Below are 57,265 nucleotides of genomic sequence, written 5' to 3' on the forward strand. Positions count from 1 at the left end.
AGTTGGCGAAGAACCGCTGCTGGTTGACCACGCAGTTCCCCCGCGCCGGCCCCACCAGATCCCTGTCGTTGATCAGCCCCTCCGTGTCGAACGACATCCCCGACCCCGGCAGGATCCCGTTCCCGCCGAACTCCACCGCCGCCCCGCTGGGGATCGAGACGTGCGGCACCCCGAACTCCCGTCTCCCCTCGTACCCCGAGAAGTAGACGCGCCCCTGATAGATCATGTACGCGTGCCCCTCCGTCCGGCACGGCGGATCCGCGTGCGCCGGCGTAGAGACGACCCCGACCACCCCGAACACGGTCACGACCGCGACCACGACCCGAACCAACGTCCCACGCATGAATGACCTCCACTGCCGTCGAAGAGCGGGAACACGAGCACCCTCGCCCCACCCCGCCCCCCCGGCAATCAATTCGCCACCACTCGAATCCACCCACCACCGGGCCGCCGGGGCGGGAGGAGAATGCAGGAGTGGCAGGGGACTGGGCGCGGTACTGGCGGGCCGGGGATCGGCCGGTCGAAGCCATGCACGCGCACTTCGAACGGCACGTCTACCACCGGCACAGCCACGAGACGTACTCGTTCGGCTTCACCGAGCAAGGCGTCCAGACCTTCACCTGCCGGGGAGCCAGACACCGCAGCGCGGCCGGAATGGTCATGGTCTTCAATCCCGACGATCCCCACGACGGCCACGCGGCGGACGAGATCGGCTTCACCTACCGGATGGTGCACGTCGGCCCCGACCTGGTGGCCGACGTCCTGGGCGAAGCCGCCGACGGCGCGAGACGTGCGGCTCTGCCACTGTTCACCGAGCCGGTGGTGCGTGACATCGGTTTAGCCCGGGACCTGCGCCGGCTGCACGAGGCTCTGGTGGGAGGCGCCACGACACTGCGGCGCGACGAGCTCCTCGACGAGGTCGTCGCGGCGGTGGCGCGATCGGGTGCCGGCGCACGCGTGACCGCGAGGGCGCCGGAGACGGCCCCGGCCCGGCTCGTCCGGGAGGCCCTGCACTACAGCGACGATCTCGGGATCTCAGCCGCCGAGCTGGCCGCGGTCGCCGGCCGAAGCCGTTTCGCCGTCTACCGCTCGTTCCAGGCCGCCTACGGAATGGCCCCCAGCGACTACCAACGCCAGCTCCGCCTGCGCACGGCCCGCCGCCTCCTCGACGAAGGCCACCCCCTGGCCGAGATCGCCGCCATGACCGGCTTCACCGACCAAAGCCACCTGACCCGCTGGTTCACCCGCTACTTCGGAATCACCCCAGGCGCCTACCGCCGAGCCATCACCCCCTGACCCCGCACCGCCGTACAAGACACCCGACCTCCCCCTCCGCCAATCTCCCCCCATGCGCTTCGACACCAAGATCGCCATAATCGTCCGAGAAGACCTCGCCACCTGGCAGAAACTCAACGTCACCGCGTTCCTGTCGAGCGCCATAGCCGCCGGCATAGACGAAATAATCGGCGAACCCTACGCCGACGCCTCCGGCAACACCTACTTGCCGATGATCCGCCAGCCCATCCTCATCTACGCCGCCGACCCCCCTGCCCTGACCCGCATCCACGAACGCGCCCTGACGAGAGCCTTCCCCACCGCCGTCTACATAGAAGAGATGTTCAAAACCGGCAACGACCAAGACAACCGCGCCGCCGTCCAAGCCGTTACCGCAACCGACCTCCCCCTGGTAGGCCTGGCCATCTACGGCCCCCGCAACCCCATCGACAAAACCCTCAAAGGCCTCACCCTGCACCCCTGATCCCTCATCGTTGAGCCCGCCGCGGCCACACCCGTAGCCTCGGTCGGCCGGCAACCCCGCTATCTTCACATTTCGGCCATCGAAGAGTACGTTCACCTCAGAATCAGTTGCACATCACGTCTATGTCAATGATTTCCAAGGTGGTGGCCATGGTTGACCGCAGGCGGCTCGGGGCGTTGCTGGAGCGGGAGCGGGAGGCGTTCCGGGAGCGGAATCCTCGGTCGGCGGCGGCGTATGAGCGGGCGCGGGGGCACCTGTTCGGGGGTGTGCCGATGACGTGGATGAACAAGACCGCGGCCGGGTTCCCGCTCTATCTGGCGGGGGCGCGGGGGGCGCGGGTGACCGACCTGGACGGACATGAGTACGTGGACCTGTGCCTGGGGGACACCGGGGCTATGGCGGGGCACTCGGCCAAGGCCACGGTGGACGCGGTGGCCGAGCAGTTCGGGGTGGTGGGCGGGGCGACGGTGATGATGCCCACCGAGGACGCCGCCTGGGTGGGGGCGGAGCTGGGGCGGCGGTTCGGGGTGCCGTACTGGAGCTTCTCGCTGACGGCCACGGACGCCAACCGGTGGGCGATACGCCTGGCCAGGGCGGTCACCGGGCGGCCGAAGATCCTGGTCGACAGTTACTGCTACCACGGCAGCGTGGACGAGGTCCTGCTGGTGGTCGGCCCGGACGGCGAGCAGGTGTCCCGCGAGGGCAACGTGGGTGCCCCGGTGGACCCGACGGCGACCTCCAGGGTCGTCGAGTTCAACGACCTGGCGGCGCTGGAGCGCGAGCTCGCGTACGGCGACACGGCGGCCGTCCTCATGGAGCCGGCGCTCACCAACATCGGCATCGTCCTGCCCGAACCCGGCTACCTGGACGGCGTGCGCGAGCTGACCCGCCGCCACGGCACCCTGCTGATCATCGACGAGACGCACACGTTCTCCGCGGGCCCGGGTGGCTGCACGGCGGCCTGGAACCTCACCCCCGACATCGTGACCATCGGCAAGGCCATCGGCGGCGGCATCCCGAGCGGCGGCTACGGCCTGTCCGCCGAAGTGGCGGCCCGCCTGGAAAGCATGAGCGGCCTCGACCTGATCGACATGGGCGGCGTCGGCGGCACCCTCGCCGGCAACGCCCTCTCGGTGGCCGCCATGCGGGCCACGCTGGAGCACGTCCTCACCCCCGCCGCCTTCGACCGCATGATCGCCCTCGCCACCCGTTTCACCGGCGGAGTACAGCGGGTCATCGACGAGCACGCACTCCCCTGGTCGGTCACCCAGCTCGGCGCCCGAGCCGAGTACCGCTTCACCAGCCCCGCCCCCCGGAACGGCGGCGAGTCCAACGCCGCCGCCGACCCCCACCTGGACGACTACCTGCACGTCTACCTCGCCAACCGGGGCGTACTGCTCACGCCGTTCCACAACATGGCCCTGATGTGCCCCGACACCACCGAGGCCGACGTCGACCGCCACCAGGAAGTCTTCGCCGCCGCCGTAGCGGAACTCGTCGCGTGACCCTCGACGACGTCGACCACATCCTGCTGCGCGAGCTGCAACGCGACGGCCGCGCGTCCTACACCGCCTTGTCGGAGGCGTCCGGCCTGTCCGCCCCCGCCGTCCGCCAGCGCGTCCAGCGTCTACGCGACGAGGGCGTCGTCCAGATCGTCGGCGTCACCGACCCGATGGCCCTCGGCCTCCCGGTCATGGCCCTGATCGGCGTCCGCGTCGACACCGACGTCCACGCCGTGGCCGACCGCATCAGCGAACTGTCCGGCGTCATCTACGTCGTCCTCACCGCAGGCTCCTTCGACCTGTTCGCCGAGGTGGTCTGCAAAGAACCCGCCGAGCTGCTGGCCGTCCTCAACGACCACATCAAACGCGTCCCCGGCGTAACCCGCGCCGAGGCCTTCACCTACTTCGGCATCCACACCCACCGCTTCGCCTGGCCCTCCGCCTGAGGACATACCGGGTCGGCCGGTTGGGCATATCGTCGTGGCGGCGGATGAAGATATGTAGGCATTCGGGAGGGTTCGCGATGTATGACGTGGCAGCGGTAAGGAAACGGTTTCCCGCACTGAACGAAGGAGCGGCGCACTTCGACGGCCCCGGAGGCACGCAGGTGCCCGACACCGTCGCCGACGCGGTCGCGGAAACGCTCCGCTCGGCCGTCGCCAACCGGGGCTCGCGCACCGCCGCCGAACGCCGCGCCGACGACATCGTCCTACAGGCGCGCCACGCGATGGCCGACCTGCTCGGAGCCGTACCGTCAGGCATCGTTTTCGGCCGCAGCATGACCCAGCTCACCTACGACCTGGCCCGCACCCTGGCCAAGCAGTGGGGCCCCGGCGACGAGGTCATCGTCACCCGCCTGGACCACGACGCGAACATCCGCCCCTGGGTCCACGCCGCCGAGTCACGCGGCGCCACCATCCGCTGGGCCCCCTTCGACCGCGACACCGGGGAACTCCCCATCGAGGCGATCACCGCCCTGCTCAGCGAGCACACCCGCCTGGTCGCCGTCCCCGCCGCCTCGAACCTGCTGGGCACCCGCCCGGACGTCCCCACGATCGCCACCCACGTCCACGCCGCCGGCGCCCTGCTCTACGTGGACGGCGTCCACCTGACCCCTCACGCCCCCGTAGACATCACCACTCTGTCCGCCGACTTCTACGCCTGCTCCCCCTACAAGTTCCTCGGCCCCCACCTAGGCGTCCTCGCCGCCTCCCCCGCTCTCCTGGAAACCATCCACCCCGACAAACTCCTCCCCGCCACCGACGCCGTCCCCGAACGCTTCGAACACGGCACCCTCCCCTACGAACTACTCGCCGGAACTACCGCCGCCGTCGAATTCCTGGCGAAACTCGTCCCCGGCGACGGCCCCCGCCGCGACCGCCTGACACGCTCGATGACCGAACTGGAGCACCACGAGCAGTCCATGCTCGACCGCCTGGAACTCGGCCTGTCCAATATCCCCGCCGTACACCCCCACGGCTCCCCAACCCGCAAACGCACCCCCACCACCCTGTTCTCCATCGACGACATCCCCCCCACCAAGGCCCACGAGTTCCTAGCCACCCGCGCCGTCAACGCCCCCGCCGGCCACTTCTACGCCCTCGAATGCAGCCGCTGGCTAGGCCTCGGCGACACCGGCGCCATCCGCGCCGGCATAGCCCCCTACACTGACGAATCCGACGTCGACCGCCTACTGAAAGCCATCACGGAACTGGCCACCTGAGCCACGCGACGACCACCAGATCGATTGGAAGATTTGACGGCCACGGCTCATCCGCAGTAAAAGTGCACAACGGCCAGGTCGTCCACGGGAGCAACCATTTAATTTTGCCACTCTTCCGATCGCCCCATAATCGTCCGTGGTGAATCCCTAAACCCACACCCGGCAACTGCGCCGACAAGCCGGGTCCAGCTCGACCAGCCATCAGAGATCAGATCTGTGCCGAGATTTTTGGACGGCCATGTTCCTGATCCGCTTGGTCCGGCCATTTTCGGCAAGAACATTCAGAACAGTCTCGTCCGAGGCGTATTTCACAGCGCCAAACTGAAGCCAGTTCGACCAGTTCGCGACTTCCCTGGCGATACGCTCGGCGCTGTAATTTCCGCTACGGAGTTCGTCCAGCTTGGCGAGTTCCCTCATGCGTGTCCGCGCAAATTCCATGTGTTCTCTCGGCAGCAAGTCCACCCATCGACCCCGCTGATCGGATTCGATCCGCTCTATCATCATCACAACAGCCGCTGATTGGACCGCCGGGTCGCGTTCCAAGGCAAGGCAATCGAATAGGCTGGGGACAGCCGCCGGAGTATCCATAGCCAGCTTGTACAATCGCCAGCGTTCATGCTCATCGTTGAGATCTCCCACCTGCGAGCCTACCTGCTCGGCCAGGTCTCGCAGGTGTGCACGGGTCGATGGGGCCATATCAGCACCCACGGTATCGACGCATACTGTTCCTGACGCTATTGCGGATGGTCCTGATATTGTCCTCAACCACTTCCTGTTGCAATTTCGTCAACTCCCCGTCTCCCTCTAGCGGCTTTCCGTTTTGGCCGATTCTTATCTCCGGCCCGCCACCTCGCACGTGAGCATGAGGAGGCGGATGATCATTCGAGTGGATGATGATGCGGACACCTCGATCTCTGACTATTTCACCTACACCGTCATCGGGACCATTATGCACCAGAACACCGGCTGCCCCTGAATCGACATAGTAGGTGTGCATACCCGCGACGATTAGATTGTTAACGCGCTGATCAGCAGTCCACTTCCGGACGCCGGTGATCTGAACGTAGGCACCGGTACTAGTCTGCAGGAGCATGCCAGGACCCACTTGAGCAGCCGGGAACCACGCACGTTGTCTAGGCAGCCAGAACAGGTGACTATCAGTGGTGACCACCATCCCGGTGGAGCCGGTCTTGGCCCCCACGGGTCGCGTAGTTATTTCCACCAGGCTCTTGTCACCGTCACCTACGATCAAACCCAAGACCATTCGAGGAGCTGTCTTCCCGGTGGAGGGATCCGTGGCCAAGACCAGGTCGCCTACTTGAACTTCTTCGATTGGCTTGTGGGTGCCGTCGGCCATCACAACCGAGGTGCTGGGCACGAAGCTGTTACAAGGTCTCTGGTTCGGGGAACGGCGTGGCGGCACGGGGACGCGAGGAGACCGGGGCGCTCTGAGAGAGGGGGCTCCACCGAACTCCGCGCCGGCCAACAGGCCTGCCCCGTTCCAGAACCTTCGCCAGTCGGAACCATTGGGATCGCAACCATAGGCCAGGCAGTTGTACCACTCGGGCATATCCGGGTTGATAGTAGGCGGAGTGTTGATACCTGGGATCTTGATGATCGGTTCAGGCAGTCTGTCGATCAGATCTTCGTCGGGCTCACCTTGGGGCGACGGCGACTGAGGCGGATCTTCACACCCGACACAGTGGATCAGATCGGGTCTCTCGGGCGGGCACTCCGGGTCCGGTGAGTTGAAAGTGCAGTCCAGGGCTTCGGGTTCACCGGCATTAGGTTCGGTCGAGCACTTCTTGAAGTTCTTGCACGTGGGGCGGGACGAGAGCGGGGGGTCGCAGAAGCCCTTTTGGGGGCCCTTCTTACAGTCGAGCTTTTGCTTGGGGGGCGGGTTGCCGTTGTTTCCCCCTCCGCCACCGTTATTGCCGCCACCGCCGTTATTGTTTTTGTATCCCCACTTGTGCTCCATCGGTGACTCGTCGTTGTTGTTCCGGGGAGGGGGAGGCTTCGTCGGCAGAGGCGTGCACGGATAGTCGGCCGCACGACCCACGGCGGACCCGTCCCAATAATCGTCATAGCAGCCGTACGGCACTCCGTCCTTGTCTCGCGGGCCCCAGGGGTCGTCTCTGTCTGGATATGCATTGGGATCATCCTTGGCGGGGATGGTCATGTGGCCGCTTGGGTCTGTGCCGGTCAGAGGGGAGGCGTCCGCGTAGGTGTAGCGGTTGGAACGGATCGAGGGGATCGGGGAGAGGGTCTGGGTGTCCTGGGAGGCGAAGGTGCCGGTGCGGGGCCGGTACCAGCGGGCGTGCATGTTCACCTTGCCGGTGGTGGGGTCGGTGAATTCGCCTTGGTAGCCGAGAGAGGGGGAGATGCCGGTTTGAGCCGTCTTCTCGCCGAAGGGGTCGTAAGCGGTTGAGGCCGACAGTGCGGTCGCGGTGGGGGTGAAGGTGCCTACCACGTCGTCGTGGAGGTCGGTGAGGGCTAACTTGGGACCGGTGCCGTCGGAGATGGCGATGGGTTCGCCGGTCAGGCCTCGGGTGTATCTGGACTGGATCGTGCCGCCGGCGTCGGTCATGGCTACCATGTCGTTGGCCAGGTCGGCGTATAGGTAGCGGCTGGTGGTGCCGCTTTCCGTGCGGGAGGAGACGCGGTCCAGGGCATCGTAGGTGTAGGAGGATTCGCCGTCGCTGAGCATTCGGTCGAAGGCGTCGAACTTCAGGAGCTTGGTGGTGCCGGCCTTGGTTTCCGTGGCTGTGGTGCCTCGAGGGGTGTACGTGTAGGTGGTGCCGTCGCCGGAGGTCAAGCGGTTGCGAGCGTCGTAGGTGAAGGTCTTGGAGCCGGCGGTCAGGCGGTTGCCGGAGTCGTCCCAGGTGTAGGCCGTAGTAGAGCCGCCGGGGGCGGTCCAGGAGGTCAGGCGGTTGCTGCGGTCGTAGGCGTAGGTGTTGGCGCCTGCGCCGGCGGTGCCGGCTGTGGTCTTGGTGGTGAGATTGTCGTTGAGGTCGTAGGCGTAGGTGATGGAGGCGATGGCGGCGCCGGCGGACGTTTTCAGGGTGTCGCCGGTCAGCCGGTCCATGGTGTCGTAGGCGTAGGTGCGTTTGGGGCGGGTGCTGCCGTAGTCGAGACTGGTGAGGCGGTCGGCGTTGTCGTAGCCGTAGGTGTGGGTGGTGGCCGTCAAGGGGTCGGCCAGGGTTTGCAGGCGGTCGGCGTTGTCGTAGGTGAAGGTGGTGGTGCCTGCGGCGTCGGTGCGCTGGGCCAGGCGGTCGTTGGCGTCGTAGGTGAAGGACGACAGGTCGCCGGGAGTGCCGGTCTTGGCGGTCTTCAGCAGGAGGCCGCGGTCGTTGAAGGTGAGGGCCAGGTCGCCCGCGGTGGTGCGGCGGCCGGCCAGGTCGTAGGCGAAGGCGTTGGTCTGCGTGGGCTCTTCGGCTCCGGTGCCCGCTTCGGTCACCAGGCGGTCGAGGTTGTCGTAGGTGTTGGTGATCTGGACGCCGCCGGGCTGGAGGACCTTCACCTGGTTGCCGGAGGCGTCGTACGCGAAGGTCCAGGTGCGGTCGGCGAAGGTGGGGTGCGCGGCGGTGGAGGGTTCGACGCGGGACTCAACCAAGCCGAGGGTGTTGTACGTGGCCAAGGCGGCGTTGCCGCGGCCGTCGGTGGTGCGGGTGCGTTCGCCTGCGGCGTTGTAGCCGAAGGAGGTGGTGATGTTCGCGGAGGCCGTTACCGGCTCGACGAGCTGGGTGAGCTGGTCGGTGGCGTCGAAGGTGCGGTGGGTGACGTGGCCTTGGGGGCTGGTCTCGTCGACGAGGTTGCCGGCGGCGTCGTAGGCGAAGCCATAGGTGCGCTGGACGGTGCCGGTGGTGTTGAGGTCCTTGACGGCGGTGCGGCGGCCGGCCAGGTCGTACTCGGCGGTGGTGGCGTTGCCCAGCGGGTCGGTGATCTTGGTCATCCGGCCGGCGAGGTCGTAGGTGAAGGAGCTGGCGTGGCTGAGCGGGTCGGTACGGCTCGTGACCTCTCCGGCGGCGTTGATCACGGCCGAGGTGCGGTTGCCGGCGGGGCGTTTGACGGCGAACAGGTTGCCTGCCGTGTCGTACTCGTAGTTGGTGACGAGCGCGGCGGCGGTCGGTTTGCGTTCGATCTGGGTGGAGGTCACCTGGCGGCCGAGGCCGTCGTAGGTGGCCTCGGTGCGGGCGCCGGTCGGGTCGGTGGACGACAAGGGCTCGCCGGTGAGGGTGTAGGTGTAGTCCCAGTTGCCGCGGGTCGCGCCGGTCGTGGCGGGCGGGTCGGTCACCCGGACCTGGCGGCCGAGCTTGTCGTAGACGGCGTTGGAGACATTGCCCCGGGGGTCGGTGACCGAGATCATCCGGCCCGCCGCGTCGTACCCGTACGAGGTCTGCGGGGTGAGCAGTGTGCCGCCCGGCGGTGTGTACGGGGTGCCGGTGACCGAGGTGACGCGGCCCGCGCGGTCGTAGGCGGTGACGCCGCTCCTGCCCTCGGGGGCCGTCTGGTGAGTCTGCTCACCCGCCGTGTTGTAGCCGGCGCGCGAGGTGGGACGCTCGGTGACGGCGGGGCCGCCGCGTTCGACGCTCACCGGCGGGGCCTCGGCCTTGATTGTGCGGCCGAGCGTGTCGTAGCTGATCAGGGTGGTGTAGTCCAGGCGGGTGGCGCCGGCCGCGTTGCCCCGGGGGTCGGTGACCTCGGTGGGCAGGCCGCGGTCGTCGACCGTCCACGTGGTCTTCAGGTCCGTGGCGCCGTTCTCCACGGTCCGCTCGATCAGGCGGTCACCGGCGTCGTACCCGTAGGACTCCTGCTCGGTGCGGCTGGTCCCGGCGGCGGTCCAGATCGTCTTGGTGACGTTGGTGTTGGCGTCGTAGGTGTAGGCGGCCTTCCTGGCCAAGACGGTGGGGTCCAGGGTGGAGGACGTCATGCGGCTCGCGGCGTCGTAGACGTAGTCCACCCGGGTCTTGCCGCCCCCGGCGTCCTGCCGGGTGAGATTCCCGGCCGCGTCGTAGGTGGAGGAGGTCAGCTCCACGTCGACGGGAGTGTTGGACGCGTTGAGCTTGACCTGGTCGGCGATCTCCTTGGCGAGGGAGTTGTCGCCGTTGTAGGTGTATCGCGTCTTACGTCCGAGCGCGTCGGTCTGGGAAGCGAGCCGCCCGCCGTCGTCGTAGGCGTAGGAGCGGATGACCACGTTCTGCGCCGGTTGCGGGGCGAGCGGGCTGCCCGTCCAGCCCATCAGGGTGACGGTGGCGGCCTGATCGCGCGGGGTGTAGGCGTAGGCGTGCACGGCGCCGGCGGCGTCGGTGGTGCTGGTCAGGTTGCCCTTGTGGTCGTACGTGGTCTGGCGCGTCCCGCCTTCCGGCCCGGTCACCTCTTCCACCCGGCCGTAGGTGTCGTACTCGTAGGAGGTCGTCCGGGCAGGGTCGCCGCCGGTGAGATCGGTCAGGGTCTCGCTGAGTTTGTTGCCGTCGTCGTCGTAGGTGTAGCCGGTCTCCGGCGTGTGGGTGACGTTGCTGATGTCGTTGTGGACCCCGGAACCGGTCACCTTGGACAGGCGGCCGTAGGTGTCGTACGTGTACGTGGTGGTGCCGGTGTTCTGCCCGCCGGACACCTGCGCGGCAGTGGTCCTGCGGCCGATCGCGTCGTAGCCGTACGTGGTGACCAGGCCGGTCGGCTCGGTGACCCGGGCCAGGTCGCCGGCGGCGGTGTAGGCGTAGGTGCGCTGGTTGTTCTTGGGGTCGGTCGAGGTCTCCAGGAGACCGGCGGGGGTGGTGCCGCCGCCGATGGCCGGTTCGGTGCCGTCGGTGTAGGCGGAGACGGTCGATCGGCCGAGGGGGAAGTCCAGGGTGGCCGGGGTGGTCTCCTTGGACTGCGCGCCGAAGGCGGTGTACTCCCACTTGGTGGCGTACGTGTTGCTGGTGGGGCCGCTCGACCGTGGGTCCCGGTACGCGGTCATCTGGTCGTTGCGCGGGTCGAAGGGGTCGGACGTGTTGAGGTGGTACGCGGCGTACGTCGTCTGACAGTTTCCCGCCGACCGGCACCGTTTCATGCTGAGCTCGTTGCCACGCTCGTCGTGGGTGAGCTCGGTGACGTTCCCGTTCGGATCGGTGGTCTTCGCGAGGAAACCGCCGGTGTCGTATTCGAAGAGCGTCTTCTTGGCGAGCTGGTCGGTCACCGACTGGATGCGCTGGTAAGCCTGGTCATAGCTCGTCTTCAGCGTGCCGTTGTGCGGATCGGTGACCGTGATCACATAGTCGGCCGTGTCGGGGTCGTAGGTCATCTGGCCGACCTGCCACGTCCCCCCGTTGTTGTCCACGTGGGTGCTCAGGCGGCCCTTCACCGACTCGTACGTGTTGCTCGCCCAGGTGCGGCCGGAGGGGAGCGTGGCGGTGGTGAGCTGCGGCGTGGTGAGACGGGCGGCGTAGTGTTCCTGGACCTGGGTGGCGCTGAGCGCCTTGTCGTAGATCGCGACTTCGTCGATGCGGCCGGTGAAGGGGAACTTGGCCGGGGTCGAGGTGGTCGCGGGCCAGCTCGACGAGGTCTGGCCGTTGCCGATCTGGGCGTACTGCTGGTTGCTCATCTCGACGAAACTGGATCTGGTGCCGACCACCGCGCCGTCCAGATAGAGGATCTGCGAACTGCCGGTGGAGGACAGGACCACGTGGTGCCAGGCGTTGTTGTTCACCGTGCCGGTGGACGTGATCGGCGTCTCGCCCCCGAGCTGGCCGCGTAACTTTCCGTCCGTGCCGACGTAGAGCACCGGCATGTAGTTGGCGTAGAGGTCGTTCGAGAAACGCGTGTCCTGTGACCCGAGGATGGTGCCGGAGGTGCTGGTCCGGAACCACGCCTCCACCGAAAGGCGCCCGCCCAGCAGGTTGAGGCTGTTCTCCGGGAGATCGACGTAGCTGATCGACGACCCGGAGAACGACGCGGCGGTGTCGGTGGAGCCGGCGAGCGCACCCGGGACACCGGTCGCACAGCACCCGCTGTACTGGGCCAGGGACTGCGCCAATCCTTCGTCCGTGGCGAACGGCACGGCAGCTTCGCCCAGCCGCCAGTAGTGCAGGGGAACGGAGTTGAGCACCGTACTGCGGTAGGCGGAGCCGTCGGCGTAGCTGTACTGAGTGCAGGCCGACGTGCTGCCTGGCCCGCACACCTTGGTCAGCTTGTCCCCGTCGTAGGTGTAGTTCCACGCCAGCGGCTGGCCCGCCACGGGGTTCGTGGCCACGCTGGTCACGTGGGAGCCGGTCCAGGTGAACGTCAGCGAGCGGCCGCCGACGGCGGTCGCCGTGGCGAGTTTGCCGCCGGTGCCGTAGGTCAGGTCCACGCCTCGTCCGCGCCCGTCGGCCAGCCGGGTCAACCGGCCGGTGGCGCCGAAGATGTAGGACATCCCGGACTTGTCCATCAGCCGCCAGCCACCCCCGCTCACGGTGGCCAAGGTGTAGTAGAGCCCCCGGGGTGAGGCGTACGTCCCGTTGCCCTTGTCGCCGAACCTCACCTGCGATCCGTCCGGACGGGTGAGCAGCAGCGTTCCGCTCTCGGGCTCGGGCACCAGTTTGGTGTCCCACTGTGTCGACCAGCCCGTGCCGAAGATCCCGACGCGCGGGTCGGTGCTGTTGTAGGTGCGGGTGACGTCCAGCGACGGGCCGGCCGTCGCGACGGAGGCGTCCGTCACCGACGAGGTGTAGTTCCCCACCAGGGCGTTGAACTCCCGGCCGTGGGAACTCTTCGCGAGGTCGGCGTTGATGCGCGGCTGGGGAACCATGACGGTGAACCGCTGCCACTCGGACGTGATGTGGCCGCCCTCCATATCGGAGACCTGGACGTACCACCAGGCCTCCTGGCCCCACTTCAAGTAGCCCGGCGGTACCTGCACCGCCCCCACGGGAGCGGCACCAAATCCACCTACATTCGGCAAAAAGGCGCAGTCCTCGAACTCATCCGGCACCTCGGCTTTGACGGGACACACGATGAAGTCGTAGACCACCGGGTCGAGCGGAGCCGGCACGGCCGAGGTCCCGTACGCCGCCACGATCGGGGTCGTGGACGTCACCGAACCCGCGTCGTTCGGGTACGTCCACCACAGGGTCGGCGGCGGGGCCGACGAGGCGGCGCCGGACCGCAACTGGTGCTGTTCCCGGGTCTCGGCCGCGCGGGCCTTCAGGGGGTCGTTTCCCGCGGACAGCCCCCGGAGCCTTCGGATCTCGTCGGCCCTTCGCTTGCGCACCTCAGGCGGAAAGTGCTCGGAAGGACTCATCCTCGGGGTACGCGTGGTCAGCGGCAGCGCGCCTTCCGGGCGCTCCGGATCGCGGGCCGATGTCGACGGTGCGGCCTTCTCCGCGGTGACCCCGGCGGGCACCGCGTGAGAACGTCCGGCCGCGGTACCGGCCTCCTGCACGGGCGTTCGCACGTCCGCGGCGGAGATCAGTGTCTCCGGCGGGACCGCGGCCTTCGCCGTGGCCTTCGGCGTCAGTTCTCCCGGTACCCCGACTCCGGAAATCATCACCGCCGAGGCGGCGAGAACCGGGATGACAAATCGTAACGACGCACGCGACCATAACCGGCGCATTGATTTCCCCTTGAGCCCCGTGAAAGAAAATCGCTCCCCGCAGGCCAGTGCAAGAATCCGGCCAACAAATATGACCTGAAACGTATGCAGCTACCGGTGTCATTACAAGTGTGATCTGCATCACACTTCACTCGGCTCAGGAAGGAATCACGGAGAGTCGTCACGAGGTTCGGGACGAGCCAGACGCTCATGGCGGAGTTCAAGCAGGTCAAAGGATCGATCGAAGGATTAATGACATATATCCGGAGCAATTCTTCAACCGGACAGGAATTTCCAGGGAGCAATAAAAACGAGCGGGAAATTCCCTGGAGCGCGATACGTCAGCGGGTGCCGAGATCGAAGACGGCGCCGGTGGTGGCACGGAGTTCGCAGGGGTTGACGAAGGTGTGTTCATAGCTCAGGCGCTGGGTGTCCCATAGGCCGGAGGCGTAGACGGTCACCGGATCGTATTCGGTGGTGCATTTTTGGTCGGGTTTCGCGTTGAGTTCGTTCAGGTCGGCGGAGACCGGTTCCAGGAGGCGGCAGGCGTCGGCGGCCTTGGGGTGGGTGCCGGAGGCGGGGGCGCACTGGAGGAGGACGGCGTGGTCGGCGGGAGTGGGGGACTCGCCTTTGGCGACGCTGAGAAGGAGGGCGCGGCGGATGTCCTTGCGGGCGGCCAGGGCGGCGGTGAGGACGGAGCGGCGCTTGGTGAGGCGGGTCAGGTCGGGGACGGTCAGGCGGGCGCCGGGGGTGGAGGGGCGAGCACCGGTCACTCCGCCCCTGACACCGGCCGCCGCGGCGTGGCCGGCCGTCGCTCCGGAGGAGTGGGCGGCGGTCGATCCGGAGGGCTGGGAGGTTGTCGCTCGGGGGGTGTGGGCCGTGGCGGGGTGGGTGGCGGCCAGGGTGAGGGCGCAGGTGGTGAGAAGGAGTCGGTGCGGTCGCATTTGGTGTCCCCGATCTTGCTTGAGCTGGGTGGTCGCCGGCCCCCTGCGTCCGCGGGTTGGTCAGATGCTCCGGACCTGATCAACGAGCGAAATTGGACGCATCAGGTATCTCTCCGGTTCCACCGGTTTCATAACAAGGCGATAACGGACCATACCTTTTGTCCGGTTTGGGGGTCCGTAGGCAAGATCGCCGGAGTACGGTCTTGGCTTGTCTCTTTACCCACTCATGGGACCTTCCCGGGCATCCCATGACAAAGAAGGAGCTCAATGAACTCCCGAGCAAAGCGTCTGATCCTCCCTCTCGGTGGCGCGATCATCGCCACCGGCATGATCGGCGCGACCCTCAGCACCTCGGCGCAGGCCGAGAGCAAGCCGGCGCCGCGTAAGACGGGCTCGCTTGTGTCCAGCAACGGCGCGAAGGCCATCGCGGGCAGCTGGACTCCGAGCAAGCTGAAGGCCGCGAAGAACTACCTCGAGGACTCCACGCACTCCGGCAACCTCAAGAAGAGCACCCAGAAGGCCTCCGCCGACGGCAAGGCCGGGTCGGTCGCCCCGATCGGGGCGGGCGGCAAGACGGCCGGCGTCTCGAAGAACGTCAACCTTCCCACCAACGTGGGCAAGGTGTTCTTCCAGGTCGACGGCAAGCCGTACTGGTGTTCCGGCACGTCCGTGCAGTCCAAGTACCGCAACCTGGTCGCCACGGCGGGGCACTGCGTGTACGACACCGACAAGAACAGCTTCGTGGACAACTGGGTCTTCATCCCCGGTTACTACAAGGGCAAGGCGCCCTGGGGCGTGTACGTCGGCGCCAAGGTCAACCTGCACCACGACTTCTCGGTGTACGAGGACTACGACTACGACTACGCGTTCGTCAACGTCTACAACGGCGTGAAGCAGACCGGTGACAAGGTCGTCAACAAGGAGACCTTCGACGCCTACAAGGGTCCGAAGTGGGCCAAGGACGTCGAGATCACCGCGGCCGAGTACCAGAAGTGCTACGACGAGCACGGCGGCGAGACCGCCGACTGCTGGTCGAAGACCACCGGCAGCGAGACGGTCCTGCCGTGGGGCACCGCGGGTGGCGAGAAGGTGCTCAAGGAGGTGACCAAGGAGGAGTTCGACAAGGCCCCGGCCTGGAACGCCAAGGTCAACTACTCCAAGGCACCCGCCAAGACCTCCACGGAGATCGTGGACGAGGCCACCTACAAGAACTACAAGGGCCCCGGCTACAAGAAGATCGTCGACTCGGCGTACACCATCACCCACTACTACGTGAAGTACTGGGTGAAGAAGTCGAGCACGAAGAAGTACTACAAGACGGTCTTCTACATCAAGGAGCTGGTGGACGCCGGCCGTCTCGGCGACAACGTCGGCGGCCAGGGCTTCACCTGGAACCGCAGCACCACGGCCAAGCAGTTCGCCTTCGGCTACCCGACGGCCGCGCACCTCGACGGCAACAAGGCGTACACCGGCGAGACCATGAAGTGGTGCTACGGCCAGACGTCCGCGGCGCCCGCCGTGCCGAAGTACAAGGCCGAGGAGCAGATCGGCATCAAGTGCGCCTTCACCCCGGGCGCCACCGGTGGTCCGTTCCTGATCGTGTACAAGAGCGCCTCGCGCACCGGTTACCTCAACGGCGTCGTGAGCCTCACGCTCGACACCGACGGGAACCAGCGGTACGACCGGATCACCACGCCGTACTTCAACAGCGACACGTACGGCATCTACAAGTACGCCGCCAACCTGTACACCGGCAAGCTCTCCACGAGCAGCTGACGCGGGTGTGGTGAGGTGGGGGGCCGGGCCGAGACCCGGCCCCCCACCGGCGTCATCCAGGGGCGCGTCCCATAACGAAGTGAACCCAGCAACACCAAGTCACGTGTATAAGGGTGCCCAGTCTGGAAAAATCGCCCTTCACTGTTGTGTCCCATGTATTTGATCACTGGAAGGTACGAATGCCCTCCCGAGCGAAGCGGATCATGCTCACGCTGAGCGGCGCGCTGGCGACCGCCGGTGTGATCCTTTCCGCCGTCCCGGGACCGGCGCAGGCGTCCTCCAGCGCATCCGCGCCCGACGGCATCACCACCGTCGCGCTGGCGCAGAGCAAGGCGGACAAGCAGAAGGTCGTCGACTGGTGGACGCCCGACCGGCTGAAGCACGCGAGCAGCTACGCTCCGCGCACCTCGTCCGGCGGCGGATCCAGCCCGAGTCCCACCGCCTCGGCGTCCACGACGAGCCCCGCGGCGGCCGAGGTGGGCGGCATCCTCGCCGCCGCGAACGGCAAGGCGTCAACGCTCAACGGGGTGGTTCCGCCGAAGGCCGCGCCGAAGAGCCTCACCTCCAGGAACGTCAACCTCCCGCCGACCGTCGGCAAGGTGTTCTTCCGGATCGGCGACGCCGAGTACTGGTGCTCGGCCTCGTCCCTCCACTCCCCCAGGTACGGCAACCTGGTCGCGACCGCGGGCCACTGCGCCTACGACGTCAAGCAGGCCAAGCCGGTCGAGTCCTGGGTGTTCATCCCCGCCTACACCGGCGACGGCGCCACGCCGTACGGCATCTACGTCGGTCACACGCTGCACCTCAACGAGAGGTACGCCGCGACCGGCGACTTCGACTTCGACTACGCGTTCGTCACGGTGCACCACGGCTACCGGTGGGACCTGGACAAGAACCCCGACGGCACGCCCAAGAAGGACGCCAAGGGCATGCCGGTCTACAAGGTGGTGGACACCGGGCGGCTGGAGGACAACGTCGGCGGGCAGGGGTTCGCCTGGAACCGCGGCCATGTTGTCGCGGCGTACGCGTTCGGGTACCCGGCCGGTCCGCATCCCGACGGCACGCGGCCTTTCACCGGCCGGCGCATGGAGTCGTGCCTGACCCGCGCCACCAGCAAGATCTCCACGCAGAAGTGGGAGCTGGACGGCGGCGTGCTGTTCGGCAAGTGCGCGTTCACCGCGGGGGCAAGCGGCGGCCCCTGGCTGATCAAGTACAGCGGCGCCAAGCGCCTCGGGTACCTCAACGGCGTGAACAGCCTCACCTGGGACCTGAACGGCGACGGGAAGTACGACGGGATCTCCTCGCCGTACTTCAACACGGCGACCTACCAGGTGTACGCCTACGCGACCCGGCAGAAGACCGACTGACACCCCTGGAACCACTGACGAGGCCCGGCGATCGCCGGGCCTTTCGTCGTTCCTGGCGGGGTGCGGGCGGCACGGACGACCGAAATCTCGTGATTTGGCCCGTTCCCGGGGAGAAAACTTCCGCCGCGCGGCCGAAGTCCCCGGAGGACCCCCCAGAAGGGCTGTCCGTCGCGTCGGGTTCGATCTTGTGACCGAGCCCTTAGACGTAGCCACCCCCCGATTCGGCTCCCTCGATCCGATGTGATGTGCGTCACACTCCCGTGGACGCCCACCGGATCGGTTCACTCAAGTCACATTGGCCCCATTCTGCCCACACATGGTGTGATCTGCGGGAACAGGGGTGGCCCGGCCGCTTCTGACAGCCGGAGTCGACAGCCCGACAAGTCACGAGCAGATCACGGCCGGACCGGCACCAAAAATGGTTCGGTTTCCAGTTACCGCCGACAAGATCTCCTCTGTATCTTCTGGCTATCCCTTTACTGACGCATGGGGCGCAGGAAGCGTTCCACGCCAGCCCAAGGAGTTCCCTTGAACACCCGAGTCAAGCGTCTCGCCCTCCCGCTGGGCGGAGCCCTCGCCGCCACCAGCATGATCGGCGCCACCCTGGTCACCTCGGCCAGCGCGACGACCGCCCCCGCCAAGAAGGTCGTGTCCCTGGCCTCCTCCAGCGGCGCCCAGAAGGTCGCCGACTACTGGAGCAGCAACCGCGGCGCCAACTTCAAGGCCGCCGCCCAGTACACCAGCGACTCGCAGGTGTCGGGCAAGGTCAAGCTCGGCGGTGGCGACGCCACCCCCGACGGCAAGGCCGGCACCGTGCCCCCGATCGGTCTGGAGAAGGTCACCCCGACCAAGGTCAAGAACGTCAACCTGCCGAAGACCATCGGCAAGGTGTTCTTCACCGTCGGGGACAAGGAGTACTGGTGCTCCGCGTCCTCGGTTCAGGCCAAGTACCGTAACCTGGTCGCCACCGCCGGTCACTGCGTGTTCGACGACGGCCTCCAGAACGGCGCCCTGGACAACTGGGTGTTCGTCCCCGGCTACTACCAGGGCAAGGCGCCCTGGGGCATCTACGTCGGCAAGGCCGCCTACACCCACTACGACCTGGCCGTCTACGAGGACTACGACAGCGACTACGCTTTCGTGACCGTCTACAACGGCATCGCCTACGCGGGCGAGAAGGTTGTCTCCAAGGACGCCTGGGACAAGTGGCAGGGCTACAAGTACGCCAAGGACGTGGAGATCACGTTCGAGGAGTACAAGAAGAAGGTTGACGAGAACGGCGGCGAGTCCGTCGACGCGTGGGCCAAGACCACTGGCGCCGAGACCGTCATTCCCTGGACCACCCCGGGCGGCACTGTCGTCTACAAGGAAGTGTCCAAGGACGACTGGGACAAGGCTCCTTCCGAGAACAGCCCGGTGAACTACCACAAGGCCAAGTTCAAGAAGCCCGTCACCGAGATCGTTGACGAGGCGACCTACAAGGCCTACACCGGCCTGGGCTACAAGAAGATCGTCGATGGCGCCTTCACCATCACCCACTACTTCGTGGCCTACAAGGTGAAGCAGACCAGCACCACCAAGTACTACAAGACGGTCTTCTACATCGAGTACTACAAGGACGCGGGTCGCCTCGGCGACAACGTGGGTGGCCAGGGCTTCACCTGGAACCAGAAGGTCGGCCAGCCGGTCTACGTCTTCGGTTACCCCGCGGCCCCGCACCCCGACGGTGACAAGCCGTTCACCGGTGTCACGCCGAAGTGGTGCTACGGCAAGACCTTCGCTGCCGCTGCGGCCGCGAAGTTCAAGGCCGAGGCCCAGATCGGTCTCAAGTGCTCCATGACCGCCGGTTCCTCGGGCGGCCCCTGGATCCTGAAGTACAGCAGCACCAAGCGTCTCGGCTACATCAACGGTGTCACCAGCCTCATCGGTGACGCTGACGGCAACGGCCGGATCGACTTCAGCACCTCGCCGTACTTCGACAGCGAGACCTACGCGATCTACAAGTCCGCCGCCAACCTCTGGTCCGGCTCGATCGTCACCAAGGACGGCGACCTGGTCACCAAGGCCTGACGTTCTAGCCAGCTAGAGCTCAGCGGTGTGATGTAGTACCAGCGTTAACCAGCAGGGCCCGGCGTTCGCGCCGGGCCCTGTCGGCGTTTCCGGGCCGTTCGCGTGGAAGGGCGCCACGTCCGCGCCTTCGGGGCGATCCGCACGGAGCGGCCCGTGTCCCCCGGCGAGCCGCGCACGGCGCGCAGGCCGCCGCTGAGGGCCGCGCAGGGGTGTTTCCGGCCGGCTGGACCGCCTGTGGGGCGCTTAGACGTAACGAGGCCCCGATTCGGCTCCATCGATCGAGTGTGATCTGCGTCACACTGCCGCGGGTCCACGAGACCGTCAAATCACTTTGACCACATTCGAACCACTCGGTTCACATACTGCCTGATCTGCGAGTAAGCCTCGCTGTCGGCGTCCGGCGGCCGGCGTCACTGATCCAGTGATCAGGTTACGAAAGGGTCACGCACCGGCAAGGCCGAAAATACATAGCCAATGGGGCGTACAGCCCAAGATCCCCTATGTATCTTCATGGCTATCCCTTTACTGACGCATGGCACGCAAGATGCGTTCCACGACAGCCCAAGGAGTTTCCTTGAACACCCGAGTCAAGCGTCTCGCCCTCCCCTTGGGCGGAGCCCTCGCCGCCACCAGCATGATCGGCGCCACCCTGGTCTCCTCCGCCAGCGCGACGACCGCCCCCACCAAGAAGACGGTGAGCCTGGCTTCCTCCAGCGGCGCGCAGAAGGTCGCGGACTACTGGAGCAGCAACCGTGGCGCCAACTTCAAGGCCGCCGCGCAGTACACCAGCGACTCGCAGGTGTCGGGCAAGGTCAAGCTCGGCGGCGGTGACGCCGCTCCCGACGGCAAGTCCGGCACCGTGCCGCCCACCGGTCTGGAGAAGGTCACCCCGACCAAGGTCAAGAACGTCAACCTGCCGAAGACCATCGGCAAGGTGTTCTTCACCGTCGGGGACAAGGAGTACTGGTGCTCCGGCTCCTCCGTCCAGTCCAAGTACCGCAACCTGGTCGCCACCGCGGGTCACTGCGTGTTCGACGAGGGCCTGCAGGCCGGCGCGCTGGACAACTGGGTGTTCGTCCCGGGTTACTACCAGGGCAAGGCGCCGTGGGGCATCTACGTCGGCAAGGCCGCCTACACCCACTACGACCTCGCGGTGTACGAGGACTTCGACAGCGACTACGCCTTCGTCACGGTCTACAACGGCATCGCCTACTCCGGCGAGAAGGTCGTCTCCAAGGACGCGTACGAGAAGTGGCAGGGCTACAAGTACGCCAAGGACGTGGAGATCACGGAGGCGGAGTACAAGAAGTGCGTTGACGAGCACGGCGGCGAGACCGTCGACTGCTGGGCCAAGACCACCGGCAGCGAGATCGTCGTTCCCTGGGCCACCCCCGGCGCGGACACCGCGACGAAGGAAGTGACCAAGGAGGAGTACGACAAGGCCGTCGCGATCCCGCAGAACGCCAACTTCCACCAGGCCAAGAACCTCAGCTACCCCGAGGTCCCGGCCGACATCGTGGACGAGGCGACCTACAAGGCGTACCCCGGCCCGGGCTACAAGAAGATCGTGGATGGCGCCTTCACCATCCAGCACTACTTCATCGCCTACAAGGTGAAGAAGAGCAGCACCACCAAGTACTTCAAGACGGTCTTCATCGTCGAGCTGTACAAGGACGCCGGTCGCCTGGGCGACAACGTCGGTGGCCAGGGCTTCACCTGGAACCAGAAGGTCGGCCAGCCGGTCTTCGTGTTCGGCTACCCCGCGGCCCCGCACCCCGACGGTGACAAGCCGTTCACCGGTGTCACGCCGAAGTGGTGCTACGGCAAGACCTTCGCCGCCAAGCCGGCCGCGAAGTTCAAGGCCGAGGCCCAGATCGGTCTCAAGTGCTCCATGACCGCCGGCTCGTCGGGCGGCCCCTGGATCCTGAAGTACAGCAGCACCAAGCGTCTCGGCTACATCAACGGTGTCACCAGCCTCATCGGTGACGCTGACGGCAACGGCCGGATCGACTTCAGCACCTCGCCGTACTTCGACAGCGAGACCTACGCGATCTACAAGTCCGCCGCCAACCTCTGGTCCGGCAAGATCGTGACCGCCGACGGTGACCTGGTCACCAAGGCCTGACGTTCTGCTCCGCTAGAACGCAGCAGCACCCAGCAGGGCCCGGCGTTCGCGCCGGGCCCTGCGCCCTGTGCGGCCCCATTCGCCCCACGACGCTCATCCGTCTCGGGCGGTGTACCGCACAACATGTGATTTACCTCACACTGGACCTCTCTCAACGCCTGGGCCACGGCCCATTGGACCGCTTCCACCAGCAGTTCCCCTCGTGGTGATCAATGACCCGCCCGGATCGCCACCCTTGTCCAAGCTCATAGGCGCTTGCCATATACAGCCCCTTCATCAAGATCCCCCGGATAGGTTCTTATCGTCCCTTTTAGGGACCACTGGGGCAGGAGTCATCTCCTGTGGCTAAACAAGGAGTCTCATTGAACACCCGAGTCAAGCGCTTCATGCTCCCTCTCGGTGGCACGGTCATCGCCACCGGCATGATCGCCGTCTCCCTCACCTCCGCGGGCGCCGCCTCCGCGGCCGCGCCGGCGAACGACGCCCTGGCCTCCACCAAGGCCGCCGCGCTCGACACCGTGAAGTTCTGGACGGCCAACGGCGGTAAGTCGCTGAAGTCCGCGACCAAGTACACCGAGGACACCGCCACCAAGGCGAAGATCAAGCTCGGTGGCGGCGACGCGGCCCCCGACGGCAAGACCGGCACGGTCCCGCCGATCGGCCAGGAGAAGGTCACCCCGACCAAGGTGAAGAACGTCAACCTGCCGCGCACCATCGGCAAGATCTTCTTCCGCCTCGACGGCAAGACCTACTGGTGCTCCGGCTCGTCGGTCCAGGGCAAGTACCGCAACCTGGTGGCCACCGCCGGGCACTGCGTCTACGACACCGACGCCAACCGCGACACGCTGGACCGCTGGGTCTTCATCCCGGGCTACTACCAGGGCAAGGCTCCCTGGGGCATCTACGTGGGCAAGTCCGCCTACACGCACTTCGACCTCGCCGTGTACGAGGACTTCGACAGCGACTACGCCTTCGTCAACGTCTACAACGGCGTCGAGGCGCGCACCTGGAAGGACGTCGGCCGTCTCGGCGACAACGTGGGCGGCCAGGGCTTCGCCTGGAACCAGCCCATCGGCAAGCCGGTCTACGCCTTCGGCTACCCCGCCGGCCCGCACCCGGATGGCGACCGCCCCTACACCGGGCACACGCCGAAGTACTGCTACGGCAAGACCTCGGCCGCCGGCGCGGTCAGCGCGTTCAAGGCCGAAGCGCAGATCGCCATCAAGTGCTCCTTCACCGCGGGCGCCTCGGGCGGCCCCTGGATCGCCGGGTACAGCAGCACCAAGCGCCTCGGTTACATCAACGGTGTGACCAGCCTGGTGGGCGACGCCGACGGCAACGAGCGCTACGACTTCGCCACCTCGCCGTACTTCGACAGCGAGACCTACGCGGTCTACAAGCTGGCCTCGAACCTGTGGTCCGGCAAGATCGGTAAGTAAGCTCCACGCGGTGCGGGGCCCGGCGTACGCCGGGCCCCGTCCTGTTTTCCCGGCCCCTCAGGCGGCCGGCGCCAGCTGCCCGGCCCGCTCCACCAGCGCGGCCACCACGGGCTCCGCGCTGAGCGGCGTGAGACGCCTGCGCAGGTCGGCGACGTAGGACCTGGTGCGCGCCGACTGCAGGCCCGTCGCGAGGTCCAGCGCGGACGCACCCGCCAGGCACGCCTCGTCCAGCTCGCCGCACAGGGCGTGCGCCGAGGCGAGCAGCGACAGGTTGAACATGCGCCCCCGGACGAACCGGCCGTCCATGTCGAGCGATCTGCGCGCGTATCGCACGGCCTGCGTCCCGTCCCCGAGGTCACGGAAGCAGTGGGCGTACTTGGCCGCGAGGTAGGCCTCGTCGAAGTAGCGGATCCACTCGGGCTCCTCCTCCGGGCGGCGCCGGTCGAAGGCCAGGTCGGCCTGGTGGAGCGCCAGGGCGCACGCCGAGCCGTCCGACAGGGCGGCGTGCGCGTGGGCCTCCATCACGTACGCCTCGGCCAGCAGGGACGGCACGGCTGCGCTCCTGGCGGACAGCTGCGCCGCCCTGGCGAGGTCGAGCGCGTGCCGGGGCTGGCCGATGTAGATGGCCTGGTGTGCCAGGCCCGCCAGCACCTCGCCGCCGAGGCCTTCGTCGCCCGCTCCCCTGGCGAGGCTCAGCGCCTGGATCAGATGGCGCTGCGCCAGGCCGTGCTGCTCCAGGTCGTAGGCCATCCAGCCGGCGAGCCGGGTGGCCTCGGCCGCGGCGGAGGCCAGGGCCCGGCCGGTGGCCTCGCCGTAGACGCCGTCCTTGAGCAGCGGCGCGACCGCGGAGTCGAGATATCTGACCACCGCGGCGCGGACCCTGCCGCCGCCGAAGCGGTTGTCGAGCTCGCCGAACGAGCGGGTCACCTCGCGGATGGCGGCGATGTCGGGGGCCCCGACCCTGCGCGGGCCCTCCGCCTCTGGGAATCCACCGGGGGGAGATGTGAGCCAGCGCAGGGCTCCCGCCGAGCCCGCGCCGACCGTGAAGGCGGAGTCGAGCAGGAATCTGCGCCGCTCCATGTCCGCCCTCCATAATGCTGTCACGATCTGGACACCCTCCTGCCACGCGTCGCTGAAGCGCTGCCCGAGATCGAGGGGCGTGGCTCCCCCCGCCATCCCGAGATCCTCGGGGGTGACCGGCCGTCCCAGCCGCAGCGCGAAGATCTCGGCGAGCAGCTCCGGCACGGGGTCGCGCGGTCGCTGCCCGGCCATCCAGCGCAGCACCGAGCTGTGGTCGTACGTCAGCCCGGCCAGGCCGTGGGCGCCTCCGAGATCGTTGAGCCTGCGGGCCAGCCCCTTGTGGGAGATGCCGGCCTCGGCGATGAGGTGGCGAAGCAGGTGGTTGGGCTCGCGTCGCATCGCTTCCCCAGGGCTCACGGTCGGTCAACGAGGTTCCGTCCCGCCCGGCAAGCCCTCCCCTGCGTGACGGCGTACGCCCGTCGTGCTCGCTCTTGTCCGGTGGGTAACGGAGAGTTTTTGTTATAGCACGTTGAGTGACATGGTGGGGGAATTCCCGAGACTTGACGCTGAGGAGTGAAACCTCACGATCAGACCAAGGATGGTCACCGAGAAGCCCTGCCCGCCGCGGGCGCGGCGGGCAGGGCTTCGGTGAGCTGGAGGAAGGCGGGACGCTACTTGCGGGCCACGCCGTCCTGGCGGGCCTGGGCGGCGACCGCGGCGATCACCGCAGGCGCGACGCGGGCGTCGAACGGGCTGGGGATGACGTAGTCGTGCGCCAGGTCGCCGCCCACCACGCCGGCCAGCGCGCGGGCCGCGGCGACCTTCATGTTCTCGGTGATGGCCGAGGCGCGCACGTCCAGCGCGCCGCGGAACACGCCGGGGAAGGCCAGCACGTTGTTGATCTGGTTGGGGAAGTCGGACCGGCCGGTGGCCACGACCCTGGCGTGCCGCCGGGCGAGGTCGGGGTGGATCTCGGGCGTCGGGTTGGACAGCGCGAAGACGATCGCGTCGCCCGCCATGGACGCCACGGCCCGCTCGGCGAGCGTGGAGCCGGACAGGCCGATGAACACGTCGGCCCCGGCCAGCGCCTCCTCGGTGGACCCGGTGTGGCCGGCGCGGTTGGTGCGGGCGGCGAGCCCCTGCTTGACGGGGTTCAGCCCGTCGCGGCCCTGGTAGATCATGCCCTTGGAGTCGGACACCGCGATGTCGCCGATGCCGGCGTTGAGCAGCATGTTGGTGACCGCGACCCCGGACGCGCCCGCGCCCGCGACCACGGCCCGCAGGTCGCCGAGGGTGCGGCCGGTGAGCCGGGCGGCGTTCTGGAGCGCGGCGAGCACCACGATGGCGGTGCCGTGCTGGTCGTCGTGGAAGACGGGGATGTCGAGCAGGGCACGCAGGCGGTCCTCGACCTCGAAGCAGCGGGGGGCGCTGATGTCCTCGAGGTTGATGCCGCCGAACGACGGGGCGAGCCGCACCACGGTCTCGACCAGCGCGTCCACGTCGGTGCAGTCGAGGCAGACCGGCACCGCGTCGACGCCGCCGAACTCCTTGAACAGCAGCGCCTTGCCCTCCATGACCGGCATGGCCGCCGCCGGGCCGATGTCGCCGAGGCCGAGCACGGCCGTGCCGTCGCTGACCACGGCGACGACGCCGGAGACCCAGGTGTACTCGTTGACGAGGTCGGGCTGCTCGGCGATGGCGGTGCAGACGCGGGCGACGCCCGGGGTGTAGGCCAGCGACAGGTCGTCGGCGTCGCGCACGGGGACGGTGGAGCGGACCTCCAGCTTGCCCCCGCGGTGCATGGCGAACGCGGGATCCAGGTCGAGTGATTCCAATGCGGAGAACGGCGTGACTGCCACAGCGACCCCTGTGTCGTAAGGACGGATTCCTTCGGTAGACGCCGCAGTGAGCGAGGCCCAGGCTTCGGTAGCCGCCCGGCGGCCGTCGTCGTTGACGGTCGTCTGATGAGGGGGTACGGGGGTCACCCGTCGCTCGATTGTGCCACATACGCCAGACGCCCGCCGTAGTCGTGTGGTGCGATCACCACTGCGCCGGGGTCCCCGGCCCGGATCGTGCCCCACAGCGCCTGCCCCGGCACCCCGGCATCCCCTTGCATCTGCCCGTACCCCCGCATTTCCTCGCAATACCCCCATATGTCGCCTAGACCCTGCAAACCCCCGGGCCGCGCCCGATCACCGCCCCGGCGGCCGGTCGTGTAATACTCGTAGTCCGGACTCATCCCTTACCTGGACCTACGTTGGACCTGATCTCGTACGCCGAACTCGCGGTACTGCTGGTCAACAGCGGCAGCGCCCTGGACTCGCTCGAGGACGCCAAGCGGCTGCTCACCGAGGCGGGCCGCGAGAAGGACGCCGCCCGGCTCACCCGCGCCGACCTGGCCATCCTGCGCGAACTACGCCGCGAGCTGGCCACGGTCTTCGCCGCCGCGGCCCGCCAGGACGAACACGGCGCCGTGGAGCGGCTCAACGCCCTGCTGACCAGACACCCCGTGCACCCGCAGATCACCCGCCACGACGGCCACCACTGGCACCTCCACCTGACCGAGGGCGGCCGCCTGAGCGGCGAGTACGCCGCCGCCGCCGTGATGGGCCTGACCGCCCTGGTCACCGGCCTGGGCGTGGACCGCCTGGGCATCTGCCAGTCCGATCCGTGCCGCCGCGCCTACCTGGACACCTCCTCCAACCGCTCCCGCCGCTACTGCTCGGAGCGGTGCGCCAGCCGCGCCAACGTCGCCGCCTACCGCGCCCGCCGCCGCGACGCCGCGAAGGTGCCCTCCACCGGGGCGTGACGTCAGCGGAAGCGGGACAGGCGGCGCAGGGGGGCGTAGCGGAGGGTCACGCGGCCGACGATGCCGGCGTCCGGGACGGCGCCGAAGTCCCAGCTGTCCTTGCGGCCGGGGGCGCGCTGGTTCTCGCTCTCCAGCCACCAGCCGTCCTCGGCGCGCAGGACGGCGCGTTTGACGATCAGCTGGGACGGGTTTCCCGGCAGGCGTGCGACGACCAGATCGCCGGGGCGGATCAAGGCCCGGCGGCGGACGAGCAGGCGGTCGCCGGGGCGCAGGACGGGCAGCATGGAGTCTCCGGCGACGCGTACGTTCATGAACGACATCCCCCTCCTCCGTGGCGATTCGACCCGAGTAAGTTGGGGACTACAGGACATCAGTGTCCAGTCATCGTCAAGGAAGGAAACCGATGCTCGCACGACTGCTGCGGACAGGCCACGTCGCCTCCGCGCACTGCGATCTCCCTTGCGGCGTCTATGACCCGGCGCAGGCCCGCATAGAGGCGGAGTCCGTGAAGGCGATCATGCAGAAGTACGCCGACAACGACGACCCCGTGTTCCGCGCACGGGCCCTGAACATCAAGGAGGAGCGGGCCGAACTCGTCAAGCACCACCTCTGGGTGTTGTGGACCGACTACTTCAAGCCCCCGCACGTGGAGCAGTACCCGCAGCTCCACCAGCTCTTCTGGGACGCCACCAAGCTCGCGGGCGCGGCCGGCGCCAAGGGCACGGTCGACCTCGCCAAGGCGGAGGACCTCCTCGGAAAGATCGACGAGATCTCGAAGATCTTCTGGGAGACCAAGGCCGCCTGAGGGCCGGACCGGTAACCGGCCTCGCGCGGCCGAGGGCTCGCGCGGGGCCGGCGGTTTGCCCCGGGGCATAGACGTCAAGCCAGGGTCAGCGGGACGTCACGGAAACCCGCCCGCAATCACGCAAGATCAGCACTATCGGCGCGTCCCAGTCCCGCATCAGCGGGCCGGGGGCGGTAAGTTGCTAGTCAGCAGCTCTGCGCGAGGAGGAACGTGACCGACGAGACAGCGACGCGTGCAGATGGCATCTCCGGCGGCCTGGCGGGGATCCGTGACGCGGTGAGCGTGCGGCTGCCGGCCGCGAGCGCCTATCTGTCGGTGCTCCGAACGGCCACCGCGGGCCTCGCGGCACGGCTCGACTTCACGCTGGACGAGATCGAGGACCTGCGGATCGCGGTCGACGAAGCGTGTGCCATGTTGCTCGGCCATGCCGTGCCCGGCACCGATCTGATCGCCGAGTTCGAGCTGACCGGCCAGGAGATGATCGTCCGGGTCGAGGTGAGCACGGTCGGCCAGGCGGAGCCCAAGCGGGACGACTTCGCCTGGATGGTTCTCACCGCGCTGGCCGACAGTGTGGACGCCGAGACCGACACCCCCGATCGCATGGCCATCGTGCTGCACAAGCGCCGAGGCGCTGCGAGGCCGCTGTGACGGAGAGGACCCGAGCCGTGGCCGGCAGTGACAGCACCGTCCCCGACAGGGTGCGGGCTCGTGGGCTGTTCAGTGAGCTGGCCGAGCTGCCCGCGGACGACCCGCGGCGGCAGCGCATCCGCGACGAGCTGGTCGAGCTCCACCTGCCTCTGGTCGAATACCTCGCACGCCGGTTTCGCAACCGCGGCGAGTGGCTCGACGACCTCACCCAGGTGGCCACCATCGGCCTGATCAAGTCGATCGACCGCTTCGACCTGGCCCGCGGGGTCGAGTTCTCCACCTACGCCACCCCCACCATCGTGGGGGAGATCAAGCGTCACTTCCGCGACAAGGGCTGGGCGGTCCGCGTGCCGCGCCGCCTTCAAGAGCTCAAGCTCTCCCTCACCAAGGCGATCAGCGAGCTGTCGCAGCGCCAGGGCCGGGCGCCCACCGTGGCGGAGCTCGCCACCCATCTGGCGATGACCGAGGAAGAGGTGCTGGAGGGCCTGGAGTCCGCCAACGCCTACTCCACCGTCTCCCTCGACGCCCCGGACTCCGGGGACGACGACGCCCCCGCCGTGTCCGACTCCCTCGGCATCGTGGACGAGTCGCTGGAGGGCGTGGAGTACCGCGAGTCGCTGAAGCCGCTGCTGGAGCGGCTTCCGCCGCGCGAGAAGCGCATCCTGCTGCTGCGGTTCTTCGGCAACATGACCCAGTCGCAGATCGCCACCGAGCTCGGCATCTCGCAGATGCACGTCTCGCGCCTGCTCGCCCGCACGCTGGCGCAGCTGCGCGAGGGCCTCACCGCCGAGGACTGACCCACCCGCCGAGGCGCCGGGTGGGTCACCTCATTCTTTGATCATCGCCCGGGTCGTCGGGGGCGCCAGCAGCGCGCCCACGCCGGCCAGCGCCAGGGCGAGCAGCAGCACGCCGGGCACGTACTGCGCCGACTGCACCAGCGAGATCCCCACCGGCACCGAGAAGATCTGTGTGACCACGCCCGGGGCGCGGCTCCACCGGGCGGCGGACAGCACGCCCCAGGCCACCCACACCAGCGCGGCGCCGACCACGACGCCGAGCGCGGAGATCACGATGGAGTCGCCCACGGCGGACGGCGCGCCGACGACGGTCTGCACTCCGGCGTATCCGCCGAGCGCCATCGCGGTGAGCCCCTCGACCGCCAGCACGGCCGCGGCGACGATCAAGGTCGCCGGTCGGTTGAACATATCGGGACCCTACTCGACCGGTACACCGGGCGGATGACCGGTGGCTACGCTGGTCGGCATGCGGGCACTTCTCCTGACCAACCCCAAGGCGACGTCGACGCACCGGCGCACCCGCCAGGTGCTGATCCGCGCCCTCGGCGCGGCCGTCGACCTGTCGGTGGAGGAGACCGCGTACCGCGGGCACGCCACGTTGCTCGCGGGTACCGCCCGGGAGAAGGGCTTCGACACGGTCGCCGTGCTCGGCGGGGACGGCACCGTCAACGAGGCGGTGAACGGCATGCTGAACGGCACGGGCGAGCCCCCGGCGCTGATCGTGATCCCGGGCGGCTCGGCGAACGTCATGGCGCGGGCCCTCGGGCTGCCGAACGACCCGGTGCAGGCGACCGGCGTGGTGCTGGACGCGCTGCGGGAGGACCGGCGCCGCACCATCGGCCTCGGCCGGGCGATCTGGGACGACGCCACCATCGGCGGGACCACGGGCCGCGCCACCACCAGCCGGTACTTCACCTTCTCCGCGGGGATGGGCTACGACGCGGAGGTGGTCCGGGCGGTCGAAGGACTGCGGGCCGCCGGGTTCAAGGCCTCCCCCACCGCGTACATCGGCACCGCGTTGCGGCACTACCTGATGACCGACCGCCGCCACCCGGCGCTGCGCCTGGAACGTCCGAAACGGCAGACGGTGGACGGCATCCACATGGCGATCATCTCCAACGCCGCACCCTGGACCTACGCCGGCGGCCGGCCGATCAACCCCACGCCGTGGGCCGGTTTCGACACCGGCCTGGACATGCTCGGCCTGCGCCGCCTCGGCCCGGTGGCGATGGCCCACATCGTGCGCCAGATCATCGGCGAGCGCGCCGGGCTGGCCAGAGGCCGTCATCTGGTGCAGCTCCACGACGAGGAGGAGTTCACGCTCGTCGCGCGCCGCCCCACGGCGTTTCAGCTCGACGGCGACTACCTCGGGGAGCGGGAACGGGTCACCTTTGTTTCCGTCCCAGCCGCGTTACAAGTTTTGGTCTAACCGCTCACTTCCCGTCATAGTGTGACGCATCCGACATCTATCTCCGGCAAAACCTTCCCCCAAACCTCTTGCGTGACCTGGGCATGCCTGAAAAGCTCAACGTGACGTCGGAACGTAGGACGTTTGGGGAGGCAATCTGTCCCCAAAGGTCTGCGGCGATCACAGCGATGTTCCTGGACCCCATCCCAAGGTCCAGGAAAAATTTCGCCTTTGCTAGTGAAAGTGTTCACAAACATCCGTCACCGCACGGAGCCGCAGGCTCCACCTACGAAGGAGTGAACGCATGGACTGGCGCCACCGCGCTGCCTGCCGTGACGTGGACCCCGAGTTGTTCTTCCCGATCGGCAACACCGGCCCCGCGCTCATGCAGATCGAAGAGGCCAAGCAGGTCTGCCGCTCGTGCCCGGTCGTCGAGTCGTGCCTGAAGTGGGCCATCGAGTCCGGACAGGACGCCGGCGTGTGGGGCGGCCTCAGCGAGGACGAGCGCCGCGCGCTCAAGCGCCGCACCGCGCGTACCCGCGCCCGCCTGGCCGTCTGAGCCGAAGGACCCGACGAGCACCGCGGAACCCCGAGGTCCGCGAGTACGACGAGCACCACAACCCGCGCTAGGCCGGCAGCACAGGGATCGTGAGCGACACCTCCGTCCCCCCGCCCTGGCGCGGCCGCACGGCGAGCCGGCCGGACAACTCGCCGACCACCAGCGTGCGCACGATCTGCAGGCCGAGGCTGGTCGAGGAGTCCAGGTCGAAGCCCTCCGGCAACCCCTGGCCGTCGTCGGCCACGATGACGTCCAGCCGTTCCTCGGTGCGCGAGACCACCACGGTGAGCGTCCCGCTGCCGTAGGAGAACCCGTGCTGCACGGCGTTCTGCAGAAGCTCGGTGAGCACCATCGCCGTGGGCGTGGCCACCATCGCGGGCAGCATGCCGAAACTGCCCACCCGGCGCGGCATCACGTTGGCCGCCGACACGTCCCCGGTCATCGCGATCACGCGGTCGGCGATGTCGTCGAAGTCGACGATCTCCTCAGGGGTGTGGGACAGCGTCTCGTGCACGATCGCGATCGACCCCACCCGCCGCACGGCCTCCTCCAGCGCCTCCCTGGCCTCGGGCACCCGCAGCCGCCGCGCCTGCAGCCGCAGCAGCGCCGCCACGGTCTGCAGGTTGTTCTTCACCCGGTGATGAATCTCCCGGATGGTGGCGTCCTTGGTCAGCAGCTCGCGCTCGCGGCGGCGCAGCTCGGTGACGTCCCTGATGAGGATGAGCGCGCCGATGCGCCCGCCGCCGACGATGAGCGGGATGGCGCGCAGCTGCACGACGTTGGCCCCCGCCTCGACCTCGGTCTCGCGCGGCGTGCGGCCGCTGGCCACCAGGATGAGGTCCTCGTTGATGGGCTCGTCGGAGTAGCACAGCGCCGCGGTGGTGCGCCCGAGGTCGGTGCCCACAAGGTCGGCGTGCAGCCCGAGGCGGCGGTAGGCCGACAGCGCGTTCGGCGAGGCGTACGTCACCCGGCCGGCCCGGTCCAGCCGCAGCAGCCCGTCGCCCACCCGGGGCGAGCGGACCAGGATCGGCCCCTCGTCGGGGAACGGGAAGCGGCCCTCGGACACCATCTGCGCGAGGTCGGAGGCGCTCTGCAGGTAGGTCAGCTCCAGCCGTGAGGGGGTGCGCGCCGAGGAGAGGTTGGTGGAGCGCTGGATGATCGCCACGAAGTGGTCGTCGCGCCGCACCGGAATGGTCTCCTCGCGGACGGGCACGCCGCTGGACCAGTCGGGGTCGCCCTCGCGGCAGATGCGCCGCTCCTGCCACGCGGTGTCGATCAGCGGGCGCTCCCAGGCCGCCACGATGGTGCCGACCACGTCGTCGTGGTACACCGTGGGCCCGGTCGTGGGCCGCATCTGGGCCACCGCGACCCACGCCGTCTCGTCCCTGAGCGGGATCCACAGGATCAGGTCGGCGAACGACAGATCCGCCAGCAGCTGCCAGTCCGACACCAGGGACTGCATCCATTCCAGGTCGGCCGGGTCAAGAGTGGTGTGGCGCCCGACGAGGTCGCTGAGAGTCGGCACCTGTGCATCATGCGTGCTGGGACGGCGGAAAGCGAATCGAGCGGGCGGCCTCTGGGAAGATTCGTGCAATGGAGCACAACGATCCCCTGACCCGTCTGCGCGAGGCCGCCGAGGCACGCCGCGCGGCCGGGCTGCGCCGCGCGGCGCGTCCCCGCACCCCCGACCACGACGGCCTGATCGACCTGGCGTCCAACGACTACCTCGGGCTGTCCAGGGACGAGCGCCTGATCGCCGCCGCCGTCCGGGCCACGGAGCGCTGGGGCACGGGGTCGACCGGCTCCCGGCTGGTCACCGGCACCACGGGGGTGCACGCGGAGCTGGAGGAGCGTCTCGCCGCCTTCGCGGGCGCCCCGCGCGCGCTGGTGTTCTCCTCGGGGTACATGGCCAACCTCGCCGCGGTGGCGACGCTCGGCGCCGGCGGCCTGGTGGTCAGCGACGCCGGCAACCACGCGTCCATCATCGACGCCTGCCGCCTGTCCCGGGGCCGGGTGGTGGTGACCCCCCGCAAGGACGCCGAGGCCGTGGCCAAGGTGCTGGCCGACCGTGCCGAGGAGCACGCCCTGGTGGTGACCGACGCCGTCTTCTCCGTGGACGGCGACCTCGCGCCAATCGCCGCGATGCACGCCGCGGCCCGCGCGCACGGGGCGCTGCTGGTGGTCGACGAGGCCCACTCCCTCGGCGTGGTGGGCGACGGCGGGCGGGGGGCGGTGCACGAGGCCGGCCTGGCGGACGCCCCGGACGTGGTGCGCACCGTCACGCTGTCCAAGTCGCTCGGCTCGCAGGGCGGCGCGGTGCTCGGCGCGCCCGAGGTCGTGGAGACGCTCATCGACACCGGCCGCCCCTTCATCTTCGACACCGCGCTCGCCCCGGCGGCCGCCGCGGCGGCGCTCGCGGCCATTGATATCGTTGGCGGCCATCCCGACCTGCCAAGGAAGGCCCGTGACAACGCGTCGGCGCTGGCCCGCATGGCCGAGTCCCGTGGATTCCCCGCCACGGACCCGGCGGCGGCCGTCGTGCCGGTGGTGCTCGGCCCGCCGGACGTCGCGCTGCGCGCGGCGGCCGTGATGGCCGAACTGGGCGTGCGCGCCGGATGCTTCCGCCCGCCGTCCGTCCCGTCCGGCCGGTCTTGCCTGAGGTTGACCGCAAGGGCCAACCTGAGTTCGGATGATCTAGCGGTGATCGGACGCGCGCTCACCGCCGTGGCCGAGATGAAGGTGAACGTGTGACGGAAGACTCTCCCCGGATCCCCAAGTACTACGACGTCAAACGGAACCTGCTCGAGCTCACCAAGTCCCTGCCCGCCGGAGCGGCCCTGCCGCCCGAGCGCGCCCTCGCCGTGCGCTTCGAGACCTCCAGGACCACCGTCCGGCAGGCGCTCACCGAGCTGGTCGTCGAGGGGCGCCTGCTGCGCATCCAGGGCAAAGGCACGTTCGTGGCCCAGCCCAAGGTCGCGCAGGTGCTCCAGCTCACCTCCTACACCGGGGATTTGCGGACCGTCGGCCTGGAGCCCGACACCAAGATCCTGGACATCAGCTACATCTCCGCCGACGAGACCCTCGCCCGGCGGCTCGGCATCAACCCGGGCGGGCGCGTGCTGCGCATCCACCGGCTGCGGCTGGCCAACGGCGAGCCGATGTCGATCGACACCACCCACCTGTCGGCCCGGCGCTTCTCCCGCCTGCGGCGCGAGCTGGAGGTGCACGCGTCGCTGTACGAGACCCTGCACAACGCCTACAACGTGAGCCTCACCGACGCCGAAGAGATCATAGAGACCGTGCTGGCCACGCCGTACGACGCGCAGATCCTCGGTGTGGACGTCGGCCTGCCGATGCTGATGCTCACCCGGCACGCCTTCGACGCCGACGGCAACCCCGTGGAGTGGGCCCAGTCCCTGTACCGCGGCGACCGCTACAAGTTCGTCACCCGCCTGCGGCGCCCGCCGCAGGAGGAGGCCGGCGAGGCGCGGTCCTGACGCTGCCCGGCGGCGTGCGCGGCAGGCGCGTACGCGGCCGGGAGCGGCCCGTAGGGTGGTGCCGGTGAGCGTTCTGGTGGTCACCGGTACCGACACCGGGGTCGGCAAGACGGTCGTGACGGCGGCGCTGGCCGCGCTGGCGCGGGAGCGCGGCGCGCCGGTCGCGGTGGTCAAGCCCGCCCAGACCGGCGCGGCGCCCGGCGAGCCCGGCGACCTGGACGAGGTGGTGCGGCTGGCCGGGGTGACCACGACGTTCGAGTTCGCCCGGTTCCCCGATCCCCTGTCGCCGGCCGCCGCCGCCCGCGCGTCCGGCCTGCCCCCGGTGTCCCTCACCGACGCCGCCGCCCGGATCGGCGAGCTGGCGGAGACACACCGGCTGGTGCTGGTGGAGGGCGCGGGCGGGCTGCTGGTGCGCTTCGACGAGGACGGCGCCACCCTGGCCGACCTGGCGCGGCTGCTGCGCGCCCCGGTCCTGGTGGTCGTCCGGGCGGGCCTCGGCACGCTCAACCACACCGCGCTCACCCTGGAGGCCCTCGCGGGCCGCGGGCTGGACCTGGCGGGCGTGGTGATCGGCTCGTGGCCGGACCGTCCGGGCCTCGCCGAGCGGCACAACGTGCCGGATCTGGAGATGCTGGCCGCGCGGCCGCTCGCCGGGGTCCTGCCCGAGGGGGCGGGTGCCCTGGAGCGCGATGATTTCGCCCGGGTGGCCCGGTGCGGACTTGGATCACCCCTCGGAGGCGGGTTCGACCCTTCCGGCTTCCGGGCAGCCCTTAGTCTGTGACGGAGCCGACGAGGGAGCAGCGGTACTGATGAGTATGGACATCCTGGAGATCGCCCGGGTTCAGGTGCTCGACGAAGGGCGGGGCCTCACCGCCGCCCAGGCCCTTCAGTGCCTGGAACTGCCGGACGAGCGTCTGCCCGACCTTCTGGCGCTCGCCCACGAGGTGCGCATGAAGTGGTGCGGCCCCGAGGTCGAGGTGGAGGGCATCATCTCCCTGAAGACCGGCGGGTGCCCGGAGGACTGCCACTTCTGCTCGCAGTCCGGGAAGTTCGAGTCCCCGGTGCGGTCGGTCTGGCTGGACATCCCCTCGCTGGTGGAGGCCGCCGTCCAGACCGCCAAGACCGGGGCCAGCGAGTTCTGCATCGTCGCGGCCGTGCGCGGGCCCGACCAGCGGCTCATGGACCAGGTGCGCGAGGGCGTGAAGGCCATCAGGGAGGCCGTCGACATCAACGTGGCCTGCTCGCTCGGCATGCTCACCCAGGAGCAGGTGGACGAGCTCGCCGAGATGGGCGTGCACCGCTACAACCACAACCTGGAGACCGCGCGCTCCCACTTCGGCGCGGTCGTCACCACCCACACCTGGGAGGAGCGGCTGGGCACCTGCCAGATGGTCCGCGCGGCCGGCATGGAGCTGTGCTGCGGCGGCATCATCGGCATGGGCGAGACCCGCGAGCAGCGGGCCGAGTTCGCCGGGCAGCTCGGCGAGCTGGCCCCCGACGAGGTGCCGCTGAACTTCCTCAACCCCAGGCCCGGCACGCCGTTCGCGTCCTACCCCCTGGTGGAGGGCCCCGAGGCACTGAAGACCATCGCGACGTTCCGCCTCGCGCTGCCGCGCACCATCCTGCGGTACGCGGGCGGGCGCGAGCTCACCCTCGGCGACCTCGGCACCCGGGAGGGCATGCTCGGCGGCATCAACGCCGTCATCGTCGGCAACTACCTGACCACCCTCGGCCGCACGCCGGAGCAGGACCTCGAACTCCTCGCCGACCTGAAGATGCCCATCAAGGCGCTGTCACCCACCCTGTGACCCTTGTTGCCGCTGTGCGCGGATGAGTCCGGTGAGCCGTTAGGCCAGGCCGGGGCGGCCCGCCACGCCCGGGGAGCCGCCCGCAGGATTGACCCGTCGGTAAATAGGTAAGTTCAGCGCATGGAGTCTGCAAAGCACGCCGGCGACGTCGCGGTCGCCGTTTCACAAGCCTATGGTGCCGACGTCATGTTCACCCTCTCGGGCGGCCACGTCTTCCCGTTGTACGACGGGGCCGTCCACGAGGGCATGCGCATCCTCGACGTCCGTCACGAACAGAGCGCGGTGTTCGCCGCCGAGGCCACGGCGCGGCTCACCCGCCGTCCGGGCCTCGCCGTGCTCACCGCCGGGCCCGGCATCACCAACGGCGTCAGCGGGGTGACCACCGCCCACTTCAACGGGTCGCCGGTCGTCGTGCTCGGCGGCCGGGCCCCCCGCTCACGCTGGGGCTCGGGAGCCCTGCAGGAGATGGACCACCCGCCGCTGTTCGAGAGCATCACCAAGCTCGCGTTCACGTCCAGCGGCGCCGACTCGATCGGCCAGGACGTCGAGTCGGCGTTCCGCACCGCCATCTCCCCGCATCGCGGCCCGGTGTTCCTCGACTTCTACATGGACGACATCTTCGCGCCGTCCCCCGCCCACGAGACCGAGACGCTGACCCCGTCGCCGCTGGAGCCGGACGGCGACTCGCTGGCCGCCATCGCACGGCTGATCGGCGAGGCCGAGCGGCCGGTGCTGGTGCTCGGCTCCGACGTCTGGATGGACCGCGCCGAGGACGCCGCGCGCGACTTCGCCGAGAACTACCGCCTGCCGGTCATCCCCAACGGCCAGGGCCGCGGCATCCTGCCCGCCGGGCACGAGCTGCTGGTCACCCGGGCCAGGGGCGCCGCCTTCGCGAACGCCGACCTGGTCATCGTGGCGGGCACGCCGCTGGACTTCCGGCTCGGCTACGGCTTCTTCGGCGGCAGGGACGGCACCCCGCTCGCCAAGGTCGTCCACCTGGCCGACGCCCCCTCGCAGCTCGCCACGCACATCGGCACCGCGGCCTCGGCCGCCGGGGACCTCTCCCTGCTGTTCTGGGGCCTCGGCACGGCCTGCGCGGAGGCCGGGGTGTCCCCCAAGGGGTACGCGCCGTGGCTGGCCACGCTGGCCGAGACGGCCGCCGCCGCCCTCGCCGGCGACGCCGAGCTGCTCGCGTCGGACGCCGACCCGATCCACCCGATGCGGGTGTACGGGGAGCTGAACCGCCTGCTCGCCGAGGACGCCGTGGTGATCGGCGACGGCGGCGACTTCGTGTCGTACGCGGGCAAGTACATCGAGCCGCGCCGCCCCGGCTGCTGGCTGGACCCCGGGCCGTACGGCTGCCTCGGCACCGGCCTCGGCTACGCCATCGCCGCCCGCATCGCCCGGCCCGACTCCCAGGTCGTGCTGCTGCTCGGCGACGGCGCCGCGGGGTTCTCGCTGATGGACGTGGACACCCTGGTGCGGCACAAGCTGCCGGTCGTCATGGTGTGCGGCAACAACGGCATGTGGGGCCTGGAGAAGCACCCCATGCAGATGCTGTACGGCTACGACGTGGCCGCCGAGCTGCAGCCGCAGACCAGGTACGACCAGGTGGTGACCGCCCTCGGCGGCGCCGGGGAACTGGTCACCTCGCCGGCCGACATCGGCCCGGCGCTGCGCCGCGCCTTCGACTCCGGCGTCCCCTACCTCGTCAACATCGCCACCGACCCGGAGATCGCCTACCCGCGCACCACCACCGGCGTCTGACCGGCGGGCCCGCCCCCACCGGTCCCGCCGAGGCCGGGAACCGGTGGCGGCCCCGCGCGGCTCAGTCGCCGGTCGGGGTCGCGGTGGGGGTGGACGGCTCGCTCTGTCCCGGGCAGGGGATGCCCTGCTCGACCACGATGGTGACGTAGCGGTCGACCGCCCACGAGGTGCCGGGGGCGGGGTTCTGGTCGAGCACGCGGGTGCAGCCCTCGTCGGTCGGCTCGCCGCTGATGTCGACCTTGACCTTGAACCCGGCGGCGCGCAGCCGCGTGGAGGCCTGCACCTGGGTGAGGTTGATGACGGCGGGCACGACCTTCTTGGCCGCGGGAGACTTGGACGGGGTGGGCGACGGCGTGGGGCTCTTGATGGTCGGCGACGGCGACGGCGACTTGCCGGTCGGGCTGGGCGACGCCTCCGGGCCGGTGGGCTCCGCCGCGCGGGTCGGCACGCGGGGGGTCGGCGAGACCCGGGGCCGGCGCGGGGGACGCGTGACCGGCACCTCGGTCTCGGTGGGCTCGACGGTCGGCGTCGGGGTGGTCCCGGCGGCGGACGCCCCGGTGTTGGCCAGCTGGTTGAACACCACCGCGCCCGCGCCGCCGAGCAGCGCCCCGACCGCGATGATGCCGATCACCAGTCCCATCCGGCCGCGCCGCGGCGCCGCGGCCCTGCGCCCGCGTGAGCCACGCGGCCCCGGGGGCCCCGGCGGCGGCCCCGGAGGCTCCTTCCCGGAAGCGACCGGCGTGCCCTGGGTGGTGGGAGCGGACAGGATGTACGGCGGCGGCGTGGCCGTGGTGGGCTGTCCCGGCTCGCCCTCGCGCCAGGACAGATGCGTCCCGGTCTCCGGGGAGGCCAGGTGGGGGTGCTGCCCGGTGACCTGCGGGCCGGCGGACACCATGCCGGTCAGGCCGGTGGCCGCGACCGCGTCGCTCATGCCGGTGTCGGCCCGCAGGGTGAGGCGTGCGGCGGCGCTCATCTCGGCGGCGCTGCGCCAGCGCCGCGCCGGGTCCTTGGCCAGCGCCCGCTCCACCAGGTGGCGCACCGGGGGCGGCACGTCGGGGGGCAGCGGCGGCGGGTCCTCGCGGATGTGCTTCAGCGCGATGGTGACCGGGGTGTCGCCGTCGAACGGCCGGCGGCCTGCCAGGCACTCGTAGGCCACCACGCCGAGGGCGTAGATGTCGACGGCCGGGGTGACGGGCTGCCCCTCGGCCTGCTCCGGGGCGCAGTAGGCCGCGGTGCCGAGCACCATGCCGGCGTCGGTGAGCCGGTGGCCGATCTCCGCGCGGGCGATGCCGAAGTCGGTGAGCACGAGCGTGCCGTCCGGACGGACCAGGAGGTTGCCGGGCTTCACGTCGCGGTGCACGATTCCCCCGTCGTGCACCGCCTGGATCGCCGAGGCGGCCTGCGCGATCAGCTCGATGGCGGGCTCCGGCGCGATGCGGCCCAGGCGGGCCAGCAGGCGGTCCAGCGGCTCGCCGTCCACGAAACGCATCACGAGATAGGCGGTGGGCCCGGCCCCCGGCACGTCGCTCACGCCGTAGTCGTAGACGTCCACCACGCCCGGGTGGTTGATCGTCGCCATCGCGCGCGCCTCCCCCTGGAAGCGCGCGGCGAAGCCCGGGTCGTCCGACCGGCCAGGTAAGAGCACTTTGACGGCGACGGTGCGCGCCAGGACGATGTCCTCACCGCGCCACACCTCGCCCATGCCGCCGGCGCCTATACGGACGTCCAACCGGTAGCGTCCCGCCAGCGTGGTCCCTTGGGCCACCATGTCTCCCCCGCTTACCCCAATCCAATCAACCCGATGCCACCCCAGAGTTCTCCAACAAAGCGGATTAGTGTCGCGACCAGGTCACGCCACTATCACAAAACCCTGTGGTCACTGGGTTCACATGAGCCGATCAGCTCGCCGTCATGCCGTGTTCGGCACAGCGGGCCGACCAGCCCCGGGGGGTCACCTGCACGACGAGCCGGCGACGGCACGCCGGGCAGTAGCGAGGTGGCTCCATGAGCCGCGCCGTACGGCACGCGGAGTGATCGCCGTCGTCGGGACGGCGTCCGCAGTGGTCGCAGAAGGGGCTCACGCCAGAAGCGTATTGCATGGCTCCCCGCCAGGGCCGACAACCGCCGAAGCCGGGGCGAGCCGGACGAGCGGTCGATCATCAGGCGATCCAATAAGGTGACGGGCATGACGATCGCCGCCGGGCTGCGCGCCGAGCTTCTGATCATGGTCGAGCGGGGGGACACCGCGATGAGACTCGGTAGCGGGGACGTCCCCGTGCTCGGCACGCCCCGGTTGCTGGCCGTCGCCGAGGCCGCGACCGTCCAGGCCGTCCAGAGCCACCTGCCGCAGGGCCAGACCTCGGTCGGGACCAAGGTGACGCTGGAACACCGCGCGGCCAGCCCCGTCGGCACCCACGTGAACGTGGTGGCCGAGCTGGTGGAGGTCGACGGCAGGCGCCTGGTCTTCGAGGTCACCGCCTCCGACCGCAGGCGCACGGTGGCCACGGCCGTCATCGAACGCGTGGTCGTGGACCGCGAGCGCTTCCTGGCAGGCCTGGCCGGCTGAGCGCCCGCGGCACCCGGCCGCGGCGGCCGGGCGGTCACTCGATGACGGCGATGAGGTCGCCCTCCTGGATCACCTGGCCCTCGGACACCTTGAGCGCGGTCACCACGCCGGGATCCTCGGCGATCACAGGGATCTCCATCTTCATGGACTCCAAGATGACCAAGGTGTCGCCCTCTTCAACGGTCTCGCCCTCGGTGACCACGACCTTCCAGACGTTGGCCACCAGCTCGGCGCGTACCTCCGCCATGGCTACTCCCCTCCAAAACGAGTGATCAAGAATTGCCGGCCGGAAACCGTACCGGACCGGGTCCGGCGCGCCCCGCGCGTGCCGGAACGACAGGGTCAAGCGCGCATCCTGCCCACCAGCCCGGTGTCGTAGTCACCGGTGACGAACTCGGGGTGGTCGAGCAGCTCGGCGCAGAACGGCAGGTTGTTCTTCGGCCCCTCCACGCGGAAGGAGGCCACAACCGCGCGGGCCCTGCGGAGGGCCTGCGCGCGGTCGGCGCCGTGCACGCACAGCTTCGCCATCAGGGGGTCGTAGAACGCCGTGACGGTGTTCCCCACGACGTAGCCGGAGTCGACGCGCACACCGGGGCCCGCGGGCTCCTCCCACACGTCGATCTTCCCGGGTCCGGGCAGGAAGCGCTTGGGATCCTCGGCGTACACCCGTAGCTCGATGGCGTGCCCCCGGGGCTCGGTGGCACCCGCGGCGAAGGTGACGGGCTCGCCCGCCGCGACGCGCAGCTGCTGCTCCACCAGGTCGACGCCGGTCACCAGCTCGGTCACAGGGTGCTCCACCTGGAGGCGGGTGTTCATCTCCAGGAAGACGAAATCACCTTGCTCGACGTCCACCAGGCATTCCACGGTACCCGCTCCGCGGTACCCGACCGCCTCGCCCGCCCGCACGGCGGCGTCCAGCATGCGGGCGCGCAGCGCGGCGGACACGCCGGGTGAGGGCGACTCCTCGACGATCTTCTGGTGGCGGCGCTGCACCGAGCAGTCGCGCTCGCCGAGGGCGACCACCGTGCCGTCGGCGAGCCCGAGGATCTGCACCTCGACGTGCCGGGCGCGGGCGACATAGCGCTCCAGCAGGACGGCCGGGGACCCGCCGAAGCGCTCGGCGGCCCTGGTGGCCGCCTGGAACGCCTTGCGCAGGCCGTCCTCGTCGTGCGCGACGCCCATGCCGATGCCGCCGCCGCCCGCCGCGGCCTTCACCATGACGGGGTAGCCGATCTCGGCGGCGGCGGCCAGCGCCTGCTCCTGGCCGGCGACCGGCTCCCTGGTGCCCGCGGCCACCGGTACCCCGGCCCGCTCCATCAGGTTCCGTGCGTTGATCTTGTCGCCCATGCGCTCGATGGCGTCGGGGGACGGGCCGATCCACACCAGGCCCGCCTCGGTGACGGCACGGGCGAACGCGGCGTTCTCCGCCAGGAAACCGTACCCCGGGTGGATGGCCTCGGCGCCGGTGGCGCGGCAGGCCTCCAGCACCCGGGCGATGTCGAGATAGCTCTGTGCGGGCGCGGCGGGCCCGAGCGCGAAGGCGGCGTCGGCCTCGGCGACGAACGGCAACTCGGCGTCGGCCTCGGAATGGACCGCGACGGCCCGCAGCCCCATCGCCCGCACCGTACGGATCACCCGTCGTGCGATCTCCCCGCGATTGGCCACCAGAACGCTTCCGAACACCGGCAGGCTCCCTTCGACGGCTCACCACCCTACGGCCGCGACAGCACCCGCAACCCCCGGGGAAACCACCGAACCCCCGTGTCGCGACTGTAGGAAGTCCACAATGCCAGCCACCGGCCCACGAATATCCCCTGTATCGCCGCCGCGACTCAAGCGCCACCAAAGTCGCAGGTCAAGCGGCACATCCCGCGCGTCATCGCGTTACTCCGCACTTGGACACCCTGGACAGCCGGATTACGGAGATCCGAAACGGCCGGGCGGGCCCCGGTGCGGCGGATCAGCGGGAGGGGCGGTCGACGACCTTGGCCATGGCCTCGACGACCGCGGGGTCGAACTCGCGGCGGGGGTCCAGGCGCAGGCGGTCCAGGGTGGCGGCGGCGCGGTCGCGGTCGGCGGAGCCGCCCATGAGGTCGTCGTAGGCGTTGGCGGCCTTGATGATGCGGCTGGCCAGCGGCGGCGGGTCGCCCGGGGTGGCGGGGTCGCACTGGCGGCGCACGATCTCGGCGACCCGGCCGAGCACGCCGGTCTTGCGGATGATCTCGGCGCCCAGCTCCGCGATGCTGCGGGCCTGGGCGGCGTCGGTCAGCACCGTCGCGCCGCCGGGGATCGGGTCGCGCAGCGAGAGCTGGCCGATGTCGTGCATCAGCGCCGCGTACTCTAGCTCCAGCAGCTCGGGCTCGGCCATGCCGAGCTCGCGCCCGACGGACAGGGCCAGGCGGCTGACCCGCAGCGAGTGGCCCGGCTCGACGTACCCGCCGACCTCGGTGACCCGGGCCAGCGCCCGGACGGTCTGGAGGTAGGTGGCGCGGATGCCCGCGTACTTGCGGAAGGCGATCTGCGTGACCAGCAGCGGCGCGGCGAACACCACCAGCGCGGCCAGGCTCATGCTGTGCGAGGCCAGCGCCAGCAGGATGCCGGAGGCCGCGACGGCGGCGCCGAGCGGCGCGGCCATGTTGATCTCGTCGCGCACCGCCACCCGGAACGCGGTGCGGACCTGCTCGGCGCGCAGCAGGGCGGCGATGGCCACGTCGATCGCCAGGATCACGGTGATCAGCAGGGCCATCACGCCGAGCACGACCCACCACGAGTCGTGGCGCGGGCCGGTGGTGACGAACAGGTCGTCCGCCAGCGGGCGGTAGGCGAAGGCGAGCAGGGCCCCGCACAGCAGGCGCCGCGCGATGGCGTCGAGGTACGGCGGCCTGCCGACCGCCAGGTGGGGCAGCGCCCCCACCGCCATGCCCGCCGCCATGACCGCGACCACCTGGAGCGCCGAGTGCTGGGCGGGACGGCCGCCCACGTCGAGCAGCAGGGTGTAGCCGAGCGCGGCGGCGGCGCCGATGGGGGCGACCTCGCGGTTGCCCGGCATGGTCAGCCGGGCCAGCTCGCCCGCGGCCACCAGCGCGCCGAACGCCACGGCGTTCTCGTAGTCGAGCAGCCCGGTCGTCGCGGTGTGCGCGACCCCGGCCACGGTGACCAGGCCGGCCGCGCAGATCAGCAGGAGCCGTCCCGAGTCGATGCCATGGAACGGCCGTTCGGCCGTCGTCACCGCTCCGACACCACTTCGATCGGCGCCGTCGGGTCGTCGTGGTCCTTGGCCACGGTCTCCACCACCTCGCCGGCCTGCGGCAGGGCGATGCGGCCCGGCGGGTCCCAGCCCTTGCGGTCGACGGCCCGGATGAACGCGGTCACCATCTCGGGGTCGAACTGCGTGCCCGCGGCCTTGCGCAGCTCGGTCAGCGCCTCCTCGATCGACTTGGCCTTGCGGTAGGAGCGGTCGGAGGTCATCGAGTCGAACGCGTCGGCCACCGCGATCACCCGGGCGAACTCGGGGATCTCGGCCCCGGCGAGGCCCATGGGGTAACCGCCGCCGTCCTGGCGCTCGTGGTGGTGCATGATGCCGGCGAACGCCTCGTCCAGGAAGTCGATGCCCCGGACGATCTCCAGGCCCCGCATCGGATGGAGCTGGATCGCGGCGTACTCTTCCTCGGTCAGGCGGCCCTCCTTCTGCAGAACCTTGGTCGGGACACCGAGCTTGCCCACGTCGTGCAGCATGCCGGCGTAGCCGATGGCCCGGGTGCGCTCGGAGCCCATGCCGATCTCCTGCGCGATCATCGTGGCGGCGCTGGACACCCGGGTGCAATGGCCGCGGGTGTAGAAATCTTTGGTCTCGACCGCCTGGCACAGGGCCGCGATCGTGGCGTCGTAGGACTTCTGCTGCGCGCGGTACTGCCCGAAGGTCCACCGGGCGATGAACAGCGGCAGCAGCACCAGCACCGCGGAGATGGACTGCACGGTGGCCCACAGGCCCACGATCAGCAGGCCGAACGTGGCGTAGCCGAGGTAGGAGCCGAGGAGCTGCACCAGGCCGCGCAGCTGGAGGTCGGCGGGGCGCAGGCTCCCGGCGAGGTAGAGCATGCCCCCGAACAGCAGGACGTTCAGCAGGACGAAGATCGCCGCGGCCCCCATGAAGGGGCCGATCAGGTCGGGGAACCCGTCGATGGTCGGGACGTGCTGCGGGCCGCCGAGGATGGTGTACACCTGGCCCGCCGAGTGCCCGCAGATGGCGAACTGCGCGCCGTTGAACAGGCGTTTGTACAGGGGTAACCCCGGCCGCACGCTGAGCACGGCGGTGGCGCCGACCAGGGCCGCGCCGACGTCGCCGACCAGCACCACCGCGGCGAGCGCCGCGGAGAAGCTGACCGAGATGGCCGCCTGCTCGACGTTGAGCAGGGTCGGGACCGACTCGCACACCAGGAACAGCAGGGCCAGGACCAATAAGGTCGGCCACTCGTGCCCGCCGTACCGGTCGGGTGTGACCAGGCCGCGCCCGATCATCACCACGGCGGCTCCGACGAGCCCCACTAGGTACACCCTCGCCGGCCAAGGGAGATCACGCATCGCCGCCACCTCCGGCCGTCACGGGCACGTGCTCAGGTCCACCGTCACGGGCTCCGCGCTCAGATCCAGGAGATCCCCGTGGGCACTCCGCCCGTGCCGGTGACGACGGCCGCCGCGCCCAGGACGACCGTGAGAACGATCACGCCCCATGCACGCCCGGCACCGCCGGCCGCCATGGCCGTCAACATGCGTGTGGCCAGTGCCTTCACCATGTTCCGCCTCCCCATCGAGTCCGGATTCAGGCTACAGAAACCGGCGTGGGCCGTAGGGGAAGTCGAAGAATCGCATCCAAAGCGTAATCAAACCACTACCCCCAGCTAACAAGATCTGGCCCATTCGACTGTGGCCTTCAGGCCGGTGACCAGATCGGTGCGCGGGCGCCAGCCGAGGACGTCCAGCGCCGGGGCGGGGTCGACGGCCATGGCGGGCAGGTCGCCGAGGCGCGGCGGCTCGAAGCGCGGCTCGTCGGGGGTGCCGGCGGCGGCGGCCACCAGGGAGTGCAGTTCGCGGTCGGTGGTGCGCACGCCGGTGCCGAGGTTGAGCCTGCGGCCGTCCCCCGCGGACCCGCAGGCGCGGGCGAAGCCGTCCACGACGTCGTCCACGTAGACGTAGTCGCGGGTCTGGGAGCCGTCGCCGAACACGACGGTGGGGGTGCCGCGCAGCAGGGCGTCGGTGAAGATCGAGACGACCCCGGCCTCGCCGTCCGGCGACTGGCGGGGGCCGTACACGTTGGACAGCACCAGCGCGGTGTACTCCAGGCCGTGCAGCGCGCGGTACATGCCGAGGTAGGTCTCGCCGGTGAGCTTGGAGGCGGCGTACGGCGAGCGCGGGTCGGCCGCCGCGCCGTCCGGCACCGGGATGCGCTCGGGCCTGCCGTACACCGCCACCGACGAGGCGAAGACGACCTTCCTGCTGCCGGCGGCCCGCGCGGCCTCCAGGACGTTCACCGTGCCCTCGACGTTGATCCGCGCGTCGCGCACGGGGTCGGCGACGCTGGCCCGCACGCTGATCTGGGCGGCCAGGTGGCAGACGACCTCGGGCCGCAGGCCCGCGACGAGGCCGGGCAGGGCGGGGTCGCGCACGTCGAGCCGGTGCAGCGTGAACAGCGGGCCGCGGGCGGTGGCGCCGGCGAGGTTGGCGGGGTCGCCGGAGGACAGGTCGTCCACGGCGGCGACCTCGTGGCCGTCCGCCAGCAGGCGGTCGACGAGAGTGGATCCGATGAAGCCGGCGCCGCCGGTGACTAGTACCCGCATCCCGGCATCCTAGGAGATCGGCCGCCTGACCGGCGGCCACGCACCCCGCGGCGGCCCGGCCGCCGCGGCCGGCGCGTCACCAGGCCTAGTCGGCCTCGGCCAGCTCGGAGCGGACCGCCGCGATGCGCTTGAGCACCTTGGCCCGCAGGTCCTCCGGGACGGTGTCGCAGCCGCAGTGTTTGGCCACCAGCTGTTTGACGACCGTCTCCAGGCCGTATTCCTCCAGGCAGGGCCCGCATTCGTCAAGGTGCTGACGGATGTCCGAGCGCCTGGTCTCGTCCAGCTCACCGTCCAGGAAGGTGTACACCCGGTCGAGCACCTCCCGGCAGTCGGTGTCGTGCGGCCCACCACAACTCATGCCCAACACCTCACCAGGGCGCCCGTGCCGCCGTACATCCTGCTCTCGCCGCCGATCGAGTGCGTGCCGCCGAGCGCCGTCACGACGCGTCCTCCGATCGCACGAGCCCGCGTTCGAGCGCGTAGTCCTCAAGCTGGGTCCGCAACTGACGTCGTCCGCGGTGCAGACGGGACATCACGGTCCCGATGGGGGTGCCCATGATGTCGGCGATCTCCTTGTAGGGGAAGCCTTCGACATCGGCGAGGTAGACCGCGATGCGGAACTCCTCGGGCAGGGCCGCGAGCGCGTCCTTGATGTCGCTGTCGGGCAGGTGCTCGAGAGCCTCGATCTCGGCGGACTTCAGGCCGGCCGAGGTGTGGGACTCGGCACGGGCGAGCTGCCAGTCCTCGATCTCCTCGGTGCCGGACTGCTTGGGCTCGCGCTGCTTCTTGCGGTAGCTGTTGATGAAGGTGTTGGTGAGGATGCGGTAGAGCCAGGCCTTGAGGTTCGTCCCCTGCTGGAACTGGTGGAACGAACCGAACGCCTTGGCGAAGGTGTCCTGAAGCAGATCCTCCGCGTCGGCTGGATTCCTGGTCATCCGGAGTGCCGCGGAGTAGAGCTGGTCGAGATACGGCATAGCGTCGCGCTCGAACCGCTCGCTGCGCTGCTCCAGAGTCTCCTCGGCTGTCCTTGAGACCGGACCCACCCCCTTATGCGCACCGTACACAGCCGAGAATACCGGCTGGCGCGCCACGACCCGATCGCCGACCTCGGCCATCAGCATGGGACGGAACCTCCTCGCGTGTTTACGCCCGTGTGCAACACGCGAGGCATAGCATCTGTTCCCGGTAACTAGAAGGTGACGAACGACCCGGTACGGGGAAAAAGATACGTACCGGCTGGTCCCCGGAGCCCCGACCGTCCAGGAGCCACGTGTGCTGCCCATCCCGGCCAACGAACTGAACGGCTCAGGCGCACTCGGGCCGTACTGGACCTTCTACCACGCCGTCGTGGCCGAACAGCTCCGCCGATGGCTACCCGAGCGCCCCTGCCTGCTGCTCGACCTGTCCGGGGGGCGCGGGCACTGGCCCGTCCAGGCGGCCAAGGCCGGGCACCACGTGCTCGAGGTGGTCGACTTCCGGCGCCCGCTCGACCCCCGGCTCGGCGACGTGTCCGACCGGATCCGCCGGGTGCGGGCCGACGATCTCGGCTTCCTGCCGGACGCCAGCGTGGACGCCGTGGTGGCCGAGGAGCGGGTGCTGTCGCTGGAGCTGATGGCCGAGTCGACGGTGCAGGACGTGGTGCGGGTGCTCAAGCCGGGCGGCCGGGTGCTGGCCTCGGTCGACTCGCTGGTGCTCGGCATGGCGATCATGGCCGAGCAGAACTACTGGGCGCACCTGTGCCAGACCAGCGAGGTCATGCTGGTGCCCTGGCCGGACGGCAGCATCACCCGCTGCTTCACCAGCACCCAGCTGCGCGAGCTGCTCGCCGAGGCGGGCCTCGAGGTGGAGTGGGTGCGCCCGCGCACGGTGCTGTCGCCGTCCACGGTCGACCACGTGCTCGCCGCCGACGCCAAGGCCCTCGCCTGGCTGGTCCGCACCGAGCTGGAGGCGCACCCGGACGACGACGACACCGTCGGCATCCACCTGGTCGCGAGCGCCCGCCGTCCGGACTAGGGCGCGGACCCGAGGCAGGCGCGGGCCGGGGGCGTCAGCGGCGGCGTTCCCGCACGGACTGGCACTGCACGCAGCGGGACGCCTCGGGCCGGGCGGCCAGGCGGCCCTCGGGGACCGGCTTGCCGCAGTCGACGCACCGGCCGTAGTCGCCGGAGTCGAGCCGTTTGAGCGCGTCCAGCACGGCCGTGCGCTGGCGGGCCGCCACGTCCAGCATGGCCCGCGCCCGGTCGGCGTCGGTGAGGTCGGCACCGGCGTCGGCCAGGGACCGGTCACCGGGGGCGTCGGGGTCGCCCCGTAGCACCGTGATCGACCGGTCGAGTTCGGCCAGCATGCTCTCCAGTTGAGTACGAGCGGTCGCGTCGTCCACGAATCCGCACCTCCGGGAAGATCTTGTGACACGCCGTGCGCGGGATCCCCCGGAACTCCCGCCCGGCACAGTGAGGGGTACCTTCAGGCGGTGACCGTATGCTCATGAGCCATCGCTCTTCTACACCGGATGCCCATTCGGCCGGTTACTTACACCGATGTGAATCAGCCTTTTCTCCCTAGCCTCCGTTGATCCGGAACAGCGACTCCTCCTCGCTCTCCGGCTCCAGCAGGTGCGGGCCGTTGTTGCGCACGTTGTTGACGTCGGTGGACACCGGGTACGCCGACAGCCCGCGCGGCGCCGAGGAGTCCAGCAGCGAGCGCACCTGGTCGACGTCGGTGAGGCCGGGGTCGAGCCACTCGCCCCACTTGTCCGGGGTGATGATCATGGGCATGCGGTCGTGGATGCGCCCCAGCTGGTCCTCTGCCGTGGTGGTGATGACCGTGCAGGTGACCAGCCACTTGTCCGGGTCGTCCTCGGCGCGCCCGGGGTCCTTCCAGAACTCGTACAGCCCGGCCATCGCCATCACGGCGCCGTCGGCCGGGTGGATGAAGTAGGGCTGCTTGGTCTTCTTGTCGATCTTGTACCACTCGTAGTAGCCGTCGGCGGGCAGCAGGCAGCGCCGCTGCGCGAACGCCCGGCGGTACGACGGCTTCTCGGCCAGCGTCTCGACCCGCGCGTTGATCATGCGGGAGCCGACGGACGGGTCCTTCGCCCAGCTCGGCACGAGCCCCCACTTGAGCACCCGCAGCTGCCGGGTGGGCTCGGGCTTGGCCTTCTTGTCCTTCTTTTCCTTCTTGTCCTTGTCGTCCTCGCGGGGGCGGGTGAGCACCGCGTAGACCTTCTTGGTGGGCGCGACGTTGTAGTCCGCGGCGAGCTCCTCGGACGTGCCGTCGTACCCGATCTCGAACTCCTGCAGCAACTTCTCACGCTTGCGCGCGGAGGCGTATCTCCCACACATGCATTCAGCCTGCCACCAACTCCCCCGTCATGGTCACCGGACGGCCGGGCCCGCGGGGCCCCGCGCGCCACCCCTGCGGGACGGGCGGTCCCGGTAGGCTCGGGGCATGCCAGCTCCTCTGTGGCCGGCGCCCGTGGCGCCTGGCCCCGTCGTCGCGACCGTGCCACTTCCCGGGTCCAAGTCCATGACCAACCGGGCGCTGCTGCTCGCCGCGCTCGCCGACGGCCCGAGCACCGTCCACGGGGCCCTGCGCAGCCGCGACGCCGACCTCATGGTGGCCGCGCTGCGCGCCCTCGGCGCCGAGCTGACCTCCACCGGCCGGGGCGCGTCCGCGGCCGACTGGCACGTGGTGCCGCACGCGATCCGCGGCGGCGCCTCCATCGACGTCGGCCTGGCCGGCACGGTCATGCGGTTCGTCCCCCCGGTCGCCGCGCTGGCCGCCGAGCCGGTCGCCTTCGACGGCGACCCGCAGGCCCGGGTGCGGCCGATGGGCCCCATCCTGTCCGCGCTGCGCTCCCTCGGCGCCGACGTGCACGGCGACGCGCTGCCGTTCACCATCTCCGGGCCGTTGACCGGCGGCGAGGTCACCCTGGACGCCTCGGCGTCCTCCCAGCTGGTCTCCGGGCTCCTGCTCGCCGCCCCGCGCTTCGCCAAGGGCGTGATCGTGCGCCACGACGGCCCGCCGGTGCCGTCCATGCCCCACATCGAGATGACCACGGCCATGCTCCGCGCCGCCGGGGTGAGCGTGGACGACACCGAGCCCGACATCTGGCGGGTCGAGCCGGGCCCGATCGCCGCCCACGACGTGACCGTCGAGCCCGACCTGTCGAACGCCGCCCCGTTCCTCGGCGCCGCCGCGATCACCGGCGGCGGCGTCACCGTGCCCGGCTGGCCCGAGCACACCACCCAGCCCGGCGACGCGCTGCGCGGCCTGCTGGCCGACATGGGCGCCACGGTCACCCGCGGCCCCGAGGGGCTGACGGTGAGCGGCGGCGGCGGGCTGACCGGCATCGACGCCGACCTGCACGACGTCGGCGAGCTGACCCCCTCCGTCGCGGCGCTGGCCGCCCTGGCGGACTCCCCGAGCACGCTGCGCGGCGTCGCCCACCTGCGCGGGCACGAGACCGACCGGCTGGCCGCGCTGGCCACCGAGATCAACGGCCTCGGCGGCGACGTGACCGAGACCGAGGACGGCCTGGTCATCCGGCCGCGACCGCTGCGGGCCGGCGTCTTCCGCAGCTACGCCGACCACCGCATGGCCACGGCGGGCGCGATGATCGGCCTCGCCGTCCCCGGCGTCCAGGTCGAGGACATCGCGACCACCGCCAAGACCCTTCCCGAGTTCGCCCGCATGTGGGCGCTGATGTTGGGGGACGGCCGCTGAGACGACGGGAGTACGACGAGGAGGACGTACGCGTCCGGCCGGGCAAGGGATCCCGGCCGCGCACGCGGCGCCGTCCCGCGCACGACGACGCCGTGGCGGCGGCCGTGGTGGCGGTCGACCGCGGCCGGTACACCTGCCTGGTCGGCACCGACCTCACCGGGCGCCCGGCGGACGGCGCGGAGCCGGTCGCGGTGACGGCCATGCGGGCCCGCGAGCTCGGCCGCAAGGGCATCGTCGTGGGCGACCGCGTGGGGCTGGTCGGCGACACCACGGGGCGGCCGGACACGCTGGCGCGGATCGTCCGGGTCGAGCCGCGCACATCCATGCTGCGGCGCAGCGCCGACGACACCGACGAGGTGGAGCGTCCCATCGTCGCCAACGCCGACCAGCTGGTGATCGTGGCCGCGCTCGCCGACCCACCGCCCCGGCCGCGCATGATCGACCGGGTGCTGGTGGCGGCGTTCGACGCCGAGATCGAGCCGCTGCTGTGCCTGACCAAGGTCGACCTCGCCGCGCCGGACGACCTCATCGCCCGGTACGAGCCGCTCGGCGTGCCCTACCTCGTGGTGCGCAGGGGCGGCGACCTCGGCGAGCTCCGGGCCCGGCTGGACGGGCGGCTCAGCGTGCTGGTCGGCCACTCGGGGGTGGGCAAGTCCACCCTGGTCAACGCGCTGGTGCCGGACGCCGGGCGGGCGGTGTCGCAGGTGAACGCCGTGACCGGGCGCGGGCGGCACACCTCGAGCTCGGCGGTGGCGCTGGAGCTGCCCGGCGGCGGCTGGATCATCGACACCCCCGGCGTGCGGAGCTTCGGCCTCGGCCACGTGGTGATCGACAACGTCCTCGCCGCGTTCCCCGACCTCGCCGAGGGCGCCGTCCACTGCCCGAAGGGCTGCACGCACCGCGGCGAGGACTGCTCGCTGGACGAGTGGGTCGCCAAGGGCAACGCCGACCCCCTGCGCCTGGCGTCGCTGCGCCGCCTCCTCGGCAGCCGCGAGGGCGCCCCCGACGACACCGGCGAGGACCTCCCCGAGGAGGCCGTGGAGGGCGTCTGAGAGCGCCGGGAACACGCCGGGAAGGGGCGGCGGGCACGGACCGGTATGGGCGGGGGACTGCTGCGGACGAAGGCCGCACGATAGCGTTTGTCGTTGTGACGGGCTTCAGCGACGACCTGCGCTTGGCGCACGTGATGGCGGACAGCGCCGACGATCTCACCATGCGCCGGTTTCGCGCCAGTGACCTGCGGGTCGAGACCAAGCCGGACCTCACCCCGGTGAGCGACGCCGACCGCGCGGTCGAGGAGGCCATCCGGGGCACGCTGCGGCGCGCCCGGCCCCGCGACGCGGTGGTGGGCGAAGAGATGGGCCGCACCCGGGGCCACGGCACCCGCTGCTGGATCATCGACCCGATCGACGGCACCAAGAACTACGTGCGCGGCGTCCCCGTGTGGGCCACGCTGATCGCGCTGGTGGAGTTCGGCGAGGTGGTCGTCGGCGTGGTGTCCGCCCCGGCGCTCGGACGCCGCTGGTGGGCGGCCAAGGGCGGCGGCGCGTGGACCGGTCGCGGGCTGACCAAGGCCAGCCGGTGCCACGTCTCGGCGGTGAGCCGGCTGTCCGACGCGTCGTTCTCGTTCTCCAGCCTCGGCGGCTGGGAGGAGCGGGACCGGCTGGACGCCGTCGTCGACCTCACCAGGGCCGTGTGGCGCACCCGCGCGTACGGCGACTTCTGGTCGCACATGCTGGTCGCCGAGGGGGCGGTGGACATCTCGGCCGAGCCCGAGCTGTCGCCCTGGGACATGGCGGCGCTCACCGTGATCGTCGAGGAGGCGGGGGGCGTCTGGACCGATCTCTCCGGCGCGGCCGACGTCGAGGGCGGCAGCATGGTGTGCGCGAATCCGGCGCTGCACGCCGAGGTGATCAAGCGCCTCGGGGACTGACGACGCCAGCGTCCGTTCAGCGCGCGCCCCGGCGGGCCGTTCACCGTGACGGCGACCGGGCCCGCCGGGGAGCGGCTCAGCGCTCGTCCGGGGGCCGGGAGATCACCCGATCGTCGAGGTAACAGCTGCAGTTCCCGCATCCTGGAAGCACGCGACCCTCCTCACCGTCGATGTGCCCCGACGCTACGGCACCTCCGCGCCCCTGTGCCTGCCCCCGGGCGCCACAGTCGTGTTCACCGAAAGGAACCGGACGGTCACACGGCGGGCACGGGAGGCCGTACCATGGACGGCGGCGGGCGCGCGGCGCGCCGACCCGCCGCACGGGGTTCGTCAAGGCCGGGCAAAGCGTGTTGGACCGTTCACAACGAGAGCGACCTGGCCCGTTCACCCCTCGTTCACCTTTATCCCAGTATGAAGTCATCTTGGATCCCTAGCGTCCTACCCGTTGAGAGAACAACGTGGAAGGACACAACTGTGAGATATGCAGGCCGGCTCGCCGCGGCCGCCATCGCCGGCGTGCTTTCGCTCGCTGCGTGCGGCACCGACAACAACCCCGGCGCCAACGACGCCGCCGCCGCTCCTTCGGGCGACGCGAGTGGCGCCGCGCTGAGCGGCACCATCAACGCGGCCGGTTCCTCCGCTCAGGCCAACTCGATCGCCGAGTGGACCAAGCAGTTCCAGTCGGCGAACCCCGGTGTGAGCATCAACTACCAGCCGAGCGGCTCCGGTGCCGGCGTCCAGTCCTTCATCCAGGGCACCATCGCCTTCGCGGGCTCGGACTCCGCGCTGAAGGAGGACAAGGGCGAGCCGGCGCAGGCCGACGCCCGTTGCAAGACCGGCAAGGCGATCAACCTGCCGATGGTGACCGGCCCGGTCGCCGTTGTCTTCAACGTGCCCGGTGTGGACGGCCTGCAGCTCACCCCGGCGAACCTGGTGGCCATCTTCGACGGCAAGATCACCAAGTGGGACGACGCCGCCATCAAGAAGGACAACCCCGACGCGAAGCTGCCGTCGACCGCCATCCAGCCGTTCCACCGGTCGGACGAGTCGGGCACCAGCGACAACTTCACCAAGTTCCTGGCCGCCTACAAGTGGCCGTACGAGCCCGCCAAGGCGTGGCCCGCCGAGGCCAAGGGCCAGGGCGCCAAGGGCTCCGACGGCATCGCTCAGGCCGTCAAGTCCACCGAGGGCGCCATCAGCTACGTCGAGCTCTCCTACGCGGAGAACTCCAGCCTCGCCAAGGCCAAGGTCGCCAACGGCTCGGGCGAGTTCGTCGAGCTGACCCCCGAGAGCGCCGCCAAGACGGTCGAGGCCGCCGAGGTCGAGGGCGCCGGCAACGACCTCAAGCTCAAGATCGACTACGCCACCAGCGCGGCGGGCGCCTACCCGATCGTCCTGGTGACCTACGAGATCACCTGCGAGAAGGGTCTCTCCGCCGACGAGCTCAAGGTCGTCAAGCCGTTCCTGGCCTACATGGCGAGCGACGCCGGGCAGCAGGCCCTGACCGGCCTCGGCTACGCCCCGCTGCCCACGGCCCTGGTCGGCAAGGTGCGTACGGCGATCGACGCGATCTCCTAACTGATGGCCACGTCGCTTCGCACTCGTGAAGGCGGGCCGGCTGCCGGCCGGCCCGCCTTCCGGCGCACTCTCGGTGAAGGCCCGTTCCGGTACTCCGCGACAGGCGCGGGCATTCTGCTCCTGGTCATCATGGCGGCGATCGCGGTCTTCCTCATCGTCCGGGCCATCCCCGCGCTCCAGGCGAACACCGCGAACTTCTTCACCGAGCAGATCTGGGCGCCCAACGGCACGGTGCCGGTGTTCGGCATCGCGGCGCTCGCGTTCGGCACGGTGATCAGCTCACTGCTCGCCCTGATCATGGCGCTGCCGGTGGCGGTCGGCGTGGCGCTGTTCATCTCCCACTACGCGCCGCGCCGCCTGGCCGGCGTGCTCGGCTACATCATCGACCTGCTGGCCGCGGTGCCGAGCGTCGTGTACGGACTCTGGGGCGTCATCTTCCTGGTCCCGTTCATGACCGGCCCGTCGAATTTCCTCAACACCTACTTCGGGTGGATCCCCCTGTTCGGCGGGGACCAGATCGTCGGCCGCTCCATCCTCACCGCCTCCGTGGTGCTCGCCATCATGATCCTGCCGATCATCGCGGCGATCTCCCGCGAGGTGTTCCTCCAGGCTCCCAAGTCGCTGGAGGAGGCCTCGCTCGCGCTCGGCGCCACGCGCTGGGAGATGATCCGGATGGCGGTGCTGCCGTTCGGCCGTCCCGGCGTCATCAGCGCGGCCATGCTCGGGCTCGGGCGCGCGATGGGCGAGACGATCGCGGTCGCGCTCATCTTCCCCGCCACCTTCGAGATCACGTTCCAGGTGCTGTCCGCCAACGGCAACAGCATCGCGGCCAACATCGCCAACGGTTTCGGCGAGGCCACCGACATCGGGCGCGGCGCGCTGATCGCGTCCGGCCTGGTGCTGTTCGTGATCACCCTGCTGATCAACATGGCCGCCCGGCTGGTCATCGCCCGCCGGCGTGAGTACTCCGGGGCCGCACTGTGACCGCACCTCAGAACGGCGCCGCCTTCCGCACCGTCAACGTCGTCGCCCCCGTCTCGGTCGGCCGGCGGCTGAAGAACCGCTTCGTGCAGGGACTGGTCTGGCTGGCCTTCGCCGTCGCGGTGGTCCCGCTGGTGTCGGTCATCTGGCTGGTGGTCAAGAACGGCCTCGCGCGGCTGGACATGACCTTCCTGACCCACTCGATGCGCAACATCGCGCCGAGGGATCCCGGCGGCGGCGCCTACCACGCCATCCTCGGCACCCTGGAGCAGGTGCTGATCGCCACGCTGATCTCGGTGCCGATCGGCCTGCTCACCGCGATCTACCTGGTCGAGTACGGCAACGGCCGCCGTCTGGCCCGCTACATCAGCTTCTTCGTGGACGTGATGACCGGCATCCCCTCGGTGGTGGCCGGTCTGTTCATTCTCGCGTTCTGGATCCTGGTGCTCGGGTTCACCTACTCGGGCTTCGCCGGCGCGCTGGCGCTGTCGATCCTCATGATGCCGACGGTGGTCAGATCGGCCGAGGAGATGCTCAAGCTGGTCCCGAACGAACTGCGTGAGGCGTCGTACGCGCTCGGCGTGCCGAAGTGGAAGACGATCGTCCGCATCGTGCTGCCCACGGCGTTCACCGGCATCGTCACCGGCATCATGCTCGCCATCGCCCGTGTCGCCGGTGAGACCGCGCCGCTGCTGCTCACGGTGTTCATCACCACCTCCATCAACCCGGACCCGTTCAACGGGCCGCAGATGGGTCTCCCGTTGTTCATCTTCGACCAGATGGGCCGCCCCAACGACACCGCGATCGACCGCGCGTGGGCGGGAGCGCTCACGCTGATCGTGATCGTCATGCTGCTCAACCTGGTGGCCCGCCTCATCGCGTGGTGGCGCGCGCCCGCCAAGGCCCGATAGAGGGGTTACGACATGGCCAGTCAGATCGAAGTCTCCGACCTCGACGCGTACTACGGTTCGTTCAAGGCGATCGAGGGCATCACGATGACGATCGAGCCCCGCTCGGTCACCGCGTTCATCGGCCCCTCCGGCTGCGGCAAGTCGACGTTCCTGCGCACGCTCAACCGCATGCACGAGGTCATCTCGGGCGCCCGCGTGGAGGGCAAGATCCTCCTGGAGGACCAGGACCTCTACGGCGCCAACGTGGACCCCGTCTCGGTGCGCCGCAACATCGGCATGGTGTTCCAGCGCCCGAACCCGTTCCCCACGATGTCCATCTACGACAACGTCGCCGCCGGACTGCGTCTCAACGGCCGGGTGTCG

The 57,265-nt window shown here is 69.7% G+C and carries 51 protein-coding genes (2 of these 51 only partly in view); 30 read left to right on the forward strand and 21 right to left on the reverse strand.

Annotated features, from left to right (window positions below):
• Window positions 1-343: the 5' portion of a hypothetical protein gene (locus ACFP1K_RS10490; protein ID WP_380749810.1), read on the reverse strand. 98 nt of this gene lie to the left of the window's left edge; 343 of the gene's 441 nt are visible here — the first part of the coding sequence; its start codon is at window positions 341-343; the stop codon falls past the left edge of the window.
• A gap of 131 nt (window positions 344-474) precedes the next feature.
• Between ACFP1K_RS10490 and ACFP1K_RS10495 the strand changes: the two genes are divergently transcribed.
• The 5 genes from ACFP1K_RS10495 (at window position 475) to ACFP1K_RS10515 (ending at window position 4,984) form a co-directional block, all read left to right on the forward strand.
• Window positions 475-1,296 (forward strand): AraC family transcriptional regulator, encoded by an 822-nt coding sequence (locus ACFP1K_RS10495; protein ID WP_380749815.1) that lies wholly within the window; start codon window positions 475-477, stop codon window positions 1,294-1,296.
• 52 nt (window positions 1,297-1,348) lie between these two features.
• Window positions 1,349-1,759 (forward strand): DUF2000 family protein, encoded by a 411-nt coding sequence (locus tag ACFP1K_RS10500; protein WP_380749818.1) that lies wholly within the window; start codon window positions 1,349-1,351, stop codon window positions 1,757-1,759.
• A gap of 149 nt (window positions 1,760-1,908) precedes the next feature.
• Complete coding sequence (locus ACFP1K_RS10505; RefSeq protein WP_380749821.1) at window positions 1,909-3,264, forward strand: transaminase; 1,356 nt, start codon at window positions 1,909-1,911, stop codon at window positions 3,262-3,264.
• Window positions 3,261-3,707: an Lrp/AsnC family transcriptional regulator gene (locus ACFP1K_RS10510; RefSeq protein ID WP_380749824.1), complete on the forward strand. Its 447-nt coding sequence runs from the start codon at window positions 3,261-3,263 to the stop codon at window positions 3,705-3,707. Before ACFP1K_RS10505 ends, ACFP1K_RS10510 begins: the two co-directional genes overlap by 4 nt.
• 77 nt (window positions 3,708-3,784) lie before the next feature.
• Window positions 3,785-4,984: a cysteine desulfurase-like protein gene (locus tag ACFP1K_RS10515; protein ID WP_380749827.1), complete on the forward strand. Its 1,200-nt coding sequence runs from the start codon at window positions 3,785-3,787 to the stop codon at window positions 4,982-4,984.
• 201 nt (window positions 4,985-5,185) lie between these two features.
• Here the strand turns inward: ACFP1K_RS10515 and ACFP1K_RS10520 are convergent, their stop codons facing one another.
• From ACFP1K_RS10520 to ACFP1K_RS10530, 3 genes are all read right to left on the reverse strand, one after another.
• Complete coding sequence (locus ACFP1K_RS10520) at window positions 5,186-5,680, reverse strand: hypothetical protein (protein ID WP_380749830.1); 495 nt, start codon at window positions 5,678-5,680, stop codon at window positions 5,186-5,188.
• 1 nt (window position 5,681) lies between these two features.
• Complete coding sequence (locus ACFP1K_RS10525; protein WP_380749833.1) at window positions 5,682-13,214, reverse strand: LamG-like jellyroll fold domain-containing protein; 7,533 nt, start codon at window positions 13,212-13,214, stop codon at window positions 5,682-5,684.
• 662 nt (window positions 13,215-13,876) lie between these two features.
• Window positions 13,877-14,479 (reverse strand): SSI family serine proteinase inhibitor, encoded by a 603-nt coding sequence (locus tag ACFP1K_RS10530; RefSeq protein WP_380749836.1) that lies wholly within the window; start codon window positions 14,477-14,479, stop codon window positions 13,877-13,879.
• A gap of 267 nt (window positions 14,480-14,746) precedes the next feature.
• Between ACFP1K_RS10530 and ACFP1K_RS10535 the strand changes: the two genes are divergently transcribed.
• The 5 genes from ACFP1K_RS10535 to ACFP1K_RS10555 all read left to right on the forward strand — a co-directional run bounded on the left by ACFP1K_RS10535 (window position 14,747) and on the right by ACFP1K_RS10555 (window position 23,256).
• On the forward strand, window positions 14,747-16,255 hold the full coding sequence (locus tag ACFP1K_RS10535) for a trypsin-like serine peptidase (RefSeq protein ID WP_380749839.1): 1,509 nt from the start codon (window positions 14,747-14,749) through the stop codon (window positions 16,253-16,255).
• 179 nt (window positions 16,256-16,434) lie between these two features.
• The gene (locus ACFP1K_RS10540; protein ID WP_380749842.1) at window positions 16,435-17,622 is read left to right on the forward strand and encodes a trypsin-like serine peptidase; all 1,188 of its coding nucleotides are present in this window, start codon (window positions 16,435-16,437) and stop codon (window positions 17,620-17,622) included.
• A gap of 528 nt (window positions 17,623-18,150) precedes the next feature.
• Window positions 18,151-19,692: a trypsin-like serine peptidase gene (locus ACFP1K_RS10545; RefSeq protein ID WP_380749845.1), complete on the forward strand. Its 1,542-nt coding sequence runs from the start codon at window positions 18,151-18,153 to the stop codon at window positions 19,690-19,692.
• Window positions 19,693-20,266: 574 nt separating this feature from the next.
• Entirely contained in the window at window positions 20,267-21,817 is a 1,551-nt protein-coding gene (locus ACFP1K_RS10550; protein ID WP_380749848.1) for a trypsin-like serine peptidase, read from the forward strand.
• A gap of 362 nt (window positions 21,818-22,179) precedes the next feature.
• Entirely contained in the window at window positions 22,180-23,256 is a 1,077-nt protein-coding gene (locus tag ACFP1K_RS10555; protein WP_380749851.1) for a trypsin-like serine peptidase, read from the forward strand.
• Between the two features lie 57 nt (window positions 23,257-23,313).
• On the opposite strand, the gene ACFP1K_RS10560 is transcribed toward ACFP1K_RS10555, so the two are convergent.
• Both ACFP1K_RS10560 and ACFP1K_RS10565 read right to left on the reverse strand, forming a co-directional pair.
• A complete protein-coding gene (locus ACFP1K_RS10560) occupies window positions 23,314-24,675 on the reverse strand; it encodes a hypothetical protein (protein ID WP_380749854.1) in 1,362 nt (453 codons plus the stop codon).
• A gap of 272 nt (window positions 24,676-24,947) precedes the next feature.
• Window positions 24,948-26,078 (reverse strand): NAD(P)-dependent malic enzyme, encoded by a 1,131-nt coding sequence (locus ACFP1K_RS10565; protein WP_380749990.1) that lies wholly within the window; start codon window positions 26,076-26,078, stop codon window positions 24,948-24,950.
• A gap of 455 nt (window positions 26,079-26,533) precedes the next feature.
• Here ACFP1K_RS10565 and ACFP1K_RS10570 point away from each other — a divergent pair, with 455 nt between their 5' ends.
• Complete coding sequence (locus ACFP1K_RS10570) at window positions 26,534-27,085, forward strand: CGNR zinc finger domain-containing protein (protein ID WP_380749857.1); 552 nt, start codon at window positions 26,534-26,536, stop codon at window positions 27,083-27,085.
• A 2-nt stretch (window positions 27,086-27,087) separates the two neighbouring features.
• On the opposite strand, the gene ACFP1K_RS10575 is transcribed toward ACFP1K_RS10570, so the two are convergent.
• Window positions 27,088-27,396 carry a S24 family peptidase gene (locus tag ACFP1K_RS10575; RefSeq protein ID WP_380749860.1) on the reverse strand — a complete coding sequence of 103 codons (309 nt, stop codon included), beginning with the start codon at window positions 27,394-27,396 and terminating at the stop codon, window positions 27,088-27,090.
• A gap of 92 nt (window positions 27,397-27,488) precedes the next feature.
• Between ACFP1K_RS10575 and sodN the strand changes: the two genes are divergently transcribed.
• The 3 genes from sodN to ACFP1K_RS10590 all read left to right on the forward strand — a co-directional run bounded on the left by sodN (window position 27,489) and on the right by ACFP1K_RS10590 (window position 29,335).
• On the forward strand, window positions 27,489-27,890 hold the full coding sequence (sodN, locus tag ACFP1K_RS10580; RefSeq protein WP_380749863.1) for a superoxide dismutase, Ni: 402 nt from the start codon (window positions 27,489-27,491) through the stop codon (window positions 27,888-27,890).
• Between the two features lie 210 nt (window positions 27,891-28,100).
• Window positions 28,101-28,538: an anti-sigma factor gene (locus tag ACFP1K_RS10585; RefSeq protein WP_380749866.1), complete on the forward strand. Its 438-nt coding sequence runs from the start codon at window positions 28,101-28,103 to the stop codon at window positions 28,536-28,538.
• Window positions 28,535-29,335, forward strand: a complete 801-nt coding sequence (locus ACFP1K_RS10590) for an RNA polymerase sigma factor SigF (protein WP_380749869.1) — start codon at window positions 28,535-28,537, stop codon at window positions 29,333-29,335. Before ACFP1K_RS10585 ends, ACFP1K_RS10590 begins: the two co-directional genes overlap by 4 nt.
• A gap of 30 nt (window positions 29,336-29,365) precedes the next feature.
• Here the strand turns inward: ACFP1K_RS10590 and ACFP1K_RS10595 are convergent, their stop codons facing one another.
• The gene (locus ACFP1K_RS10595; RefSeq protein WP_380749872.1) at window positions 29,366-29,743 is read right to left on the reverse strand and encodes a hypothetical protein; all 378 of its coding nucleotides are present in this window, start codon (window positions 29,741-29,743) and stop codon (window positions 29,366-29,368) included.
• Window positions 29,744-29,801: 58 nt separating this feature from the next.
• Between ACFP1K_RS10595 and ACFP1K_RS10600 the strand changes: the two genes are divergently transcribed.
• Window positions 29,802-30,764, forward strand: a complete 963-nt coding sequence (locus ACFP1K_RS10600) for a diacylglycerol/lipid kinase family protein (protein ID WP_380749875.1) — start codon at window positions 29,802-29,804, stop codon at window positions 30,762-30,764.
• A gap of 283 nt (window positions 30,765-31,047) precedes the next feature.
• Window positions 31,048-31,302 carry a WhiB family transcriptional regulator gene (locus ACFP1K_RS10605; protein WP_380749878.1) on the forward strand — a complete coding sequence of 85 codons (255 nt, stop codon included), beginning with the start codon at window positions 31,048-31,050 and terminating at the stop codon, window positions 31,300-31,302.
• Window positions 31,303-31,369: 67 nt separating this feature from the next.
• On the opposite strand, the gene ACFP1K_RS10610 is transcribed toward ACFP1K_RS10605, so the two are convergent.
• On the reverse strand, window positions 31,370-32,827 hold the full coding sequence (locus tag ACFP1K_RS10610; protein ID WP_380749881.1) for a histidine kinase N-terminal domain-containing protein: 1,458 nt from the start codon (window positions 32,825-32,827) through the stop codon (window positions 31,370-31,372).
• Window positions 32,828-32,895: 68 nt separating this feature from the next.
• On the opposite strand from ACFP1K_RS10610, the gene ACFP1K_RS10615 reads away from it, so the two are divergent.
• From ACFP1K_RS10615 to ACFP1K_RS10635, 5 genes are all read left to right on the forward strand, one after another.
• On the forward strand, window positions 32,896-34,053 hold the full coding sequence (locus tag ACFP1K_RS10615; protein WP_380749886.1) for an 8-amino-7-oxononanoate synthase: 1,158 nt from the start codon (window positions 32,896-32,898) through the stop codon (window positions 34,051-34,053).
• Window positions 34,050-34,799: a GntR family transcriptional regulator gene (locus ACFP1K_RS10620; protein ID WP_380749890.1), complete on the forward strand. Its 750-nt coding sequence runs from the start codon at window positions 34,050-34,052 to the stop codon at window positions 34,797-34,799. The genes ACFP1K_RS10615 and ACFP1K_RS10620 overlap by 4 nt, the downstream gene beginning before the upstream one ends.
• Before the next feature lie 64 nt (window positions 34,800-34,863).
• Window positions 34,864-35,580 (forward strand): dethiobiotin synthase, encoded by a 717-nt coding sequence (gene bioD / locus ACFP1K_RS10625; RefSeq protein WP_380749893.1) that lies wholly within the window; start codon window positions 34,864-34,866, stop codon window positions 35,578-35,580.
• Between the two features lie 28 nt (window positions 35,581-35,608).
• The gene (gene bioB / locus ACFP1K_RS10630; protein WP_380749896.1) at window positions 35,609-36,607 is read left to right on the forward strand and encodes a biotin synthase BioB; all 999 of its coding nucleotides are present in this window, start codon (window positions 35,609-35,611) and stop codon (window positions 36,605-36,607) included.
• 120 nt (window positions 36,608-36,727) lie between these two features.
• On the forward strand, window positions 36,728-38,374 hold the full coding sequence (locus tag ACFP1K_RS10635) for an acetolactate synthase (RefSeq protein WP_380749899.1): 1,647 nt from the start codon (window positions 36,728-36,730) through the stop codon (window positions 38,372-38,374).
• 61 nt (window positions 38,375-38,435) lie between these two features.
• Here the strand turns inward: ACFP1K_RS10635 and ACFP1K_RS10640 are convergent, their stop codons facing one another.
• Window positions 38,436-40,142, reverse strand: a complete 1,707-nt coding sequence (locus ACFP1K_RS10640) for a serine/threonine-protein kinase (RefSeq protein WP_380749902.1) — start codon at window positions 40,140-40,142, stop codon at window positions 38,436-38,438.
• A gap of 130 nt (window positions 40,143-40,272) precedes the next feature.
• Window positions 40,273-40,455 carry a biotin synthase auxiliary protein BsaP gene (gene bsaP, locus ACFP1K_RS10645; RefSeq protein ID WP_380749905.1) on the reverse strand — a complete coding sequence of 61 codons (183 nt, stop codon included), beginning with the start codon at window positions 40,453-40,455 and terminating at the stop codon, window positions 40,273-40,275.
• Between the two features lie 104 nt (window positions 40,456-40,559).
• On the opposite strand from bsaP, the gene ACFP1K_RS10650 reads away from it, so the two are divergent.
• Window positions 40,560-40,940, forward strand: coding sequence for a thioesterase family protein (locus ACFP1K_RS10650; RefSeq protein WP_380749908.1), 381 nt, complete (start codon window positions 40,560-40,562; stop codon window positions 40,938-40,940).
• 34 nt (window positions 40,941-40,974) lie between these two features.
• Here the strand turns inward: ACFP1K_RS10650 and ACFP1K_RS10655 are convergent, their stop codons facing one another.
• From ACFP1K_RS10655 to ACFP1K_RS10690, 8 genes are all read right to left on the reverse strand, one after another.
• Window positions 40,975-41,187 (reverse strand): biotin/lipoyl-binding carrier protein, encoded by a 213-nt coding sequence (locus tag ACFP1K_RS10655; RefSeq protein ID WP_380749911.1) that lies wholly within the window; start codon window positions 41,185-41,187, stop codon window positions 40,975-40,977.
• 95 nt (window positions 41,188-41,282) lie between these two features.
• The gene (locus tag ACFP1K_RS10660; protein WP_380749914.1) at window positions 41,283-42,623 is read right to left on the reverse strand and encodes an acetyl-CoA carboxylase biotin carboxylase subunit; all 1,341 of its coding nucleotides are present in this window, start codon (window positions 42,621-42,623) and stop codon (window positions 41,283-41,285) included.
• Window positions 42,624-42,900: 277 nt separating this feature from the next.
• Window positions 42,901-44,169: an HD-GYP domain-containing protein gene (locus ACFP1K_RS10665; protein ID WP_380749918.1), complete on the reverse strand. Its 1,269-nt coding sequence runs from the start codon at window positions 44,167-44,169 to the stop codon at window positions 42,901-42,903.
• Window positions 44,166-45,521, reverse strand: coding sequence for an HD-GYP domain-containing protein (locus ACFP1K_RS10670; RefSeq protein WP_380749921.1), 1,356 nt, complete (start codon window positions 45,519-45,521; stop codon window positions 44,166-44,168). Before ACFP1K_RS10670 ends, ACFP1K_RS10665 begins: the two co-directional genes overlap by 4 nt.
• A gap of 59 nt (window positions 45,522-45,580) precedes the next feature.
• Window positions 45,581-45,733 carry a hypothetical protein gene (locus ACFP1K_RS10675; protein WP_380749924.1) on the reverse strand — a complete coding sequence of 51 codons (153 nt, stop codon included), beginning with the start codon at window positions 45,731-45,733 and terminating at the stop codon, window positions 45,581-45,583.
• 105 nt (window positions 45,734-45,838) lie between these two features.
• Window positions 45,839-46,774 (reverse strand): NAD-dependent epimerase/dehydratase family protein, encoded by a 936-nt coding sequence (locus tag ACFP1K_RS10680; protein WP_380749927.1) that lies wholly within the window; start codon window positions 46,772-46,774, stop codon window positions 45,839-45,841.
• A gap of 85 nt (window positions 46,775-46,859) precedes the next feature.
• Window positions 46,860-47,132, reverse strand: a complete 273-nt coding sequence (gene rsrA, locus ACFP1K_RS10685) for a mycothiol system anti-sigma-R factor (protein WP_380749930.1) — start codon at window positions 47,130-47,132, stop codon at window positions 46,860-46,862.
• 79 nt (window positions 47,133-47,211) lie between these two features.
• Window positions 47,212-47,817 (reverse strand): sigma-70 family RNA polymerase sigma factor, encoded by a 606-nt coding sequence (locus ACFP1K_RS10690; RefSeq protein ID WP_380749933.1) that lies wholly within the window; start codon window positions 47,815-47,817, stop codon window positions 47,212-47,214.
• A 229-nt stretch (window positions 47,818-48,046) separates the two neighbouring features.
• On the opposite strand from ACFP1K_RS10690, the gene ACFP1K_RS10695 reads away from it, so the two are divergent.
• Window positions 48,047-48,787, forward strand: a complete 741-nt coding sequence (locus ACFP1K_RS10695) for a class I SAM-dependent methyltransferase (protein ID WP_380749936.1) — start codon at window positions 48,047-48,049, stop codon at window positions 48,785-48,787.
• 34 nt (window positions 48,788-48,821) lie between these two features.
• On the opposite strand, the gene ACFP1K_RS10700 is transcribed toward ACFP1K_RS10695, so the two are convergent.
• On the reverse strand, window positions 48,822-49,154 hold the full coding sequence (locus ACFP1K_RS10700) for a TraR/DksA family transcriptional regulator (protein WP_380749939.1): 333 nt from the start codon (window positions 49,152-49,154) through the stop codon (window positions 48,822-48,824).
• Between the two features lie 178 nt (window positions 49,155-49,332).
• Window positions 49,333-50,115 carry an SOS response-associated peptidase gene (locus tag ACFP1K_RS10705; RefSeq protein ID WP_380749942.1) on the reverse strand — a complete coding sequence of 261 codons (783 nt, stop codon included), beginning with the start codon at window positions 50,113-50,115 and terminating at the stop codon, window positions 49,333-49,335.
• Window positions 50,116-50,221: 106 nt separating this feature from the next.
• Here ACFP1K_RS10705 and aroA point away from each other — a divergent pair, with 106 nt between their 5' ends.
• From aroA to pstB, 7 genes are all read left to right on the forward strand, one after another.
• Window positions 50,222-51,499 carry a 3-phosphoshikimate 1-carboxyvinyltransferase gene (gene aroA, locus ACFP1K_RS10710; protein WP_380749945.1) on the forward strand — a complete coding sequence of 426 codons (1,278 nt, stop codon included), beginning with the start codon at window positions 50,222-50,224 and terminating at the stop codon, window positions 51,497-51,499.
• Window positions 51,469-52,551 carry a ribosome small subunit-dependent GTPase A gene (gene rsgA, locus ACFP1K_RS10715; protein WP_380749948.1) on the forward strand — a complete coding sequence of 361 codons (1,083 nt, stop codon included), beginning with the start codon at window positions 51,469-51,471 and terminating at the stop codon, window positions 52,549-52,551. Before aroA ends, rsgA begins: the two co-directional genes overlap by 31 nt.
• Before the next feature lie 95 nt (window positions 52,552-52,646).
• A complete protein-coding gene (hisN, locus tag ACFP1K_RS10720) occupies window positions 52,647-53,432 on the forward strand; it encodes a histidinol-phosphatase (protein WP_380749951.1) in 786 nt (261 codons plus the stop codon).
• Window positions 53,433-53,906: 474 nt separating this feature from the next.
• Complete coding sequence (pstS, locus tag ACFP1K_RS10725) at window positions 53,907-55,010, forward strand: phosphate ABC transporter substrate-binding protein PstS (RefSeq protein ID WP_380749955.1); 1,104 nt, start codon at window positions 53,907-53,909, stop codon at window positions 55,008-55,010.
• Between the two features lie 3 nt (window positions 55,011-55,013).
• Entirely contained in the window at window positions 55,014-55,994 is a 981-nt protein-coding gene (gene pstC, locus ACFP1K_RS10730; RefSeq protein WP_380749958.1) for a phosphate ABC transporter permease subunit PstC, read from the forward strand.
• Window positions 55,991-56,902 (forward strand): phosphate ABC transporter permease PstA, encoded by a 912-nt coding sequence (pstA, locus tag ACFP1K_RS10735; protein ID WP_380749961.1) that lies wholly within the window; start codon window positions 55,991-55,993, stop codon window positions 56,900-56,902. The genes pstC and pstA overlap by 4 nt, the downstream gene beginning before the upstream one ends.
• Window positions 56,903-56,914: 12 nt before the next feature.
• Window positions 56,915-57,265 carry the 5' end (the start) of a phosphate ABC transporter ATP-binding protein PstB gene (gene pstB / locus ACFP1K_RS10740; RefSeq protein WP_380749964.1) on the forward strand. Its footprint extends 426 nt past the window's final position, so 351 of the gene's 777 nt are visible here — the first part of the coding sequence; it begins with the start codon at window positions 56,915-56,917; the stop codon falls past the right edge of the window.

Source organism: Sphaerisporangium aureirubrum, from assembly GCF_042658925.1.
Lineage (GTDB): Bacteria > Actinomycetota > Actinomycetes > Streptosporangiales > Streptosporangiaceae > Sphaerisporangium > Sphaerisporangium aureirubrum.

Excerpts from the sequence above, each read along its gene's own strand:
- ACFP1K_RS10505 (WP_380749821.1), top strand. The coding sequence starts at position 1,909 with ATGGTTGACCGCAGGCGGCTCGGGGCGTTGCTGGAGCGGGAGCGGGAG.
- ACFP1K_RS10560 (WP_380749854.1), bottom strand. The coding sequence starts at position 24,675 with ATGCGACGCGAGCCCAACCACCTGCTTCGCCACCTCATCGCCGAGGCC.
- ACFP1K_RS10535 (WP_380749839.1), top strand. The coding sequence starts at position 14,747 with ATGAACTCCCGAGCAAAGCGTCTGATCCTCCCTCTCGGTGGCGCGATC.
- ACFP1K_RS10615 (WP_380749886.1), top strand. The coding sequence starts at position 32,896 with ATGGAGCACAACGATCCCCTGACCCGTCTGCGCGAGGCCGCCGAGGCA.
- ACFP1K_RS10705 (WP_380749942.1), bottom strand. The coding sequence starts at position 50,115 with ATGTGTGGGAGATACGCCTCCGCGCGCAAGCGTGAGAAGTTGCTGCAG.
- aroA (WP_380749945.1), top strand. The coding sequence starts at position 50,222 with ATGCCAGCTCCTCTGTGGCCGGCGCCCGTGGCGCCTGGCCCCGTCGTC.
- ACFP1K_RS10540 (WP_380749842.1), top strand. The coding sequence starts at position 16,435 with ATGCCCTCCCGAGCGAAGCGGATCATGCTCACGCTGAGCGGCGCGCTG.
- ACFP1K_RS10515 (WP_380749827.1), top strand. The coding sequence starts at position 3,785 with ATGTATGACGTGGCAGCGGTAAGGAAACGGTTTCCCGCACTGAACGAA.
- pstC (WP_380749958.1), top strand. The coding sequence starts at position 55,014 with ATGGCCACGTCGCTTCGCACTCGTGAAGGCGGGCCGGCTGCCGGCCGG.
- ACFP1K_RS10635 (WP_380749899.1), top strand. The coding sequence starts at position 36,728 with ATGGAGTCTGCAAAGCACGCCGGCGACGTCGCGGTCGCCGTTTCACAA.
- ACFP1K_RS10680 (WP_380749927.1), bottom strand. The coding sequence starts at position 46,774 with ATGCGGGTACTAGTCACCGGCGGCGCCGGCTTCATCGGATCCACTCTC.
- ACFP1K_RS10670 (WP_380749921.1), bottom strand. The coding sequence starts at position 45,521 with ATGCGTGATCTCCCTTGGCCGGCGAGGGTGTACCTAGTGGGGCTCGTC.
- ACFP1K_RS10600 (WP_380749875.1), top strand. The coding sequence starts at position 29,802 with ATGCGGGCACTTCTCCTGACCAACCCCAAGGCGACGTCGACGCACCGG.
- ACFP1K_RS10675 (WP_380749924.1), bottom strand. The coding sequence starts at position 45,733 with ATGGTGAAGGCACTGGCCACACGCATGTTGACGGCCATGGCGGCCGGC.
- ACFP1K_RS10650 (WP_380749908.1), top strand. The coding sequence starts at position 40,560 with ATGACGATCGCCGCCGGGCTGCGCGCCGAGCTTCTGATCATGGTCGAG.
- ACFP1K_RS10655 (WP_380749911.1), bottom strand. The coding sequence starts at position 41,187 with ATGGCGGAGGTACGCGCCGAGCTGGTGGCCAACGTCTGGAAGGTCGTG.
- ACFP1K_RS10595 (WP_380749872.1), bottom strand. The coding sequence starts at position 29,743 with ATGTTCAACCGACCGGCGACCTTGATCGTCGCCGCGGCCGTGCTGGCG.
- ACFP1K_RS10575 (WP_380749860.1), bottom strand. The coding sequence starts at position 27,396 with ATGAACGTACGCGTCGCCGGAGACTCCATGCTGCCCGTCCTGCGCCCC.
- sodN (WP_380749863.1), top strand. The coding sequence starts at position 27,489 with ATGCTCGCACGACTGCTGCGGACAGGCCACGTCGCCTCCGCGCACTGC.
- ACFP1K_RS10640 (WP_380749902.1), bottom strand. The coding sequence starts at position 40,142 with ATGGTGGCCCAAGGGACCACGCTGGCGGGACGCTACCGGTTGGACGTC.
- ACFP1K_RS10520 (WP_380749830.1), bottom strand. The coding sequence starts at position 5,680 with ATGGCCCCATCGACCCGTGCACACCTGCGAGACCTGGCCGAGCAGGTA.
- ACFP1K_RS10530 (WP_380749836.1), bottom strand. The coding sequence starts at position 14,479 with ATGCGACCGCACCGACTCCTTCTCACCACCTGCGCCCTCACCCTGGCC.
- ACFP1K_RS10605 (WP_380749878.1), top strand. The coding sequence starts at position 31,048 with ATGGACTGGCGCCACCGCGCTGCCTGCCGTGACGTGGACCCCGAGTTG.
- bioB (WP_380749896.1), top strand. The coding sequence starts at position 35,609 with ATGAGTATGGACATCCTGGAGATCGCCCGGGTTCAGGTGCTCGACGAA.
- rsrA (WP_380749930.1), bottom strand. The coding sequence starts at position 47,132 with ATGAGTTGTGGTGGGCCGCACGACACCGACTGCCGGGAGGTGCTCGAC.
- ACFP1K_RS10500 (WP_380749818.1), top strand. The coding sequence starts at position 1,349 with ATGCGCTTCGACACCAAGATCGCCATAATCGTCCGAGAAGACCTCGCC.
- ACFP1K_RS10565 (WP_380749990.1), bottom strand. The coding sequence starts at position 26,078 with ATGCACCGCGGGGGCAAGCTGGAGGTCCGCTCCACCGTCCCCGTGCGC.